The 57,671-nt window shown below is 46.9% G+C and carries 48 protein-coding genes (1 of these 48 cut by a window edge); 32 read left to right on the top strand and 16 right to left on the bottom strand.

Annotation, left to right across the window (positions count from 1 at the left end; all coding sequences use genetic code 11):
• From rpoB to B5D42_RS16655, 7 genes are all read left to right on the top strand, one after another.
• Positions 1-1,865 carry the 3' end of a DNA-directed RNA polymerase subunit beta gene (rpoB, locus tag B5D42_RS16685; protein WP_078832681.1) on the top strand. 1,939 nt of this gene lie to the left of the window's left edge, so only the last 1,865 of its 3,804 coding nucleotides appear in the window; the start codon falls outside the window, past its left edge; it ends in the stop codon at positions 1,863-1,865.
• A gap of 132 nt (positions 1,866-1,997) precedes the next feature.
• On the top strand, positions 1,998-6,281 hold the full coding sequence (rpoC, locus tag B5D42_RS16680) for a DNA-directed RNA polymerase subunit beta' (RefSeq protein ID WP_078832680.1): 4,284 nt from the start codon (positions 1,998-2,000) through the stop codon (positions 6,279-6,281).
• 152 nt (positions 6,282-6,433) lie between these two features.
• A complete protein-coding gene (locus B5D42_RS16675; protein WP_078832679.1) occupies positions 6,434-7,024 on the top strand; it encodes an OmpH/Skp family outer membrane protein in 591 nt (196 codons plus the stop codon).
• 100 nt (positions 7,025-7,124) lie between these two features.
• A complete protein-coding gene (locus B5D42_RS16670) occupies positions 7,125-8,546 on the top strand; it encodes an APC family permease (RefSeq protein ID WP_078832678.1) in 1,422 nt (473 codons plus the stop codon).
• A complete protein-coding gene (locus tag B5D42_RS16665; protein WP_078832677.1) occupies positions 8,543-9,532 on the top strand; it encodes a bifunctional heptose 7-phosphate kinase/heptose 1-phosphate adenyltransferase in 990 nt (329 codons plus the stop codon). The genes B5D42_RS16670 and B5D42_RS16665 overlap by 4 nt, the downstream gene beginning before the upstream one ends.
• 186 nt (positions 9,533-9,718) lie before the next feature.
• Complete coding sequence (locus B5D42_RS16660) at positions 9,719-10,666, top strand: isoaspartyl peptidase/L-asparaginase family protein (protein ID WP_078832676.1); 948 nt, start codon at positions 9,719-9,721, stop codon at positions 10,664-10,666.
• Between the two features lie 80 nt (positions 10,667-10,746).
• Positions 10,747-11,418 carry a 2-C-methyl-D-erythritol 4-phosphate cytidylyltransferase gene (locus B5D42_RS16655; RefSeq protein WP_078832675.1) on the top strand — a complete coding sequence of 224 codons (672 nt, stop codon included), beginning with the start codon at positions 10,747-10,749 and terminating at the stop codon, positions 11,416-11,418.
• A gap of 39 nt (positions 11,419-11,457) precedes the next feature.
• On the opposite strand, the gene B5D42_RS16650 is transcribed toward B5D42_RS16655, so the two are convergent.
• Together B5D42_RS16650 and B5D42_RS16645 are read right to left on the bottom strand one after the other, a co-directional pair.
• Complete coding sequence (locus B5D42_RS16650; RefSeq protein ID WP_078832674.1) at positions 11,458-12,432, bottom strand: Gfo/Idh/MocA family protein; 975 nt, start codon at positions 12,430-12,432, stop codon at positions 11,458-11,460.
• Positions 12,433-12,531: 99 nt separating this feature from the next.
• Positions 12,532-13,050: a hypothetical protein gene (locus B5D42_RS16645; RefSeq protein ID WP_078832673.1), complete on the bottom strand. Its 519-nt coding sequence runs from the start codon at positions 13,048-13,050 to the stop codon at positions 12,532-12,534.
• A 106-nt stretch (positions 13,051-13,156) separates the two neighbouring features.
• On the opposite strand from B5D42_RS16645, the gene B5D42_RS16640 reads away from it, so the two are divergent.
• The 3 genes from B5D42_RS16640 to B5D42_RS16630 are packed head-to-tail and all read left to right on the top strand — an operon-like array spanning position 13,157 to position 15,603.
• Positions 13,157-13,966, top strand: a complete 810-nt coding sequence (locus tag B5D42_RS16640; protein WP_078832672.1) for a glycosyltransferase family 2 protein — start codon at positions 13,157-13,159, stop codon at positions 13,964-13,966.
• A 30-nt stretch (positions 13,967-13,996) separates the two neighbouring features.
• Positions 13,997-14,401, top strand: a complete 405-nt coding sequence (locus tag B5D42_RS16635; RefSeq protein ID WP_078832671.1) for a response regulator transcription factor — start codon at positions 13,997-13,999, stop codon at positions 14,399-14,401.
• Positions 14,402-14,406: 5 nt separating this feature from the next.
• Positions 14,407-15,603 (top strand): sugar transferase, encoded by a 1,197-nt coding sequence (locus B5D42_RS16630; RefSeq protein ID WP_217698851.1) that lies wholly within the window; start codon positions 14,407-14,409, stop codon positions 15,601-15,603.
• Between the two features lie 6 nt (positions 15,604-15,609).
• On the opposite strand, the gene B5D42_RS16625 is transcribed toward B5D42_RS16630, so the two are convergent.
• Entirely contained in the window at positions 15,610-16,230 is a 621-nt protein-coding gene (locus B5D42_RS16625) for an acyltransferase (RefSeq protein WP_078832670.1), read from the bottom strand.
• A 143-nt stretch (positions 16,231-16,373) separates the two neighbouring features.
• On the opposite strand from B5D42_RS16625, the gene B5D42_RS16620 reads away from it, so the two are divergent.
• Genes B5D42_RS16620 through B5D42_RS16595 form a run of 7 tightly spaced genes read left to right on the top strand, consistent with a single transcriptional unit; the run spans position 16,374 to position 24,065 of the window.
• On the top strand, positions 16,374-17,066 hold the full coding sequence (locus B5D42_RS16620) for a TolC family protein (RefSeq protein ID WP_078832669.1): 693 nt from the start codon (positions 16,374-16,376) through the stop codon (positions 17,064-17,066).
• Positions 17,066-19,243 carry a GumC family protein gene (locus tag B5D42_RS16615; protein WP_078832668.1) on the top strand — a complete coding sequence of 726 codons (2,178 nt, stop codon included), beginning with the start codon at positions 17,066-17,068 and terminating at the stop codon, positions 19,241-19,243. The genes B5D42_RS16620 and B5D42_RS16615 overlap by 1 nt, the downstream gene beginning before the upstream one ends.
• Positions 19,244-19,254: 11 nt before the next feature.
• A complete protein-coding gene (locus tag B5D42_RS16610) occupies positions 19,255-20,445 on the top strand; it encodes a glycosyltransferase (protein ID WP_078832667.1) in 1,191 nt (396 codons plus the stop codon).
• Between the two features lie 10 nt (positions 20,446-20,455).
• A complete protein-coding gene (locus tag B5D42_RS16605; RefSeq protein ID WP_078832666.1) occupies positions 20,456-21,187 on the top strand; it encodes an FkbM family methyltransferase in 732 nt (243 codons plus the stop codon).
• Between the two features lie 9 nt (positions 21,188-21,196).
• Positions 21,197-21,349 carry a hypothetical protein gene (locus tag B5D42_RS17950; protein WP_176113049.1) on the top strand — a complete coding sequence of 51 codons (153 nt, stop codon included), beginning with the start codon at positions 21,197-21,199 and terminating at the stop codon, positions 21,347-21,349.
• A 14-nt stretch (positions 21,350-21,363) separates the two neighbouring features.
• A complete protein-coding gene (locus B5D42_RS16600; protein ID WP_078832711.1) occupies positions 21,364-22,857 on the top strand; it encodes an O-antigen ligase family protein in 1,494 nt (497 codons plus the stop codon).
• Positions 22,854-24,065: a glycosyltransferase gene (locus B5D42_RS16595; protein WP_078832665.1), complete on the top strand. Its 1,212-nt coding sequence runs from the start codon at positions 22,854-22,856 to the stop codon at positions 24,063-24,065. Before B5D42_RS16600 ends, B5D42_RS16595 begins: the two co-directional genes overlap by 4 nt.
• Here the strand turns inward: B5D42_RS16595 and B5D42_RS16590 are convergent.
• Together B5D42_RS16590 and B5D42_RS16585 are read right to left on the bottom strand one after the other, a co-directional pair.
• Positions 24,062-24,838 carry a glycosyltransferase family 2 protein gene (locus tag B5D42_RS16590; protein WP_078832664.1) on the bottom strand — a complete coding sequence of 259 codons (777 nt, stop codon included), beginning with the start codon at positions 24,836-24,838 and terminating at the stop codon, positions 24,062-24,064. The two genes, B5D42_RS16595 and B5D42_RS16590, sit on opposite strands and share 4 nt — an antisense overlap.
• Positions 24,835-25,626: a glycosyltransferase gene (locus B5D42_RS16585; protein WP_078832663.1), complete on the bottom strand. Its 792-nt coding sequence runs from the start codon at positions 25,624-25,626 to the stop codon at positions 24,835-24,837. The genes B5D42_RS16590 and B5D42_RS16585 overlap by 4 nt, the downstream gene beginning before the upstream one ends.
• A 28-nt stretch (positions 25,627-25,654) precedes the next feature.
• On the opposite strand from B5D42_RS16585, the gene B5D42_RS16580 reads away from it, so the two are divergent.
• Complete coding sequence (locus B5D42_RS16580; protein ID WP_078832661.1) at positions 25,655-26,992, top strand: oligosaccharide flippase family protein; 1,338 nt, start codon at positions 25,655-25,657, stop codon at positions 26,990-26,992.
• Here the strand turns inward: B5D42_RS16580 and B5D42_RS16575 are convergent.
• Complete coding sequence (locus B5D42_RS16575; protein WP_078832660.1) at positions 26,989-27,477, bottom strand: hypothetical protein; 489 nt, start codon at positions 27,475-27,477, stop codon at positions 26,989-26,991. The two genes, B5D42_RS16580 and B5D42_RS16575, sit on opposite strands and share 4 nt — an antisense overlap.
• Before the next feature lie 46 nt (positions 27,478-27,523).
• On the opposite strand from B5D42_RS16575, the gene B5D42_RS16570 reads away from it, so the two are divergent.
• The 3 genes from B5D42_RS16570 (at position 27,524) to B5D42_RS16560 (ending at position 30,186) form a co-directional block, all read left to right on the top strand.
• The gene (locus B5D42_RS16570) at positions 27,524-28,453 is read left to right on the top strand and encodes a glycosyltransferase family 2 protein (RefSeq protein WP_078832659.1); all 930 of its coding nucleotides are present in this window, start codon (positions 27,524-27,526) and stop codon (positions 28,451-28,453) included.
• Positions 28,450-29,604 (top strand): glycosyltransferase family 2 protein, encoded by a 1,155-nt coding sequence (locus tag B5D42_RS16565; protein WP_078832658.1) that lies wholly within the window; start codon positions 28,450-28,452, stop codon positions 29,602-29,604. The genes B5D42_RS16570 and B5D42_RS16565 overlap by 4 nt, the downstream gene beginning before the upstream one ends.
• A gap of 87 nt (positions 29,605-29,691) precedes the next feature.
• Positions 29,692-30,186 (top strand): CinA family protein, encoded by a 495-nt coding sequence (locus B5D42_RS16560; RefSeq protein WP_078832657.1) that lies wholly within the window; start codon positions 29,692-29,694, stop codon positions 30,184-30,186.
• Between the two features lie 51 nt (positions 30,187-30,237).
• Here the strand turns inward: B5D42_RS16560 and B5D42_RS16555 are convergent, their stop codons facing one another.
• The gene (locus B5D42_RS16555; protein WP_078832656.1) at positions 30,238-30,921 is read right to left on the bottom strand and encodes a YciE/YciF ferroxidase family protein; all 684 of its coding nucleotides are present in this window, start codon (positions 30,919-30,921) and stop codon (positions 30,238-30,240) included.
• A 183-nt stretch (positions 30,922-31,104) separates the two neighbouring features.
• On the opposite strand from B5D42_RS16555, the gene B5D42_RS16550 reads away from it, so the two are divergent.
• From B5D42_RS16550 to B5D42_RS16540, 3 genes are read left to right on the top strand one after another with little or no spacing between them, the layout of a single operon-like run.
• Positions 31,105-31,689, top strand: a complete 585-nt coding sequence (locus B5D42_RS16550; RefSeq protein ID WP_078832655.1) for a hypothetical protein — start codon at positions 31,105-31,107, stop codon at positions 31,687-31,689.
• Positions 31,690-31,736: 47 nt separating this feature from the next.
• Positions 31,737-32,330, top strand: a complete 594-nt coding sequence (locus tag B5D42_RS16545; RefSeq protein ID WP_078832654.1) for an NAD(P)H-dependent oxidoreductase — start codon at positions 31,737-31,739, stop codon at positions 32,328-32,330.
• A gap of 9 nt (positions 32,331-32,339) precedes the next feature.
• Entirely contained in the window at positions 32,340-34,190 is a 1,851-nt protein-coding gene (locus tag B5D42_RS16540) for a monovalent cation:proton antiporter-2 (CPA2) family protein (RefSeq protein ID WP_078832653.1), read from the top strand.
• Positions 34,191-34,192: 2 nt separating this feature from the next.
• Here B5D42_RS16540 and B5D42_RS16535 read toward each other — a convergent pair whose 3' ends face one another.
• Genes B5D42_RS16535 through B5D42_RS16515 form a run of 5 tightly spaced genes read right to left on the bottom strand, consistent with a single transcriptional unit; the run spans position 34,193 to position 44,280 of the window.
• Positions 34,193-36,544: a hypothetical protein gene (locus tag B5D42_RS16535; RefSeq protein ID WP_078832652.1), complete on the bottom strand. Its 2,352-nt coding sequence runs from the start codon at positions 36,542-36,544 to the stop codon at positions 34,193-34,195.
• A 22-nt stretch (positions 36,545-36,566) separates the two neighbouring features.
• The gene (locus tag B5D42_RS16530) at positions 36,567-40,166 is read right to left on the bottom strand and encodes a BamA/TamA family outer membrane protein (RefSeq protein WP_078832651.1); all 3,600 of its coding nucleotides are present in this window, start codon (positions 40,164-40,166) and stop codon (positions 36,567-36,569) included.
• Positions 40,167-40,187: 21 nt separating this feature from the next.
• Positions 40,188-41,042: an SdiA-regulated domain-containing protein gene (locus B5D42_RS16525; protein WP_217698850.1), complete on the bottom strand. Its 855-nt coding sequence runs from the start codon at positions 41,040-41,042 to the stop codon at positions 40,188-40,190.
• Entirely contained in the window at positions 41,029-43,059 is a 2,031-nt protein-coding gene (gene ppk1 / locus B5D42_RS16520; protein WP_078832650.1) for a polyphosphate kinase 1, read from the bottom strand. The genes B5D42_RS16525 and ppk1 overlap by 14 nt, the downstream gene beginning before the upstream one ends.
• A gap of 12 nt (positions 43,060-43,071) precedes the next feature.
• Positions 43,072-44,280, bottom strand: coding sequence for a Pycsar system effector family protein (locus tag B5D42_RS16515; RefSeq protein WP_078832649.1), 1,209 nt, complete (start codon positions 44,278-44,280; stop codon positions 43,072-43,074).
• A 257-nt stretch (positions 44,281-44,537) separates the two neighbouring features.
• Here B5D42_RS16515 and B5D42_RS16510 point away from each other — a divergent pair, with 257 nt between their 5' ends.
• Both B5D42_RS16510 and B5D42_RS16505 read left to right on the top strand, forming a co-directional pair.
• Positions 44,538-45,683, top strand: a complete 1,146-nt coding sequence (locus B5D42_RS16510; protein WP_078832648.1) for a hypothetical protein — start codon at positions 44,538-44,540, stop codon at positions 45,681-45,683.
• Between the two features lie 130 nt (positions 45,684-45,813).
• Complete coding sequence (locus tag B5D42_RS16505; RefSeq protein WP_139367215.1) at positions 45,814-46,200, top strand: DUF4890 domain-containing protein; 387 nt, start codon at positions 45,814-45,816, stop codon at positions 46,198-46,200.
• Between the two features lie 362 nt (positions 46,201-46,562).
• Here the strand turns inward: B5D42_RS16505 and B5D42_RS16500 are convergent, their stop codons facing one another.
• Complete coding sequence (locus tag B5D42_RS16500) at positions 46,563-48,704, bottom strand: prolyl oligopeptidase family serine peptidase (RefSeq protein ID WP_245825741.1); 2,142 nt, start codon at positions 48,702-48,704, stop codon at positions 46,563-46,565.
• Between the two features lie 86 nt (positions 48,705-48,790).
• Between B5D42_RS16500 and trxA the strand changes: the two genes are divergently transcribed.
• Positions 48,791-49,105 carry a thioredoxin gene (gene trxA, locus B5D42_RS16495; protein ID WP_078832646.1) on the top strand — a complete coding sequence of 105 codons (315 nt, stop codon included), beginning with the start codon at positions 48,791-48,793 and terminating at the stop codon, positions 49,103-49,105.
• 58 nt (positions 49,106-49,163) lie between these two features.
• Positions 49,164-50,897 carry an acyltransferase family protein gene (locus tag B5D42_RS16490; protein ID WP_078832645.1) on the top strand — a complete coding sequence of 578 codons (1,734 nt, stop codon included), beginning with the start codon at positions 49,164-49,166 and terminating at the stop codon, positions 50,895-50,897.
• Here the strand turns inward: B5D42_RS16490 and B5D42_RS16485 are convergent.
• On the bottom strand, positions 50,878-51,603 hold the full coding sequence (locus B5D42_RS16485) for an SGNH/GDSL hydrolase family protein (protein WP_078832644.1): 726 nt from the start codon (positions 51,601-51,603) through the stop codon (positions 50,878-50,880). The genes B5D42_RS16490 and B5D42_RS16485 overlap by 20 nt on opposite strands.
• Positions 51,604-51,617: 14 nt before the next feature.
• Positions 51,618-52,271, bottom strand: coding sequence for a hemerythrin domain-containing protein (locus B5D42_RS16480; protein ID WP_078832643.1), 654 nt, complete (start codon positions 52,269-52,271; stop codon positions 51,618-51,620).
• A 205-nt stretch (positions 52,272-52,476) separates the two neighbouring features.
• Here B5D42_RS16480 and B5D42_RS16475 point away from each other — a divergent pair, with 205 nt between their 5' ends.
• From B5D42_RS16475 to B5D42_RS16465, 3 genes are all read left to right on the top strand, one after another.
• Entirely contained in the window at positions 52,477-54,810 is a 2,334-nt protein-coding gene (locus B5D42_RS16475) for a TonB-dependent receptor (protein WP_078832642.1), read from the top strand.
• Between the two features lie 5 nt (positions 54,811-54,815).
• A complete protein-coding gene (locus B5D42_RS16470; RefSeq protein WP_245825739.1) occupies positions 54,816-55,625 on the top strand; it encodes a DUF4249 domain-containing protein in 810 nt (269 codons plus the stop codon).
• A gap of 201 nt (positions 55,626-55,826) precedes the next feature.
• Positions 55,827-56,267, top strand: coding sequence for an SRPBCC family protein (locus B5D42_RS16465; protein WP_078832641.1), 441 nt, complete (start codon positions 55,827-55,829; stop codon positions 56,265-56,267).
• Between the two features lie 52 nt (positions 56,268-56,319).
• Here the strand turns inward: B5D42_RS16465 and B5D42_RS16460 are convergent, their stop codons facing one another.
• A complete protein-coding gene (locus B5D42_RS16460; protein ID WP_078832640.1) occupies positions 56,320-56,745 on the bottom strand; it encodes a VOC family protein in 426 nt (141 codons plus the stop codon).
• A gap of 455 nt (positions 56,746-57,200) precedes the next feature.
• Between B5D42_RS16460 and B5D42_RS16455 the strand changes: the two genes are divergently transcribed.
• Entirely contained in the window at positions 57,201-57,557 is a 357-nt protein-coding gene (locus tag B5D42_RS16455; RefSeq protein WP_078832639.1) for a cytochrome c, read from the top strand.
• Positions 57,558-57,671 lie beyond the last annotated feature (114 nt).

Here is a 57,671-nt window from a genome sequence, read left to right as displayed (position 1 = left end):
AACGCCAGGCTGTACCGCTGATCCGCCCTGAAGCGCCGATCGTAGGTACCGGGCTGGAAGGCAAGGCTGCCCGTGATGCAAGGATCCAGATCCACGCAGAAGGTTCAGGTGTGGTTGAATTTGTTGATGCCAACGAGATCCATGTACGTTACGAAAGGAACGACCTGGACAGGCTGGTAAGCTTCAACGATGACCTGCAGGTGTATAAACTCACCAAGTTCATCAAAACCAACCAGGCAACCTGTATCAACCTGCGTCCTGCCGTTAAGAAAGGACAGAAGGTTAAAAAAGGAGACTTCCTTACTGAAGGATATGCAACCAAAGACGGAGAGCTCGCACTGGGCCGTAACCTGCAGGTGGCGTTCATGCCATGGAAGGGTTACAACTTCGAGGATGCGATCGTGATCAGCGAGAAAGTAGTTCGTGAAGACCTGTTCACTTCCGTTCACATTGAAGAATATGAACTGGAAGTACGCGATACCAAACTGGGTGAAGAAGAACTGACCCCGGATATCCCGAACGTATCTGAAGATGCAACCAAAGATCTCGACGAGAACGGTATCATCCGTATCGGCGCAACGATCAAGGAAGGAGATATCCTGATCGGTAAGATCACTCCGAAAGGTGAATCAGATCCTACTCCGGAAGAAAAACTGCTCCGCGCGATCTTCGGTGATAAAGCCGGCGATGCGAAAGATGCTTCACTGAAAGCACCGAACGGAACAGAAGGTGTGGTGATCGATAAAAAACTCTTCCAGCGTGCGAAGAAAGACAAGAATGGTAAGATCCGTGAAAAAGCACAACTGGAAAAAGTAGAGAAAGTACACCAGCAGAACGAAGATGCGATCAAGGAACTGCTGCTCGATAAACTGCAGACCCTGCTGAAGGACAAAGCATCACAAGGTATCAGCAACAACTTCGGTGAAATGCTGATCGGAAAAGGCGCCAAGTTCAACCAGAAGAACCTTTCATCGATCGATTACCAGAACGTAAATCCGCTGGGATGGACTGGTGATGCGAAGACCGATGATCAGATCAACACCCTGCTGCACAACTATAACATCCGTTTCAACGAAGAACTCGGACGTTACAAACGTGAGAAATTCAACATCTCAATCGGTGATGAATTACCTGCAGGCGTACTGAAACTGGCTAAGGTTTACCTGGCAGTGAAACGTAAGCTGAAAGTGGGTGATAAAATGGCGGGCCGTCACGGTAACAAAGGTATCGTTGCCAAGATCGTTCGTGCGGAAGACATGCCGTTCATGGAAGACGGTACCCCGGTTGATATCGTACTGAACCCGCTGGGTGTACCTTCGAGGATGAACCTGGGCCAGATCTACGAAACCATCCTCGGATGGACCGGTAAGCGTCTGGGCGTGAAATTCGCAACCCCGATCTTTGATGGTGCTTCTACAACAGAAATTGAACAATATTGTAAGGATGCAGGTATTCCAAGGAACGGTCACACTTACCTCTACGACGGGGAAACAGGTGAGCGTTTCCACCAGAAAGCTACTGTGGGTGTGATCTACATGATCAAACTGCACCACATGGTAGACGATAAAATGCACGCACGTTCTATCGGACCATACAGTCTCATTACACAGCAGCCGCTGGGTGGTAAGGCTCAGTTTGGTGGACAGCGTTTTGGTGAGATGGAGGTTTGGGCACTGGAAGCATACGGTGCGGCCAATATCCTGCAGGAGCTGCTTACACTGAAATCAGATGATATTATCGGAAGGGCCAAGACTTACGAAGCTATCGTGAAGGGTGAAAACATCCCGCGCGCCGGCATTCCTGAATCATTCAACGTATTGGTTCATGAACTGAGAGGTCTCGGACTTGACCTGAAATTTGACTAATCGTCCGGCAGATGAACGCGGACCATCGGGCAGTAACTGCTGATGGTCCGCGGCTCATTCCCGGATGGTGTAACGGAACCGTCCCCAGTTAGTTGGGGATAATATCAAAAAATACAAATTCACAACAGTAATATGGCAATTAAAAAAGACAATCGCCCAAGATCAACCTTCTCCCAGATCACTATCAGCCTGGCTTCTCCCGATAGTATCCTGGAAAGAAGCTTTGGCGAAGTACTGAAGCCTGAAACAATTAACTACCGTACCTACAAACCGGAGCGCGACGGTTTGTTCTGTGAAAGGATATTCGGTCCTGTAAAGGATTACGAATGTGCCTGTGGTAAGTACAAGCGTATCCGTTACAAAGGCATCGTGTGCGACCGCTGCGGTGTGGAAGTAACAGAAAAGAAAGTACGCCGTGAGCGCATGGGCCACATCAAGCTGGTGGTGCCCGTGGTGCATATCTGGTACTTCAAAAGCCTGCCAAACAAGATCGGTTACCTGCTGGGCATGAGCTCCAAAAAGCTGGAAACGATCATTTATTATGAAAGATATGTAGTGATCCAGGGTGGTATCAAGGAAAGCCTGAGCATGGGCGATCTGCTGACCGAAGAAGAATACCTGGATATCCTCGATAATATTCCGAAAGACAACCAGTACCTGCCTGATGATGATCCGCAGAAGTTCATCGCCAAAATGGGCGCTGAAGCGGTTCACGCGTTACTGGAGCGTATCGATCTGGACGGCCTGAGCTTCTCGCTGAGAAACGCAGCAGCAACAGAAACATCGCAGCAGCGTAAAGCTGACGCCCTGAAACGCCTGAGCGTGGTTGAATCTTTCCGTGATGCAGGAACCCGTATCACCAACCGCCCTGAGTGGATGGTAATGCAGTATATACCTGTTATTCCGCCGGAACTTCGTCCGCTGGTGCCATTGGATGGTGGTCGTTTCGCGTCTTCTGACCTGAATGACCTCTACCGTCGTGTGATCATCCGTAACAACCGTCTGAAAAGGCTGCTGGAGATCAAAGCGCCTGAAGTGATCCTGCGTAATGAAAAAAGGATGCTGCAGGAAGCGATCGATTCACTGTTCGATAACAGCCGTAAATCAAATGCTGTGAAAGCAGAAGGCGGCCGTGCACTGAAATCACTCTCTGATGTACTGAAAGGTAAACAGGGTCGTTTCCGTCAGAACCTCCTTGGTAAACGTGTAGACTATTCCGGTCGTTCTGTTATCGTTGTAGGTCCTGAACTCAAGATCCACGAATGCGGTCTGCCGAAAGATATGGCGGCAGAACTGTTCAAACCGTTTGTGATCCGTAAACTGATCGAAAGAGGTATCGTAAAAACAGTGAAATCAGCCAAAAAGCTGGTAGACCGCAAAGAAGCGGTGATCTGGGATATCCTCGAAAACATACTGAAGGGACACCCTGTAATGCTGAACCGTGCCCCGACGCTGCACAGGCTGTCGATCCAGGCATTCCAGCCTAAACTGGTGGAAGGTAAAGCGATACAGCTGCACCCGCTCGTAACTTCATCATTCAACGCCGATTTCGATGGTGACCAAATGGCGGTGCACGTGCCTTTGAGCAATGCTGCTATCCTGGAAGCCCAGCTGCTGATGCTGTCTTCGCACAACATCCTTAACCCGCAGAACGGTACGCCGATCACCCTGCCTTCACAGGACATGGTACTCGGTCTGTACTACATCACCAAGGGTAAGAAAACCATGGGTGATGAGATCATCAAGGGTGAAGGAAAAGCTTTCTACAGCATGGATGAAGTGGTGATCGCCTACAATGAAGGAGCAGTAGACCTGCATGCCAACATCAAAGTGAAAACCAATGTGCGTGTGAATGGCCAGATCGTTAAAAAACTGATCGATACTACCGTAGGCCGCGTACTGTTCAACCAGCACGTACCACACGAAGTAGGATATGTGAACGCGCTGCTCACCAAGAAAAGCCTTCGTGAGATCATCGGCGACATCATCAAGATCACAGACGTTCCTAAAACGGCGAAATTCCTGGACGATATCAAAACACTCGGATTCCGCATGGCCTTCCGCGGTGGTCTGTCGTTCAACGTGAATGACCTGATCGTTCCTGATCAGCGTAATGAACTGCTCGAGAGCGCGAAAGTGGAAGTGGAAGAGGTATGGGAAAACTATAACATGGGTCTCATCACCAACAACGAGCGTTACAACCAGGTAATCGATATCTGGAGCCGTGTGGATACCCGTATCACCGAAACACTGATCCGTGAAATGCAGAACGACAAACAGGGCTTCAACTCTGTTTACATGATGCTGGATTCCGGAGCCCGTGGTAGTAAAACACAGGTAAAACAGCTGGTAGGTATCAGGGGTCTGATGGCAAAACCACGTAAGAGCGGAAGCTCAGGCAGCGAGGTAATTGAAAACCCGATCCTGTCTAACTTCAAGAGCGGTCTGAACGTATTGGATTACTTCATCTCTACGCACGGTGCCCGTAAGGGTCTTGCGGATACGGCCCTGAAAACGGCGGATGCAGGTTACCTGACCCGTCGTCTGGTAGACGTATCTCAGGATGTGGTGATCTCTGAAGAAGATTGCGGAACATTACGCGGTAATGCAACAACAGCATTAAAAGACAACGAAGATATTATCGAACCATTAGCAGACAGGATCGAAGGCCGTACTTCACTGCATAACATCTATCACCCGGTAACGGATGAGCTGATCATCAATGCAGGTGAAGAGATCTCTTCAGATGTTGCGAAAGCAATCGAAGAAGCCGGCATCGAAACCGTTGAGATCCGTTCTGTACTCACCTGCGAAAGCAAACGTGGTGTGTGTGTAAAATGTTATGGTAAAAACCTGGCAACAGGCTACCTGGCACAGCGTGGTGATGCAGTAGGTATCATCGCAGCACAGTCGATCGGTGAGCCTGGTACCCAGCTGACACTGCGTACCTTCCACGTGGGTGGTGTTGCGGGCTCTGCATCGGTAGAATCTACCCTGAATGCGAAGTTCGACGGTACAATCCAGTTCGATGGTCTGCGTACCGTAGAAGCCCTGAACAATGAAGGCGAAAAAGCCAAGATCGTTATCGGCCGTACCGGTGAGGTAAGGATCATGGACGTGAAGAACGACCGCCTGATGATCACCAATAACGTACCTTACGGTGCTACGCTGAACGTGAAAGACGGCCAGCAGGTGAAGAAAGGGGATGTGATCTGTACATGGGATCCGTTCAACAACGTTATCGTTGCAGAACAGAACGGTAAGATCCGCTTCGAGAATGTACTGGATGGTATCACTTACCGTGATGAAGCCGATGAGCAAACCGGTCACCGCGAGAAAGTGGTTATCGAAACCAAGGATAAGACCAAGATCCCTACCATCATCGTAGACGGTAAGGAAGTAAAACAATATAACCTTCCTGTAGGTTCACACATCGTAATTGAAGAAGGAGATGAGGTGAAGGCAGGACAGGTACTGGTGAAAATACCACGTGTACTGGGCAAACTCAGGGATATCACCGGAGGTCTGCCACGTGTAACCGAACTGTTCGAAGCACGTAATCCGGGTAACCCTGCCATTGTTTGTGAGATCGATGGTGTGGTAGCATTCGGAAACGTAAAACGTGGTAACCGCGAGATCATCGTGGAATCAAGGGATGGTATGGTGAAGAAATACCTGGTTCCGCTGACCCGTCAGATCCTGGTACAGGATGGCGACTTTGTGAAAGCCGGTACACCGCTTTCCGATGGTCAGATCGCACCGGCGGATATCCTCGCTATCAAAGGACCGTTTGCCGTACAGGAGTACGTTGTGAACGAGATCCAGGAAGTATACCGTTTACAGGGTGTGAAGATCAACGACAAACACGTTGAGGTGATCGTTCGCCAGATGATGAAGAAAGTAGAGATCGTGGATGCGGGTGATACCAAATTCCTGGAGGAAGACCTGGAAGACAGGTTTGAATTCATCGAAGAGAACGACAGGATCTTTGATAAGAAAGTGGTGACAGAAGCAGGCGAAAGCAGCAAGATGAAGCCAGGTCAGATCATTACCCTGCGTGAACTGAGAGAAGAAAACTCTATCCTCCGCAGAAGCGATAAGAAACTGGTGGAAGTAAGGGATGCCAAACCGGCAACGGCAACACCGGTGCTGCTGGGTATCACCAAAGCTTCTCTGGGTGTTCAGAGCTGGATCTCTGCCGCATCGTTCCAGGAAACAACCAAGGTGCTGAGCCAGGCTGCTATCCAGGGTAAAACAGATGCAATGCTGGGTCTGAAGGAGAATGTGATCACCGGTCACCTGATCCCTGCAGGTTCAGGACAGAAAGAGTTCGAGAACATGATCGTGGGCAGCAAGGAAGAATACGAAGTATTGTCCAGCACCCGCGAAGCAATGAGCTTCGACGACGACGAGTAACACGGATACGGTGTTTCAGAACCGTTAAAGTAATAGAACATAAAGTAGGAAGTGAAAACTTCCTACTTTTTTTAACACACTGGTCTGCCGATCTGTGGTAAGTTTGTTATCGGCCGCCTTAAATAGTTTCACTCATCTCAATAACCAGGGTTATGAAAAATCTTTCGATCGGTTTCAATATTGTACTTGCAGCAGCAATAGGTGTTTTATTCTACCTGCATTTTTCTTCATCGAAAAAAACAACTCCGGCAGCAACCGGCGCAACTAAGGATGTTCCCGGCGGAAATTTCAAGATCGCTTATTTTGAAATAGATTCACTGGAAAACCAGTTTGAACATTACAAGGAGATCAGGGAAGCATTGCAGCTGAAAGAGCAGGCAAGCGCCAGGCAGCTCAATGAAATGAAGAACACTTTTGCGCAGAAATACCAGGAGGTACAACGCAACGCACAGAACATGACGCAGGCGGAACTGGCCAGCAAACAGCAGGAACTGCAGCAGCTCGACAGAACTTTCCAAAGCAAGGAACAAATGCTGAACAACGAAATGCAGGATGAAAGCATGCGCAAACTCCAGGATGTTCAGAAAAAGATCAAGGATTTCCTGGAAGAGTATAACCGTGATAAAGGCTATGCATTTATCCTCTCTAACCAGTCGAACCTGTTATACTACAAAGACAAAGCCTACGACATCACCGAAGATGTGATCAAAGGCCTGAACGCAAAGTATAAGAAAGCCAAATAGGGGTTAAATACTTCAATTTGCCGGGACATCATTTCCGGCTTGATATTTTGACCTTTTTTATATTATCTTCAAATCCCGTTATAAACAGCGGGATTTTTTTATGAGTACCAATTCTAACGGTTTTAAACCTACCCTGGGCCTGTTCGATGCTACCATGATCGTAGCAGGAAGTATGATCGGCTCGGGTATCTTCATCGTAAGTGCAGATATCACCCGTAATGTAGGCAGCGCCGGCTGGCTGATCGTGGTATGGCTGCTCACAGGTTTCATGACCCTTACGGCAGCATTGAGTTACGGTGAACTCAGTGGTATGTTCCCTAAGGCAGGCGGACAATACGTATACCTGAAGGAATCCTATAACCCGCTTACAGCATTCCTCTATGGCTGGAGCTTTTTCTCGGTGATACAGACCGGAACCATTGCGGCTGTGGGAGTGGCGTTCAGTAAATTTGCGGGTTATTTCTTCCCCGTGCTCGAAATGACCGATGAGAATATTCTCTTTACGGTAGGGGCATTTAAAATATACCCGGCACAGTTCCTGTCGATCGTTATCATCGTATTTCTGACCTATATCAATACCAAGGGCGTAAAAGGCGGCAAAGCCATTCAGAGCACTTTTACAGTGACCAAACTGCTTTCGCTTTTCGGGCTGATCGTATTCGGCTTCCTGCTGGCAGCCAAACGCGAAGTGTGGAATGCCAACTGGACCGATGCCTGGAGCATGAAGAACATCATTTCAACAACAGATATCACACCTGTACTTGGTGTAGCAGTATTTGGTGCTATTGCGGCATCCATGGTAGGCTCTATCTTCAGCAGCGATGCCTGGAACAATGTAACGTTCATTGCCGGGGAGATCAAGAACCCGAAGAAAAACATCGGCCTCAGCCTTTTCCTCGGTACTCTGATCGTAACCGTGATCTATGTGCTGGCCAACCTGATGTACCTGAGCGTACTGCCGCTGAACGATATCGCATTTGCGCCGTCTGACCGGGTGGCAGTATCGGCATCCAATATGATCTTTGGTAATATCGGTACTTACGTGATCGCCGTGATGATCATGATCTCTACTTTCGGCTGCAACAACGGCCTGATCCTGGCAGGAGCAAGGGTGTACTATACGATGGCACAGGATGGTGTGTTTTTCAAAAATGCAGGCAAGCTGAACAAGAATGCCGTACCGGAATGGGCTTTATGGGCACAGTGCGTGGTAGCTTCTTTGTTATGCCTCAGCGGTAAATATGGTGACCTGCTGGACATGGTTTCCTTTATCGTGGTGATCTTCTACGTGCTCACGATCGCCGGTATCTTCATCCTGCGTAAGAAAAGGCCAGAGATCGAACGTCCGTACAAGGCATTCGGATACCCGGTACTGCCTGCCATTTACATGCTCATGGGGATCAGTTTCTGCGTACTGCTGATCATTTACAAACCAAATTTTACCTGGCCGGGACTGATCATTACATTAATTGGTATTCCTTTATACTATCTTGCAGTGAATAATTCGAAAAAAACGGAATGATGGATTTTGAACAGCTCTTTTCTGATTTCAGTAGCAGCAAGGTAGTGATCGTAGGAGATGTAATGCTGGATACCTACTGGTGGGGCCATGTAGACCGGATTTCGCCGGAAGCGCCGGTGCCGGTGGTAGCGCTCAACAGGAAAGAACTGCGTGTAGGCGGAGCTGCAAACGTAGCATTGAATACTGCATCGCTCGGTGCAGCTACCACGCTGATATCGGTGATAGGGAAAGATGAAGATGGTAAATCGCTGACAGCGCTGCTGCGGTCGAGCGGCATTAATACGGATTACTTTGTTGTAGCAGAGGACCGCATCACCACCAACAAAACAAGGGTAATGAGCCGTAACCAGCAGATGATGCGGCTGGACGCGGAAGATACAGGCGATGTGAATGACGCTATCGCGGCAAAGCTGCTCGAAATGACGGAACGGCTCTTCAAAACAGATCGTCCTGATGTACTCATACTGGAAGATTATAATAAGGGGGTTCTTACACCGGCTGTGATAGAAGGTATTATCAGCCTTTGTAAAACCTATGGCGTGGTAACAGCAGTAGACCCCAAGAAAAAGAACTTCCTTGCATTCAAGGATGTTGATATTTTCAAACCAAACCTCAAAGAGGTAAAAGAAGGCCTGAACCTGTCGCCAGCCGCCATCGATGAATCGAGCCTGAAACAGATCCATGCTGCACTGAAGCAGGAGCTGAATCACCGCGTATCGCTGATCACACTTTCTGAAAAAGGAGTATATTTTCAGGACGGGCAGCAGAGCCGGATCATTCCAACCCATATCCGCAATATTGCAGACGTAAGCGGTGCGGGCGATACGGTGATTGCCGTGGCCTCCCTGACCTATGCCGTTACAAAAGACATGGAACTGGCTGCAGAAATGGCCAATATCGCCGGCGGCCTCGTCTGCGAAGAAGTGGGAACTGCCGCCATCGACAGGGAAAAATTATTGCAGGAATGTAAAATGCTGCTGCAGTAGTTAACCCTTTCGTTGTGCACTATTCCTGTTTTTCACGCATAGCTGCACTGTATTTTTGCGGGTGTTGATAACCTCCAACGTTTCACCATTAATCTTAGACCTTCTCTAACGTTCATCCTGATTAATTCGATTTTCTCAGTCAAGTAAAATTTTAACTTCGATCCATCTAAAGGATGATCAGAAGACATGGCAGATTACACTATTGTTATTCACGGCGGAGCAGGAACGATATTGAAGGAAGACATGACCGAGCAACTGGAAAACGCTTACCAGCGAGGTCTCCAGGAAGCACTTGATGTCAGCTATGCTGTACTTGACCAGGGCGGCACGGCTGTGAATGCAGTTAAGGCCGCACTTGTACTGCTGGAAGACAATGTTCTTTTCAATGCAGGCCGCGGTTCAGTGTTTACCAAAAAAGGTGTGCAGGAGATGGATGCTGCGATCATGGATGGGAGTGATCTTGCAGCGGGAGCTGTGGCCGGTGTACGCAACGTACGCAACCCGATAGAACTCGCCACAGAAGTGATGCGTAATAGTAACCACGTTTTCCTGAGTGGTAAGGGAGCCAATGATTTTGCGATCAAACAGGGCGTTAAACTGGAGCCGGATGAATATTTCTTTTCGCAATTCCGTTACGACCAGTGGAAAGCGATCCGAGACTCCGATAATTATTCCCTCGATCATACCCACCATCATCTCGAAGAACTGCTGAAGGATAAAAAGTTCGGTACAGTAGGGGCTGTAGCGCGCGACAGTAAAGGAAATCTTGCAGCCGCTACTTCTACCGGTGGAATGACCAATAAAAAATACGGCCGCATCGGCGACAGTCCCGTGATCGGAAGTGGTACATATGCCAATAACAAGACCTGCGCCATCAGCTGTACCGGTCATGGTGAAATGTTCATCCGTTGTGTAGCTGCCTATGATGTGAGCTGCCTCATGGAATACAAAGGACTCAGCCTCCAGGAAGCCATGGAAAAAGTAGTGAATGAAAAACTGGTAAGCCTGAGCGGGGAAGGCGGAATGATCGGCGTGGATGCAGCAGGCAATGCAGCCATGGTGCTGAACAGTGCAGGAATGTACCGGGGAGTAAGGAATAATAAAGGAGTAAATAATGTGTATATTTACAGATAAATGTTTTTTTGAATACAGTAACAACATGAGAGAAAGAAAAGGGGCTACTTTTGTAGCTCCTTTTTATTTAAACCAGGCTAATGAGAAAATATGCAGTTATCGTGGCAGGTGGGTCAGGACAGCGGATGGGCAGTAATGTGGCCAAGCAATTCCTGCTGCTGCAGGGTAAGCCTGTATTATGGCACACGCTGAACCGTTTTCTCAATGCGTATGAAGATCTTTCCGTGATACTGGTATTACCGCAACAGGAACTGCAACGCGGAGCGGAGATCATTGCAATGCTGGGAGCCGAACATCGCTGCGAAATAACAGCCGGCGGCGCCACACGTTTTCATTCTGTAAAAAACGGTCTGCAACTGGTAAAAGAACCATCCGTAGTGCTGGTGCACGATGGGGTGAGATGCCTTGTAGGTACTGAACTCATCCGGCGCTGCTGTGAAACGGCTATGGCCCGTGGGAATGCAATACCGGCAGTTGCCGCTACAGACAGCATCCGCATTGAGCAGGATGGCCATAACAGCGTTGCAGACAGGAAACATGTCAGGATCGTACAAACCCCGCAGACTTTTTTAAGTGATATTTTATTGCCTGCATTTGAAACGGAATACAGTGATGCCTTCACAGATGAAGCAACTGTTGCGGAAGCCGCAGGGCATATCATTCATCTTGTGGAAGGAGACTATGCCAATATCAAGATCACAAGACCTGTAGACCTGTTACTGGCTGAAAAGATACTTGAAGATCAGGCTTAAATTTTTAAACTTTTGGAAAGTTCCGGAACTTTCCAAAAGTTATACGAGAATACTTGTATTGCTGATCTTGGCCAGGATCTTATGTGCCACTTCCATAGCCAGGAAACCATCTATCTCGCTTACTGCAGTAGGTTTATTATTCCGGATCGCATCAACAAAAGATTCCAGCTCCATTTTGATCGCATTCACAGGTTCGATAACAGGGTTGGCGATGGCCAGTGTTTTCTTTCCGTTCTGTGTTTCGATATCGAAGGAAAATACATTCGTGTCTTCCGGTTGTTTCAGTTTGATGATCTCGGTCTTTTTTTCCAGGAAATCGATGCCGATATAAGCATCTTTCTGGAAAAGCCTCATTTTGCGCATCTTCTTCATACTGATGCGGCTGCTGGTCAGGTTTGCCACACAACCATTGTTGAATTCGATGCGCACGTTGGCGATATCCGGCGTTTCCGTCATCACCGCCACGCCGCTTGCCGAAATATGTTTGACGTCGCTTTTAACGAGATTGAGAATGATGTCTATATCGTGGATCATCAGGTCGAGGATCACACTTACTTCTGTTCCGCGTGGATTGAACTGCGCCAGCCTGTGCACTTCTATGAACATGGGGTTCAGGTTCAGGTCTTTGATGGCGAGGTATGCAGGATTAAAACGTTCAACATGACCTACCTGCATTTTTACATTGGCTTCGCGTACCATATCTACCAGGTCGCGGCCTTCCTGGATGGTGTGTGCCAGCGGCTTTTCAACAAAAACATGGCGTCCCTTACGGATCGCGGCCATGCAGATATTGAAATGATGGTCGGTGGGAGCAATGACATCGATGATATCGCAGGAGTCGATCAGCTTGTCCTCATCCATGAAACGTTTTAAACCGTATTCTTCCGTGGCGATCTTCGCGTTTTCATTATTCGGATCGAAAAAACCCACGATCTTCACGCCTTCTATTTCTTTCCAGTTGTTCAGGTGGAATTTGCCCAGGTGCCCCACACCGAAAACGCCCACTTTTAGCATAACAAAACAATTGATGATTCAATTGTAAAGATACTGCCCGGGCATGCCAAAACAGTCAGCCATTACCGAATGTGGATAATCTGCCGGTCTGTACCGGCATCAGTCTCCGTCGATGCCGTAAAGCACGCTGGTAAATGCATTATACACTGCGATAAATTCCGTTGGGGCAGACAGGATCCGCTGCAGGCGCAGGGTCAGCATCAGGCCCTGGTCTTCTTTTCTGATAGAGAGTGAAAAACCTGATAAAGTCTGAAAAGCCTGTCGTGTCTGTGCATTTGAAAACACCTTCCTGAACCTTTCTGTATCATTGGTTTTAACGATGAGCAGCCGGTCAAAATCGGCATAGCCTGTTTCTATATCTTCCGCTCCGAAAAATTTGCCGATCTCGTACAGGAAATCCTGCGGATGAATAGTGAACCGGAAAGTTTCGTCTTCATTCAGGCTGGCTTCCAAAATCATCAGTTCATAACCTCCTTCCGCGCTGCCGCCCGGCGAACGGTCGGCCTTCAGGTAAATAGGATGAGAATCTTCCTTGATCATTACATCATAATTGCTTACAGCGCCCAGTGCACCGAAATCGATCTCATCAACTGAAACAACAGGATAAGGGTGTTTCATACAAGACAGTTTTTACCTCTGCAGAAAAAATCATGCCCGTCAGCGTGTCCTTACTTAACCAAAATTGGCTATTTTGGCTTATATTTATACAGACCCTAAGTATTGTATGCGTCCGATATCTATTCCTGCCAATATATTAAGATACTGGAACACAGATGCTCGTGCGCCTGAGTCGTGCGCGGCCGTACAGGCGGCTTACAGGCAGAATCTGTACCGCGGAATACCGGATGTATCGATCGTTATACCTGCTTATAATGAGGAAGACAGTATCGTGAAAACACTGACCTCTCTCTGCAATAACCAGACACGTTATGCAGTGGAGATCATTGTGGTAGACAACAATTCGGCAGACCGGACCGCCGAGCTGGTAAAAGCCTGCGGCGTTACCTGTGTACCCGAACCCAAACAGGGGATCACCAATGCGCGGAATGGCGGCCTGGCACATGCAAACGGCACATATGTTCTGAATGCGGATGCAGATACCATCTATCCTCAGAACTGGATAGACGAAATGATCAGACCGCTGGATGAAAACAAAAATGCAGCATTGAGTTATGGCATTTTTTCATTCATCCCCATCGGGAAAACCGGCAGGCTAAGCTATTTCTTTTATGAATACTTCTCTGACTGGACGCGGTTCTTTAACCGCCGTTTCCGGGAAGAGGCAGTGAATGTATACGGATTCAATTCGGCCTTCAGACGTGAGCAGGGACTGTCGGTAGACGGATTTAATCATCCGCCGGGAACCAATGAAGATGGCTGGCTGGCAGTTAAACTGCGCGATAAAGGTTATGGGAAACTGCACCTGGTAACAAAAGCACCGGTATGGACAACAGACAGGCGATTGCAGATAGATGGTGGACTGGGGCCTGCTGTACGTAAAAGGATCAAACGTTTTTTAAGAATAAAAAATTAAGGAGCAGACCGGCTCCGTTAAATTTATTGTATGCATAACGAAAAGGCAGACCGTATTAACATACTCGTTGTTGAAGACGATGTTTTCATGCAATCTGTATTAAAGGGTTTTCTTGGTAAGAATTACAACGTGTGGGTTTGTTCAGACGGAATAGATGCGCTGACATTTATACAGGAGGGAAATATTCCCGGGCTGATCATTTCAGACCTGAATACGCCCAAGCTGAACGGGCTCGATTTTATGATCCAGCTAAAATCCGGCGCTTTCTTCGAACATATACCGGTAGTGATATTGTCGTCTGAAGATCAGTCTGAGATCCGCATCAAATGTTTTGAGGCGGGTGCCGACGATTATGTAGTAAAACCATTCAACCCGCGGGAACTGGAAGCAAGGCTGAAAGTGATCCTGAAACGAAACCGTATCAGCAATTTATAGTGCTTATGAAGAACAGCAAACTCATATCTGGAGTTGAGCCTATTATTGCGCTAGTGGATATGGACCCCGGGATGATCGAAATATTTTCAGCCGCCGATTTCGGCGGCCGTAAAGTGATCCATTTAAAAAGCGGTGATGAACTGATCAGTACCTGGACAAAACAGGGCCTCGATATCGTAATGGTGATCGCACAGGGTGAAGTGCTTTCCGCGAACGGCGTAACGCTTGCGGAAGAACTGCTGAACAGGGGCCTGCGGGGGTTCTCATTTACGATGGTATGTCATACGCTGAATAAGGACATCCGCAAACTGGCGCTGGACGCAGGTATAGCAGATGTGTTCCTGATCCCTTTCGATATCAAACAGGTAGAGACCAGGATCAATTTTCTTATTGCCAACTGGAAAGTGCTGCAGCGGAAACATAAGGACGATATCACGCATCCTTACCGTATCCCGCTGATCAAACGTATTTTCGATATCTTTTTTGCCGGGCTTGCATTGCTTTGCCTTTCGCCTTTATTGCTGGTCATTTATCTCTGGATCAGGCTCGAATCCAAAGGACCTGCTTTTTATTATTCGCCGCGGGTAGGCACGGGGTACAAGATTTTTAAATTCTATAAGTTCAGGTCGATGTATGTGAACGCGGATAAACGACTGAAAGATCTGCAGCACCTGAACCAGTACAATACACAGCAGGATGGCAAAAAAGAAACGCAGGAGTTTGTGCTGTGCGACGAATGCCGCCAGGCCGGCACATCCTGCCAGTTCCCGATGTATGCCGATAAACTGCGCTGGTGCGAGAAAGATTATATGGGGCGGAAAAAGACCAAATCGGGGGCTGCTTTCTTCAAACTGAAAGATGATCCGCGGATTACGCGCGCCGGCAAATTTATCCGCAATACGAGCATCGATGAATTACCGCAGTTGTGGAACGTGATCATCGGCGATATGAGTATTGTCGGTAACCGTCCGCTCCCTTTATACGAAGCAGAAAAACTCACTACGGATAAATACGCATTGCGTTTTATGGCTCCTGCGGGAATTACGGGTCTCTGGCAGGTGGAAAAAAGAGGGAAGGGTGAAATGAGCGAAGAAGAGCGCCTGATGCTGGATAATATGTATGCACGTAATCACAGCTTTATCAATGATATCAAACTGATCCTGCGTACCATTCCGGCATTGTTCCAGAAAGAGAATGTATAACCCGGATTAACTTTCAGGACGTTTCCATTCACCATCCGAAGGATCGTATATCCTGATGATCTTTGCCGGGTTTCCCGCAGCAACGGCATAGGGGGGCACATCTTTGGTAACTACGGCACCGGCGGCGATGACAGCATGTTTGCCAATGGTAACACCGGCCGTGATCACCGCGTTGGCAGCGATCCAGCAATCATCTTCCACTGTGATGAGCGCTTTATTAACAGGTTGCTTTGAAATAGGAAGCGAAGGATCGCGGTATTCGTGATTGAGACCACTTACAGCTACATGCTGCGCGAAAATTACGTTGTTGCCGATCTGCACCGGTCCGATGATCACATTACCCATGCCAATCAGCGTGCCATCGCCGATAATTACATCACCAACGCCGTTATTGATCACACAGAAATCTTCGATGGTAGAACCCTGGCCCAGTTCAAAACGGTTGAAGGGCAATACATCCAGCCTGGTACGCCAGCGGATCCTGGAACCCCGGCCCCGCTTATGCATAAAAGGATTCACGAACCATTTTACCCAAAGCCTTGGCCTGGCTTCACCGGCGGGTACTAATAACCGGTGTACAAAACGTTTGAGCCGGGGATTTCCCTTGATGGTGGATGCGAGAGACATGATACTGCTATTCAATGTTCAAGATAGGATTTTTCGCGCATGAATAAGGAAGAATTAAGGACCTGTTTTTACGTGCGCAACGATAGTTTTACTATCTTAGAGTTAATTACTTCCGTAAGGTTGTATCACCATTCAACTATGCTATGACTAAACGCCGGACAATAAGGATTGCGTTCTCGTTTATCCTGGTACTGAACTTTTCCATACTTAAAGCACAGGTGCAGCAGGAATCTGTAATGAACGAAATTTCCTATCCCTTCCTGAACAAGCTGATCGATACTGCCAGGAAATACTATCCTAAAGTTCAATCTTACACACACCGCCTTAATATTGCAGACATCAATATCAGGAAAGCAAAGCTATCCTGGTTCGACCTGTTCAATTTTACATTTCTTTACAGTCCCAACAATTCAACAACGCTGGTAAATCCCAGTTTTTTGAATGGCTACCAGGTGGGCCTTTACTTTAACGTGGCATCGCTGTTTACCAAGTCTAAAAATGTAAAACAGGCTCAGGAAGAAAAAGCGATTGCGAAACTGGAACAGGAACAATACCTCCTTAACCTTGACCTGGAAGTGAAAACACGTTATTTCAGGTATATTACCGAACAGACCAAACTGAAGATGATGACTGCTGCAACTGTTGACGCAGAGAACTCGGTTAAAAACCTCCGCATCAAATTTGAAAGGTCCGAAGATACTTTTGAGAATTACAGCAGGGCATTGCTCGTGTACGCAGACAGGAGACAATCTACCATAGAAGCAGAAGGCGCAGTGCTGATAGCCAGGAGCGCGCTGGAAGAACTTATCTGTAAAAAACTAGAAGCAATCAATTAATGGAAGTCAACAAATTTTTAAGGATACTCAGCAGGCAAAAGTTTACCCTTATTGCTGTACCATTAATTACGGTGATCATCACCTATTTCCTGGTGCGGGAATCTCCGAACGTGTATATATCAAAAGCGCGCATTGCTACAGGTCTGGTAGAACAGTCCGACAAAGCTTCGCTTGGCAGTCTTGCTTTTCTGCAGGAATCGAAGATCGACCAGGAGTTTGCCAATATCCTTCAGGCGATGCAGCTGAAAAAAATATACAACCAGCTTTCCTACAAGCTGATGCTGCACGACCTGCTGCATCCTGATTCCGCTTTCAGAAAACCGAGCAAGCTGCTGGGTCAACTGAATGTTGCGGCACGCAGGCATGCGATTGAAGTGTATTCAAGGCTGTACGAAAAAAGCGAACCGCTGGTATTATGGGATCCGGATCAGAACGGTCTTTACCAGGTACTCAGTTCCATGGGCTATGATGAGCAATCGCTCAAAAACAAAATGTTCATTTACCGTGTCAACAAAAGCGATTTCATCGATGTGGAATTCCAGTCGGAGAATCCTTTGCTTTCCGCGTATGTTGTAAATAATCTCTGCAGTGAGTTTATCAGTTATTATACAACTGTGACAAGAACGAATACCGTAAAGTCAGTCAGCTTCCTGGACAGCCTGCAGAAGCGCAAGCAGGCCGCGGTGAATGAAAAAATGACGCAGCTGAAAAACTACAAGATCGAAAACCGTATCCTGAACCTGGAAGAGCAGTCGAAAGTGCTCTATACCCAGATCGCAGATATGGAAACGAAACTGGAAGTGTCTATGAAGGATATCGATGCGTACAAAGGTGCGCTGAAAGACATCGATGCAAAGCTGAGTCCTAAAGAACGCCAGTACCTGGAAAGTGCCACATCACGTATCAACCAGGATATCGTGGCTTCAACCAATCAGCTGAAATCGCTGAACGATCTGTACATCCGCAGCAACTACGATCCGATTTATAAAGGCCGCATCGATTCATTACGCAATCAGATCTCTGCACAGATCAGCGAATCGTCTGACAGGTATACGCTTAGCCCGCTTACTTCAAAAGGGAACCTGCTGGTGCAGAAACTGAATGCCGAAGTAGCGCTGAACCTTGCAAAATTCAGTATCAATTCGCTGCGCGATGAGATCAAAAGACTGAACGACAGGGTAACAGTTCTTGTGCCGCATGAAGCGATGATACAGGCATTCGAGAGCGAGATCGATGTGGCAGGAAAAGAATACCTGGATGCACTGGACAAATTCAACCAGAGCAGTCTTTCTTCTAACCTGGCCGTACAGATCAGGCAGATAGAAACAGGTATGCCGGGCGGACCGGAGCCATCCAAAAAAATGCTGCTGGTAATCTTAAGTGCAGTGATCAGTTTCGCGTTCTGTGTACTCATCCTGTTCGTGATCTTCTATTTCGATGATAACCTGAAAACGGTGCAGGAACTGGCCGATAAAACAGACCTGCCGGTACTGGGTTACCTGCCGTTCCTCGGCAACACGGTAATAGATCTCCGCAAGATGTGGAATGGTGAATACAATGCCACCAGAACAGATGAATACAAGAACCTGATCAGAACGATCCGTTTTGAGGTAGGGGAAGAAATGAAAGATGCTGCAAGTCTTGCCATCACCAGCATGAAACCGGGCGAGGGTAAAACTTTTGCAGCGTTCAATATCATGTATGCCTATTCGCGGGCGGGCAAAAAAGTATTGCTGATAGACGGCGATTTCGACGGCCATTCCATCAGTGATACCGTGCAGACGCAGTACTATCTCGAAGATTATTTAAACGGCCTGGTAAGTGCGGCGCAGTTGGGAACCGATAAACATATTACCGTTCTGGGTAACAAGGGCGGAGATCCGTCGTTGTTCGAGATCGCATCGGAAGAAGTGGTGAAACAGAAAATGGCGGCATTGCGCACGCATTTTGATGTAATACTCGTAGACATACCTTCATTGAAAGAAATGGGCAAATCGCACGAATGGATTGCCGTTACAGATAAGTTCCTGGCCGTGTTTGAAACAGACCAGAGTATTTCACCGGCCAAACAGCTGCATGTTGATTACCTGAAGCAGCATCATAACAAATTCATCGGCTGGATCCTGAATAAGGTAGTGACCGGTAAGGGCAGGCGTAATAAAGAAGTTGCCCTGTAAAGCACAATAGCATGAATGCGCTGATAGAAACGGTATGGGTGATAATACAGGTGGCAATTGGGTATAACCTTGTGCTGCCCGTAGTGCTGTACCTGTTCTACCTGCTTGCAGGCCGGAAAAAGATTTCTGTAACAGTGAAACCGGCTGAAGCCGATTATGCCATTATCGTTACTGCATACGAACAGACCGCATCATTACCGGCAGTAGTGGCTTCACTGCTGGCTATGCAATACAGCAATTACATCATTTACATTGTTGCGGATAAATGTGATATCACCAGCCTGCATTTTGATGATGAAAGGGTGATTGTACTTCGACCGGAAAAAGTGCTTGCCAGTAATACCCGCTCACATTTTTATGCGATCAATCGTTTTATAAGACAGCACGACAGGCTAACGATCATCGACAGCGACAATATCGTAACCCCGATGTACCTGCAGGAACTGAATGTATTTTTCGATGCAGGTTTTCTTGCAGTACAGGGCGAAAGAAAAGCAAAGAATTTGGATACCACTTACGCCAGCCTCGATGCTGCAAGGGATATCTATTATCATTTTTACGACGGAAAAGTCCTTTTCGGAATCGGCTCTTCTGCAACACTTGCCGGATCGGGCATGGCATTTACCGTTAAATTATACAAGGAATGCCTGGCACACCAGGATGTAACAGGTGCGGGCTTTGATAAGGTATTGCAGAAAGAGATCGTGATGCGCGGCCACAGGATCGCTTTTGCGGGGAATGCTGTTGTATACGATGAAAAAACATCACGGCCTGAACAGCTTGTGAAACAAAGGGCCCGCTGGATCAACACCTGGTTTAAGTATTCGTGGTTCGGATTTGTGCTGGCTGCAAAAGGCCTGGCAGGTTTCAACAGGAACCGGTTTTTCTTCGGGTTGATCCTGCTCAGGCCACCGTTATTCATTTTCCTGTTATTGTCGCTGCTATTCCTCGCTGTCAATATTTTTATTGCGCCGGCAGCTGCCATCTGGTGGGCGGCAGGCTTTCTGCTTTTTGTGGCAGGATTTGCCATTGCATTGGTAAGCAGCGCAACGGATCAGAGGATCTATCGTTCGTTAAAGAATATTCCTTTATTCGTTTTTTACCAGGTACTCTCACTATTGAAAGTACGGAAAGCGAATAAACATTCAGTAGCAACACAACATTATCATCATACTGCCGGTAACGAAAAAGCCGGCAGCTAAAAAAAGAGCTATGCTGAAAAATTTCATCCGTTCCATGTGCCAGAAACTACTGGGATATAACAACTATCTCTATGTTTTTGCATTGTTCAGCATCAAGCGGATCCAATGGGGCGGCGGCCATGAAAAAGAATTCCTGTATTTTCTCGATATGGTCCCGAATGATGGCGTGATCCTGGATATCGGTGCCAATATAGGTGTGATGACCGTTACACTCGCTTTAAAGAAAGACAAGGCAAAAGTCTATGCTTTTGAACCGGTGCCGGATAATATCAAAACCATTGAAAAAGTATTGAAACATCATAAAATCGGTTCGGTAACCCTTTTCAGAACAGCACTGGGGGAGGAGTCCGGAGAAATTAGAATGGTAGTACCGGTGGTGGGTAATTCCAACATGCAGGGGCTCAGCCATGTGGTGGAAGATAAAGCGGATGAAGCCGGCGGGCAATATTTCACCGTTCCGCTGCAAAGGCTCGACGATATGAAAGAACTTCAGGCGGTTCAGAAAATTACAGCGATCAAGATAGACGTGGAGAATTTTGAATATTATGTACTGAAGGGCGGACGTGAGTTGTTACTTAAACACAAACCGGTGATCTATTGCGAGCTCTGGGATAATGAACGGCGTATTGCATGTATGGATTACCTGCGCAGTCTTGGCTACGAAGTGAAAATATATGAGAATGGTGCATTGCATACGTTCAACGGACAGCAGGGTATCAATTTCTTTTTTGTACCTGCATAAACTGATGATATGAAAGTATTACCTGATAAAAGGCGGCATGAAATTGCGGATAAAAGGAAGCAGGCCTGGCTGGAAGTGGTAGAGCAGCTGAAAGAATATGCAGCCATTATTGCTGCATTTGTGAGCGTATTCATATTCTTCTTTAAACTTTTATTCTTTTGATGGATCCGGTGCAAATGCCCATATCATCCACAACGCCTAAATCATTCCGGGCATCTCCAGGCAGCTGGCTGAAGCGGAAGATATTGCAGGAGAAACTGCAGAATCCGTTCGGCCTTATCCTGTTCCTTTCTATTGCTGTCTGTGTTCCTTTCGTGATCGCCTATCTTGATTTTACAGCATCGGTGGTATTGCTGGTATCACTGGCAGCAATACCATCTGTATATGCCATTGTAGCGTATCCCCGTTTCGGGATGATCGTAACACTGGTAATGGCTTACCTGATTTTTGCAATCATCAGGCTGGGACTGGATTTCCCGGCGGGTGTATTGCTGGATGGCATCGAGTTTTTACTGGTGCTTGGATTTTTCATCAAACAGAAACAACGGCGCGACTGGAGCATGATGCAATCGCCGATGAGTATCATGATGCTGTTATGGATCATTTACAATGTGCTCCAGGTACTCAACCCGACCGCTGAATCCTATATGGCCTGGCTGTATACGATCCGTTCGGTGGCGCTGGTTACTTTCCTCTATTTCATTTTTGCCTATCATATCAGAACGGTACAATATATCAGGCTGCTGATCGGCATCTGGCTGGTACTGGCACTGGCTGCGGCTTTGTATGCATTCAAACAGCAGTTCTTCGGATTTTCAGCTTCAGAGCTAGCCTGGCTTACTTCCGATCCTGCCATTGCAGACCTGCTGTTTATCGGAGGCGAATGGCGTAAGTTCTCATTTCTTTCAGATCCGGTTGTTTTTTCCTATAACATGGTCATCACCAGTTTGCTGGCATTCTGTGTTTCGGCAATTGTAAAACAATGGTGGCTGAAGCTGCTGCTGATCATCGGCGGAATTGCATTCCTGGTAGCCATGTTATATTCAGGAACCCGTGGCGCATTTGTACTGGTACCATCGGCCATTGCATTTTATGCGATCCTGCGGTTCAACATGAAAATTTTTATTGGTGTCGGAATTATCGGCGCAATACTGGCAGTGCTGATTTTCATCCCAACATCCAATCCAACTATTTATCGTTTTCAGACAGCTTTCAAACCGGCCGCAGATGCATCCTTTACGGTGCGTGAGATCAACCAGAAAAAGATCAGACCGTATATTCTGTCGCACCCGATGGGTGGCGGATTGGGCGCTACGGGTGTATGGGGACAACGGTTCGCTCCTGACTCATACCTGGCAGGTTTTCCGCCGGATAGTGGTTATGTACGTGTAGCGGTAGAATTAGGCTGGATAGGATTGCTGTTGTATTGCATCCTCCTCTTCGTGATACTCGTAACGGGCATCCGTTATTTCTTCCGTATGAAAGACCCGGAACTGAAGACCTATTGCCTGGCCATGACGCTGATCGTATTTGTGCTGAACGTGGGCAACTACCCGCAGGAAGCGCTGGTGCAGTTTCCTAACAATATTTATTTTTACCTTGTTGTGGCCCTGATACATGTTACTTACAGGCTGGATCAGCAAAAGCAAAAAATCAACCGAACGGCATGAGCAGCAACACCATACAGAACCGGGATATTGTTGTAGTAGGACTGCAGCCCTGGGATACAGAGATCGGCAGCAACTGCAAGGATGTGGCGCTTGAATTCAGCCGCAGGAACCGAGTACTGTATGTGAACTACCCGCTCGACCGCATTACCCGTTACAGGCATAAAGACGATCCGAAAGTGCAGAAACGCGTGAATGTGATCAAAGGGAAAGAAAATGGCCTGGTGGTGATCGGTAACAATATGTGGAACCTGTATCCGGATGAAATGGTGGAGTCCATCAACTGGATAAAGAGCGATGCCGTATTTACTTATCTCAATAAGATCAATAATAAAAGGTTCGCGCGTGCTATTCTGAAAGCCGTGCAGATGCTGGGTTTCAAAGATTTTATCCTGTTCAATGACAATGATATCATCCGGAGCTTTTACCTGAAAGACCTGCTGAAACCAAAGACAAGCCTTTATTACTACCGCGATTATATACTGGGTGTTGATTACTGGAAAACGCATGGCCAGAAACTCGAGCCGTTGCTGATTGCGAAGAGCGATCTCTGTGTTGCCAATTCATTTCACTTTACTGATTACTGCAGGCGTTTCAATCCGCATTCCTATTATGTGGGGCAGGGCTGCGATCTTACCATGTTCACCGAACAACCCGGCGCACCGGTTCCGGCTGACATCAGTCATCTGAAAAGACCGCTGATCGGTTATGTGGGTGCCCTGCAGCAATTACGGTTAGACCTGGATGTGCTTCGTCATATCGCACAGGTGCATCCCGACTGGAGTGTGGTACTGGTTGGTCCGGAAGACGATGTTTTCCTTGAAAGCGACCTGCATTCAATCCCGAATATTCATTTCACCGGCCACCGCGATCCGGGCACCTTGCCTGGTTATATACAGGCATTCGATGTATGCCTGAACCCCCAGATCGTTAATGAAGTTACCATCGGAAATTATCCGCGCAAGATAGACGAATACCTGGCCATGGGAAAGCCGGTAGTGGCAACAAGAACTGCGCTGATGAGTGCTGTCTTCAGCGCGCACACCTATCTCGCAGATACAAAAGAAGATTATGTAACGCTGATAGAAAAAGCTTTACAGGAAGATTCTCCGGCCCTGCATGAAGAACGCAAACGTTTTGCCGGAACGCATTCCTGGGAAGCGCATGTGGATGCGATCTATGAAAAGATCGATATCGTGGAAGGCAATTAATATTTCCTGAAAAGATAATCGGTATTCAGTTTCAGGTGGCGGTATAACTCCCGGGCAATATGCATGAAGGGATTGCGGCTTTCGCGGAGAAAATTGCGCTTCATGGTACTGGGCTCTTCTGCCGAATTCAGCTGGGTAAAGAGCGACTGGAAATCCTTGTAAAAAATACCTTTTCCTTTATGCTGCAGGAAAGACATCATCATCCTGTATTCTGTAACATCACCTTTCATTCCTTCGGGATATCTTCCGAAACGTTCAAAAAAGTTGCTGCGGCGTAAATGCGGATGATCGCTGTAAGCATAAAACTTACGGTAACCCGGCTTGGCGATATTGAAATGCATCAGGCCGAAACCTTTCCCTGCATCTGTCAGGTAAGGATACCTGAAATAAGCATAAAAACGTGCCATGTCCAGCGAGGTGTCCTGTTCCATCATATCCAGCGCATCTTTTAAATGCTGCGGAAAAGTATCTGCCGGAGTGAAATCTTCCTGCACATACAGCGTATAAGGTGTTCGCACTGCATCCTGGCCTTTATTAAGGTTATTACCCAGTCCTTTGTTTACGGGTGTGGTGATGAGTCTGAAATGCAGTTCTTTCTGAAGTGCCATCAGCTTTTCAATATGTTCGGTCTTGCTGCCGTCGTCAGAAACAACGATCCCGCCAAATTCACAGCCTATATTCACAAAAGAACGCAGCAGCCGTTCCAGCGAACTGCTCCTGTTATAGTGTGTAACAAGCAGGGTGATATCGGGGAATTGAGATGCGGTTGTCATTTCTTGGTTATTAGATCAAGGCTCCATTTTAAAAGTTTGAACTGGAGGTACCCGGCCCGTAATAACAGCATGAACGGGTTTTTACTTTCGCGCCAGCCCGCTCTCTGCATGGTACTGGGCTCCGCCTCGGAATTGGCCTGCAGAAATAATTTCGTGAAATCATCGAAGAAAATCCCCTTTGCTTTTTTACGGATAAACGCAAGTGCCATCAGGTATTCTGTACGATCGCCGGAAAGTCCTTCTGCATAACGCCCGAATTTGCTGAAGAAATTGCTGCGGCGCAAATGCGGATGATCACTGTATAAATAAAATTTCAGGTGATTGTTATACCAGGGCGCGGCATGAAAGATCATTTCAGAAAAACCTTTGTTGTATGTACGGATATAAGGATACCTGAAATAAGCATAAAATCTCGCAATGTCAAGCTGCGGGTCAGCTTCCATCATTTCCAGCGCATCAGTGAAATGTATGGGGAAAATGCCGGTAGGGATGAAGTCTTCCTGCACATATAATGTATAAGGTGTTGTAACCGCGTCCTGGCCTTTGTTGATATTATTACCGAGTCCTTTGTTTACGGGAGTTGTTACCAGTGTAAAAGAAAACTGTTGCTGCAGTTCTGTTATTTTTTCGAGATGCATGCTTTTGCTGCCATCGTCGGAAACGATGATGCCGCCAAAGCTGCAGTTCAGATCGCGGAATGCGGTGAGCAGCCGTTCCAGTGAGTTGCTCCTGTTATAGTGAGTGATCAGCAGGCTTACACTTTTAAAATGGTAATGTGGTTTTTCCATTGGTATTAGCCGTAAATTTATTCAATTTATGGAACTTTTATCCAAGCTGAAAAATAAGCACTTTTTATCCCTGGCGGGCAATGCGATCATGTCGGTATTCGGCCTTGTGATCGCAGCTGTGCTGTATCGCGCCCTGCCGGTGGAAGAACTGGGTGTATGGGTCTTTTTTCAGTCAACGTTACTCCTGATCGACACTTTCCGTTCGGGTTTTCTTACCACGGCCTTCATTAAATTTTATGCAGGTGCGGAAAAGAACCGGGCGGCGGAGATCATGGGCTCGTCGTGGTACCTGGGACTGGCCATAACGTGTATTTTCATCGTACTGAATATTCCCGCGCTTTTTTTTCTGGATAAGATCGAAAACCAGGGCTTGCTGTTCTTTTTCAAATGGTTTGCGGTTACCTATATCTGTACTTTACCTTCTTTTATGGCATCCTGCGTAGTGCAGGCGCAGCAAAGGTTCGACCGGTTGTTATATATCCGGTTTGTAAGCCAGGTATTGTTTATACTGGGGATCGTGCTGCTGATCGTTACGGGAAAGAACAACCTGCAGAATATCATCTACGCGAACCTGGCAGCGGCTTTGCTGACCAGCCTGTTCACATTTGCGGCAGGTTATTCGGGTATCCGCGATTTCAGGTACAGGACAAAGAAAGGTATTAAGGAAATGTTCCATTTTGGTAAGTACAGCGTTGGTACCACTTTGGGTTCTAACCTGTTTAGAAGCTCGGATACGTTCATTATTAATTTTCTGTTAGGTCCGGCTGCCCTTGCTATTTATAATCTGGGTCAGCGGCTGATGGAAATTGTGGAGATCCCGCTGCGCAGTTTTGCGGCAACGGCGATGCCTGCTTTGTCTGCGGCTTACAACCAGGATAAACGCAATGAAGTGATCTATGTGATGAAAAAATATACTGGTATGCTCACCGTAGCGCTGGTACCGGTGGCGCTGGTGGCGGTATTGCTGGCAGATGTTGCAGTAGGGCTCATCGGCGGCGGTAAATATGTGGGAACGGAAGCCGCCAATGTATTCAGGCTGTTCATGACTTTTGCACTGTTATTTCCGGCCGACCGTTTCCTGGCGCTGACGCTCGATGTAATCCACCAGCCAAAGATCAATTTTTACAAAGTGCTGATTATGCTGGCTGCCAATATCGCCGGAGATTTTATCGGGATCCATTTACTTGGGAATATTTACGGGGTAGCCATTACAACCGTGATCCCGATCATCATTGGGGTACTGATCGGTTATTTCGCATTGCGGAGATACCTGCCGTTCTCGATGTGGAATATTTACCAGGTAGGTTATGCAGAACTCAGACTGCTGGTGCGGCAATTCTTAAGGCGGCCGGTTTCCCGGGATTAGTCAGCATTCCTCCTGGTGATGGCTGTTACCAGTGCATAAATACCCGCAAATACAATGATCAGCGAAATGAGGTCCATCAGCGTAAACCCGTCTTCACGGTTGAAATAGAACAAGGTATACAATTCAAAGCTGGCCGGTGCGGGCAGGATGATCATGGAAAAGCCGAGTGTAATGATCAGGATCGCTACAATAATGCGGAAAATGTTGAATCGTTTGTAAGCGGCTGAACGGCTGTTTTTTTTGCCGGTGGGAAGTATAACCTCGGGGTTATTGATCCTGAATCCCTGGTGATCCATACTGTAGCAGGGGTGTGCAGCCATCGCTTCAGAGAAACGACGGTGCAGTTCCTGTATCCTTGAAACATTGATAGAGTCGTGGTTATTGATCAGGGTAATGACCTCTTCCAGCTTTATATCGATATGGGTATCCCTTTCACTGGGTAAATCGGGAAAGTTTTGATTCGATATTTTATCCTTTATGCCCAAGTTTGGATATTTTTATGATGAACGCCTACAGGGTAATGCAGTCATTATGAGCGAATTTAAAAAAAAGGTATCCATTATCACAGTAAATTTTAATCATAGTCACATTACAGAGGAATTACTGGAATCCATTTCACGTACAAATACGTGGCCTGAAATTGAGATCATCGTTGTGGATAATGGCAGCAAAATCAATGCCCTCCCTGAATGGGAAAAAAGATACCCCGGGGTCAGGTTTATCCGCAGCGAGGTCAATACGGGTTTTGCCGGGGGAAATAATATCGGTATCCGGGCTTCAACCGGTGATTATCTTTTCCTGGTGAACAACGATACGGAATTTACGGAGGGACTGATAGACAAGCTGGTAGCTACGCTGGAAGAGAATCCGCAGGCAGGAATGGTATCGCCCAAGATCAGGTATTACCATGAGCCGGAAATTTTGCAATACGCCGGCTATACAGAGATGAATTATTTCACTGCACGTAACCGCTGTATCGGACAGTACGAGCCTGATCTTGGCCAGTATGACGGACGTACAGGCCCAACAGGTTTTGCACATGGCGCAGCTATGATGGTGAAGCGCGAGGCGCTCGAAAAGGCCGGTCCGATGAAAGAGAACTATTTCCTGTATTACGAAGAACTCGACTGGTGCGACAGTATCAAAAGAGCAGGCTATTCGGTCTGGGTAAATCTGCAGGCGGTTATTTTTCATAAGGAGTCGGTGTCGGTAGGGCAGAAAAGTGCACTTAAGGAATATTTCATGAACCGGAACCGCATCCTGTACATCCGCCGTAATGCGGCATGGTACCAGCGACCGGTATTTTATTTTTATTTTACGTTTGTGGTGATGCCAAGAAATATCCTGAACTATATCCGTGAGGAGCAATTTGATTTTATAAACCAGCTGTTCCGGGCGCTGTGGTGGAATATCACACACTCCGTAAACAGTAATTACACAGGTTTCAAAAACAAGCCATGATCTTTTTATTCTGGATAAGTCTGTTCATTATTTTTTACACCTATGCAGGTTATGGGATCCTGCTGTACCTGATCCTGAAACTGACGGGCCGAAAACGGAGAGTTCCGGCGGCGGACTATACACCAACGCTGACGCTGATCGTGGCGGCGTACAATGAAGAAAAGATCATCCGCGAGAAGATTGAAAATACCCTGGCGCTCATCTACCCGGCTGAAAGCATCAGGTACATTTTTGTAACCGACGGTTCTTCGGACAATACAGCTGCCATCATTGCAGAATACCCGCAGATACAGCTGATGCACAGGGATGAGCGTGCGGGGAAGATCGCAGCCGTGCATCGTGTAATGAAGCAGGTAACAACGGAAATAGTTGTATTTACAGATGCCAATACATTTCTTAATAAGGAAGCGCTGATCAAGATAGCCCGTCATTACCAGGATCAAAGCGTAGGTGCGGTATCCGGTGAAAAACGCGTGCACATTGAAGAAAGCGCAGATGCAACGGCAGGGGAAGGTTTTTACTGGAAATATGAATCGAAGCTGAAGCAATGGGATTCTGAATTGTATTCCGTTGTGGGTGCAGCAGGTGAACTCTTCAGCATCAGAACGGCGCTTTATCAGCCTGTTCCGCTGAATGCATTGCTCGATGATTTTATGATCTCGTTACGGATCGTGGAAAAAGGTTACAGGATCGTATACGAACCCGAGGCTTTTGCAACCGAAACTTCTTCTGCAAACGTAGAGGAAGAACTGAAAAGAAAAGTAAGGATTGCCGCAGGCGGGATCCAGTCTGTTATCTGGCTGAAAAGCCTCATGAATCCATTTAAGTATCCGTTGCTGTCGTTCCAGTATATCAGTCACCGGGTACTGCGCTGGACCATTACACCGCTGCTGATGATCCTGGTATTTTTCCTGAATATGGCGCTGGTATTAAGGCAGGAAGGAATGATCTATGACATGCTGATGGCAGCACAAGGGTTTTTCTATGCTTTTGCATTGCTGGGCTGGTTCCTCGAGAAAAAATCGGTACGTGTTAAGATCCTGTTTATCCCTTATTATTTCTGCATGATGAATTACGCTGTGCTGGCGGGTATCCTCCGTTATTTCACTACGGAGCAAACCGGCGTCTGGGAAAAGGCTGAACGTAAGTAGCCTTGTACAATCTCTTCCACATTCTGCTTTCAATTAGCAGCTGAAAAGCGGGCCTGAAAGTTTTAAAACCGGAGGAAAAGAACGCGCATGAATTTCCCGGTTGACAATGCTGAATTACAGAAGGTTGCACAATTATTAGTGAAGAAGCAGGAAACCATTTCGGTTGCAGAAAGCGTAACAGCCGGCCTTTTACAGGTGTCTTTCGCATCTGCTGAAAATGCCATACAGTTTTTCCAGGGCGGGATCACCGCTTATAATCTCGGTCAAAAATGCAGGCATCTGAAGATAAATCCGATCCAGGCCGAAAATTGTAATTGTGTATCCGGCGATACCGCTGAAAGTATGGCTTTGCATTGCTGTGAGCTGTTCAGCAGCGAATGGGGAATAGGAATTACCGGCTATGCATCGGCCGTGCCGGAATCCGGAAATAAATTGTTTGCTTATGCTGCTGTTGCATATAAAGGGAAGATCTTAAGCAGCAGGCGATTACGCTTACCTGAAGGCAATATGCAGCAGGCGCAGGCTTATTATGTAAATCATGTGCTGCAAGAATTATCACGGCTGATGAAACGGAAAAAATAAAGCGATACAGGCTGTCTTTATATAACCTGTATCGCTCTGCATTATAATTGATCAGGCCTCTTCTTCCTCTTCCTCATCTTCCATATCTTCCTCTTCTTCATCATAATCCTCTTCGTCCTCTTCGCCTTCTTCTTCGTCACCTTCTTCAGCAGCTTCATAATTTACATTGTTCTCTGCAATGGAAGTGAGGAGTTCGTCGGTTTCTTTTTCCTCTTCGAGGGTACTGGAGAGCAATTCGGCAACATCTTCGAGCCCGAGGGTGGTAGCCAGCTGGCGCAGTCCGCCATATGTTGCAATTTCATAATGTTCTGCTTTCTGCGCAGCCATGATCAGGCCAACATCGCGGGTTGCAGTGCCGGCATCGGTGTCTTCGATAATACTTTCCCCTTCTTTTGCAAGGCCTTCCATGGCTTCACATTTTTTAGCCTGGGCTTTTTTACCCAGTATGGAGAACACTTCTTCCAGACGGCTCACATGCGTTTTAGTGGTTTCGAGGTGGTCTGCGAAGGCCTGCTGCAGTTCCTGCGATGTGGCAGCTTTCCTGAGTTTGGGCAGTGTAGTCACGAGTTTCTTTTCTGCCCAGTAAATATCTTTCAGTTCGTCAATGAAGAACTCCATCAGCAGCGGATCGCTACTTTGTTTCGGAGCGCTTTTTTTTGCCGGTGTTTTCTTTGCTGCTGTTTTTTTTGCAGGTGTTGTTTTCCTGGCAGCAGACTTAGTTGCTGTTTTTGCCATAGTTGTGTTTTTTGTACTCTGTTATCAAAGCCATGCCATCATTGCAGAAGAGGTGCACGCATATTGTCAGCAACAGGTTGCGTAATTAATTCTACATGGATTGCGGGGATATGTATACAATAAATCGTAAGCTCTGAGGAGATTGTCAGGGGCGGCTGGCATATAATTTTACATTGAGCCGGCATGAGATCGCTTACCATTCTGCCGCCACCCGATACCGGGGATAGCCAGACAAATGCTGTGATTACGAGAACTTGCCCGGAAGCAGGAGCAGCCCGCGAATTATACCGTATTGTATTTAACCGTTTTAATACAGTTCATGAATGGTCGCGCTACATGAAGGAGGCCGAATCCATTTTTACGTTGTGTAACAACAGGGGGGAACGCGTTATGCGGCTGCCCAGGAAAGGCGATTACCTGCGCATGGACATAGCAGGTGAACATGGGTTCAAAGGCAGTGGTTATTACTGGTTTCTGATTGAAGCTGCCGGAGTTCTCCAGTCGGCAGCAGCAGATGAAGGCTATTATATCCGGTTACATACTTCCGCCGGGCCGGATATAGAAAAAAATACAGTGGCTTTTATTCCTCCCGCTCCTGGCAATGGTATACTTCAGATCCGCAGAACAGGCAATGCCGTAACCGTCCGCATCAATATGCCGCCTTCGGGTGATGCCCTGCCATTTGAGAAGGCGGCTGCCTGGCAATGGAATAAACTGGCTGCGGGGCTTCTCCAGACCGATCAGCCCTGTGCTCCCGTACGGGCCTGAGGCTGTATTGTACTTTCTGGCCAATGTAATATCTTCGGTAACTGAATATGGCCAGTGTACTGATACAATTTGCACATCCTGCTTTCAGCAGGTCGAGGGTTCAGAAAGCCCTTGTTAAAGCCTGCCGTAACCTGGAGGGCGTTACTTTCAACGACCTTTACGAACAATACCCCGACCTGTACATCGATATAAGAAGGGAAAAGGAATTACTGCTGCAGCACGATGTGATCATATTGCAGCATCCTTTTTACTGGTACAGCGGCCCTGCTATTATTAAACAATGGCAGGACCTAGTGCTGGAATATAACTGGGCTTATGGCCCTTCCGGTTATGCATTGCAGGGTAAGAAGCTCATCAGCGCCATTTCGTGCGGCAATACAGCAGACGCATATGATGAGAACGGCATGCATGGTTTTCCTTTAAAACAATTTCTGTTACCATTTCAGCGTACGGCACACCTCTGCAGGATGGAATACCTGTCGCCCTTCGTGGTGTTTGGTGCGCATCGTAAAACGCAGCAGGAAATTGATGCAGAAGCTGATGTATATGCAAAACTGATAGCCGGTTTTGTTGCTGATCGTTTTACAGGTAAACAATGTCATACCGTTGAATACCTGAACCAGCTATTATCCACTCCATAATTTAACCCGATGCAGGATTCATTTATTTTCCAGGCCATGATCTACCTGGCGGCAGCCGTGATCCTGGTGCCGCTTGCCAAGAAAACAGGTCTGGGTACCGTTCTTGGTTATCTCATTGCAGGTGTACTGATTGGTCCGGCCTGTTTCCGTTTTATCGGTAGCGAAGGGCAGGACCTGATGCATTTTGCCGAGTTCGGTGTTGTGATGTTATTGTTCGTGATAGGGCTGGAACTGGAGCCCTCGCGTTTATGGCGTATGCGGAAGACCATTGCCGGAATGGGCGGACTGCAGGTTGGGATCACGGGAGTTGTTGTCACTGCAATAGCATTGCTGCTGGATATTCACTGGAAACAAGCTGTTGCATTGGGGATGATCGTTTCCATGTCGTCAACGGCAATTGTCTTGCAATCTCTGAATGAAAAAGGACTGATGAAATCCGCAGCAGGGGAAAGTTCTTTTGCAGTTCTGCTGTTCCAGGATATAGCTGTGATCCCGATGCTGGCATTGTTCCCGCTTTTATCGCTTAATGAAAAAGAAGCGAATACGGCTGCACATGGCAGCAGTTTTACTGCACATTTCCCGGCCTGGGCACAAACACTTTTCGTATTCGGGTCTGTACTGGCGGTAGTGGTGATCGGCCGTTACCTGGTGCGCCCTTTCTTCCGTTTTATTGCCCGGATGGCATTACGGGAAATGTTTACCGCGGCTGCTTTGTTGCTGGTGGTAGGAACGGCTGTGCTGATGACTTCCGTTGGATTGAGCCCTGCCCTGGGCGCTTTCCTTGCAGGCGTAATGCTTGCCAACAGTGAGTACCGGCATGAACTGGAAAGCGATATCGATCCGTTCAAAGGATTATTGCTCGGGTTGTTCTTTATTGCAGTAGGCGCTTCCATCGATTTTAACCTGATCTATACAAGGCCGTTGCTGATCTTCGGCCTGGTACTGGGTGTAATGCTGGTGAAAATGCTGGTACTGTTCTTTACCGGTAAAGTATTCCGTATGACCAAAGGCCAGAACGCCATATTCAGCTTTGGATTGTTACAGATAGGAGAGTTTGCGTTTGTGTTGCTGAGTTTTTCGTCGCAGGAAGGAATTTTATCCAAAGAGCTTACAGATACAATGGTTGCAGTGGTAGCGATCAGTATGGCATTGACACCGCTGGCAATGCTGCTGAATGAAAAACTGATCCTGCCGCGGATCTGTTCTGAAAGTGAACTCCCGCAGGATGAAAGAGAACCCGATGTTCAATCGGAAGAAAACCCGGTGATTATTGCTGGCTATGGCAATTTCGGGAATACCGTAGGCCGTTTTCTCCGAGCCCACCAGGTTGGCACAACAGTATTGGATGTTGACAGCGATAATGTAGATACTTTACGTCGTATGGGTTTTAAGGTGTATTACGGCGATGCCAGCCGCCGGGACCTGCTCGAGATCGCAGGTGCAAGGAAAGCAAAGCTGATCATTATAGCCATCAATGATGAGGAGAAAAGAAAGGAAATGATCGAGACCATTAAAAAGCATTTTCCCAACCTGCGTATGCTGGTGCGGGCAAGCAACCGGCAGGACGCCTACGACCTCATGAATGCGGGTATGCTGCACATTTACCGCGAAACACTCGATACCAGCATCAGGGTCGGGATCGATGCAATGCGTATGCTTGGTTACAGGGCACATGAAACGACGAGGTCTGCCAAAACCTTTTTTGTACAGGATGAAAAAACGCTGAGGCATTTATCATCCATACGAAATGACGAAGAATATGTAAATGCGGTGCGTAAAAATACTGAAGAACTCGAAGCGATACTGCAGGCAGATCATGCAATGGTGCATCAGAAATCCGGAGGCTGGGAGGGGCGCTGATCTTATTTTACCCCAACCCTGATGGCTTTAAGTCCGCTCACGCCTTGCAGTTCTTCCAGCTCCAGTTCCTCTATTTCCTGTTCGAGAATGCCTTTTTCCTGGAGATAATGGATGTACTCGATATACTCTTTTGCTTCTTTCCGGTTGAAGTAAACAAGGGCGATCTTGTCAGGTTGTGTAAGTCTTTCACCGGATGATTTTACATGCACTTTATCGATCCTTTTTTTGATCACCTGGTAACGGATATTGTAAGTGCCTTCCACATCAAATCTTTTTTCATCATTGCGGAAGCTGATGTCGATGGTGTTCGCGTGGATAAATATCAGTTGTGTGGTCTGCAGCGGTTTAGGGATCTGGTCTACCAGTGAGCGCGTCATTTTTGCAATGGCCGCCATGGAGGTGAGTTGCCAGAGCCTGATATTTTTAAGATAAGCGTAGTTGAAGGCTTTGGCCGGTGCAATGGATTGACCGATATAAATATCGTACTCGATACCATCGGTCCTGAATTTTTCATAATAGCAGGGATACGTCTGCTGCAGTTCATCTTTGAACAGGTCGAGATAATTGCTGATAGCGAAATTGATCGTTTGCATGGATGTTTCCAGCTGGCGCCTGTTGATATGGGCAATACCACGTTCTTCGTCCACCGCATCGAAATAGGGGGTGATCAACGGACTGATATCGGGGTTGGTATCTTTAAAATGCAGCAGGAGGGGAACCACATCATGCTGCAGGAATTCTTCAATTTTCTGTTCATCGATCTCAGCCAGCACATCGATCACAATATTAAGCCAGCGTTTGCATTTGAAAATGAGCTGGTCTATCATATTCAGCTTCAGCGTATCATTGAGCCTTTCCAGCACATGTATCAGCAGTTCAAAATGATTTATGAAATCGGCGCGTAAAGCCTTGTTCCTTTCAATGGTGGAATTACGGATATCGATGGCTCCATAAATCGGGTAGACATTCTTAAAATAAACAGGTTCCAGCTCCGGCGTTTTTTTACCGCTCTGGATGCCCTGCAGGTAATGCCAGGCCACTTCATTGAATTTCCACTGTACGGCAGGTTGCATGGCAGTGAATTTATCACGGATGATGCTATTGATACCTGAGTTGAATTCATCGATTGACTGCTGCATCAGCTGTGCAAGTAATGGAACGGCGGTTTTTAATTTCTCGAGTGTATTCTCTGAAATACTTTCTTTCTCACGCGAGTATATTTCTAGCACACCGGCTATCCTGCTGTTATAATAAACAGGCAATAAGGCATAAGCTTCTATACCCTGCTGTTTCAGGATCTGGAGATGTTCTTTCTTTTCGTCTCTGATGGAAGAGGCTACAGAACGTACAAAATAGGATCTTGGATTCTGCAGGTATTGTTCCAGCAGCTGGATATAAGCCTGTCCGCCCATACCGCTTTCGGCATTACTTACCAGTATGCTGTTGCTGCACAGGGATCCGTCGAATACTAATTTGTCGTTCACACGCAATACAGGCATAAGCCCGAATTCTACCTGCGGGTTTTCTACCAGTGTTTTCAGTGAATGGATCACATCTGAAAAGCAACGGTCCATTTCTGCCGCGGCGCGGTTGATGATGATGTTCTTGATATGTTCAACCGCATAGTTGGAAGTAACATCGGTCAGCGTCAGCACCGCGAAACCTTCAAAGCGGAAAAGCGATAAGGGTAGCTTGCTGCGGAGGGTTTCCATATTGACCGCTTCTTCGCCTTCTTCATGCAGATCGGAAGGTTTCAGTTCCGGTACCGGCCCTTTCGCCAATACTTTGATAAAGCTGCTTTCTACATTCACCCGGTAGTATTTCACAAGACCGGTTTGCGGGTTGGGGAAAGCCTGTATCATTTCCTCTTTGGTATGAAAAGGATTGAAAGAGTAAAAGCTGTCGAATATGAGTGAATAAACAAAATTTCCTTTTTCCTTTTGCACTTCCTCACTGCTGCCGGCGTTCACGATATTACATTTGATCTTACCGGTTGTTTCGTCGGTCATTAATTCACCCAGTGCATCAGTTGCGTAAAAGATAACCGGTGCAGCTGCCATAGCCAGTGCCCATAAAGATTGCTGGTGATCTGTAAGCGCAGGCGTAAGTGTGGCGAAAACGAGTTCGAGCAGGTCTTTGTATAATGGTGCCTGTTCCGGGGTAAAACTGCCTTGCGGAATTTTAGCTGCTTTGAATTGCTTCAGCACCGATTCGTAAAATTCTTTTTTCAGGCTGGTCTCGCCGGCGATCTTTTTTTCAAGAAAGCTGGTGAAACGATCAAACGAGATCACTGAATCAACCATTTCCGGCACCACAGCCCCTGCATCCCTTATATCCAGTAAAGTTGTTCTCATCTAAGAAGTTTATAGTTACCCGTCAGAACCGCATGCCCAGCGTGAGATATGGATACCAGCCCTCGGAGGATTTTCCTACCACAAATTTAACAACAGTCATTAATGCCGGCGCAAAATATATTCCACCGCCTGTTCCCTGGTGCCAGGTACTGCTGTTATGGTTTCGTTCCCAGACTTTCCCGATATCGTAAAAGCCTACCAGCCCTATCTGGCCTGGCAATATATATCCGTTGATATTTGCCAGTCTGATCCTTGCTTCCAGGTTGTTATAAAGCATATGCTGCCCGGCAAATCTGTACTGGCGATATCCTAAAAGGTTCTCATGCCCGCCCAGGAACGCAGACTGGTAAAAAGTGCTTTCACCGATGGTGATACCACCTCCGAGCCTGTTGGCGATCACGAGCTGCCGCCCATTGCCTATGCTCTTGTAAAAGGCAACTTCCGGTAATAACTGTACATAACTTCTCGAATAACCATTCATACCAATGCCGCTCTGCAGCTGTATATTCACATAACTGCCCCATTCGGGAAGCAGTTTGTTATTGCGGTTATCCAGTATATAAGCTGCGTGTACGCCTCCGAAAAGCTTTGTCTTGTCGATGGTGGCACTGTCGTAGGAATGCAGTTCCGCACTGTTGTAGATAAACCTGCCTTCATTTTTATCTGCGTTGAAAGCATACACTTCAAATGCAGGTCCGATCTGGAACGATGCATGACCGTTCTTCCATCTTACCGCAGACCGCAGCTGGAACAATTCGAAACGTGTGCGGTAATGATTTTTGAAATCGCCGGTTTTGTTATATACCGTTTCATTGCCCCGTCCAAAAAAGTTCTGGGTATTGTCGGGCGCCAGCACATTTGCATTGAGCAGCAGATCCCCTTTGCCTAATACATTCAGCCATTCTGCCCTGTATTTGAAGCTGAAGGCTGTGGTTAGAAAGGAATGGAGGAATGAGAACTGGTGCATGCTGGCATAGGGCAGTTTCCGGAATCCTTTATGGAGATGCCGTATCATCAGCCCAAACATGATCCCGTCGTCATAGTTATAGCCTACATTCAGCAAGGGCATTGTTTTGTGATACAGATCAGTCGGAACAAATGCGGTGTTCAGGCTGTCGTTTGCCAAATGCCTGCGCAGCCTGTTTGTATCGCCGGTATAAATAGCGTTATCTGTTCTTTCATACAACAATACTTTTTGCCTGGCAGCTTCAATATGATAACGTTTATCACCTTCGCCGCCGATCAGGCGAAGCTTAATCTCCGAGTGGTGATTGCTGAGGACAATGCTGTCATTCCCTTTGCCTGCATACAGTCTGATCTCCCTGGTGACAGCCGGGTGGAATGTTTTGCTGAAAAGGGTATCCCTGATATTTCCTTCTTTCGTTTTCTTTCTGATGTAAACGGATAAAGTATTTCCGGGTGCATCTTTTATTTCGATCAGTTCATTCTTGTCACTTGCCTGTACGTCTGCGATCCGGTTCAGGAAACGGTAATAGGTTTCCATTTGCTGCGGCAGGCTGTTCCGCCGTTTCTGCATCTGGCTGGTGAGCAGGTCTTTCCGCATGGAATAAGCCGGCTCCGGTAATCTTGCGATCGCAGTATGGATAACAGAATCTGTTACCGCCTGCACAAATTCAGATGCTGTTTCCTGCCATACTTCATGCGGGAGTGTAGTGAGCACGCGGTTATTGACAACACGGCTTTCCCATAGATAATTGTTGACATTTTTGATACTGCTGTCATAGCCCTGCAGATAAGGCAGCAACCAGGGACGTGATGCGAATTTAGGGATCACGCCATCTGTGATAAAGAAAACCTGGTCGCGGTCGCGTGGCACGGCAATGTAATTCTTGCCTTTGTCTTTTTTCTGTGTATGCCAGCGCCATTGATCGGGGTGCCTGTCCCAGTCGCCGATCAGCAGGTCCAGCATTACAGCGCGCATGTATTGCCGGGCATCGATGCTGTTGTCATTGTCTTCGGATAGCTGGCGGAGCATTTTACCTGTATTGTCCGATTTGCCCGCGGGCTCACGTTCTTCGAGGAGGTTCAGCGTATTGGCAAAATCCTTTGCATACATACCAAGGTTTTTATCCGGCGCCACCCAGCCGATCACCGGGTTGGTATGCGGTACTTTTACAGCATTGGCAATAGGAGGAACGATCAGCGCTCCGAAAGGATGTTGCGACGACATATTATCACTCAGCAGGTCTTTGGCAAATGTTTCGCGCAAAGCTTCCGGTAACAATACGTCCGGGTACTTCTGCACGCTTCTTAAAACCCATTCGCGGCCTTTGCTGTCTTCCAGCCTTAAAGAGCGCGACTGGTGACCGCCGCCCCGCTGGGTAGGTGTTAACCCGCCATGCACTGCTGATAGCCTGATCACGGGTACTTTTGTTGCTGCAGCATATTCCTTGCGATAGTTCTCACCAAAAATATAACGATGCAGATGGCTGACACTGTCGAATGCCGGATTTGGCCTGATCACGATGCTGTCGCCCGGTACTTCCCTGTATGCCAGTTCCTCCTGCTGTTTCACGCTGGTGTAAGGAACTTCATAGTTAAAAGCGCTTTCCTGTTTACCGTCTTTGTAAGTATAGTAAGTGATATGTAAACGGTTTCCCGGAAGAACATCTACTGTTACAAAGCCAGGAACCGTTTCGGCGAAAAGTGCATCGGCTCCTTTTTTCACATAGGCTTCCTTGGATCCTGCACCGCTTACGATCTGTAATTGGTTGCTTTTAATAAACTGTAACCCATGCTCATGCCCAGCCACGTGTACCAGGTTGGGAAAACCCGCGAAAACACCGTCGATCTTCCGGATCATTTCTTTGTAAGCGGGGTGCGACATGTCTTCGGGGGAGGTAAATGTTTTGCGCAGTAAGGGGTACAGCGAACCCGCAACGGGGAGCGGAAGGAGTAAATTTTTGTTGATGGCCGTAAGCGGGAAAAGATGATCCTTCCAGGAATAATAACCGCCATGATGCCCGTAACTCTGAAAGGGATGATGCGAAGCAAGCAATATCGTTTTATAACGATTCCTGTAGAGCAGCTCTTCCATCCGTGCCACTACTTCTTCCTTGCTGTTGCAGCTGCAATCCGCTTCGGTGTTGGTTTTGCTGTGCTGGAATAACCACCATTCCGAATCGAATGCAATGATCACTGTGCTGTCGCCTGCCGGGATCTCAACCGGATCGGGACAACCATTTGCAGGCACAAGTTTCAGCAGCGAATCCTGCTGTTCTTCCAGGAATTGCCATTGACGCCGGATCTTTGCAAGGCCTTTGCTTCCCATGCGATCCCAGTCATGATTTCCGGGGATAAAATAAACCGGAGCTCCTTTGGCGCGCATAGGCATGAATTGTTTCCGCAGAATATCTTTTGCCGCATCCAGAGCAGGGCCATTTTGCAGCGGCATACCCGTGGGGTAAATATTGTCGCCAAGAAACATCACGGTTGTCTTTCCCGGTATTGCATGCCTGGCAGCACCGCTGAGTACATCCTGCTGTTCTTTGTCGGGTTCGCCTGCATCGCCTATAAAAATGATCCTGTGCCGTACAGAATCCTGGGCACGGGTTGCTGCCGTTATCAGAAGCAGGATGAGAAGTACAGTTGTTTTGCTCATAATGACAGGATTGTTCTGATTCTATGGTTTCTGATAAATGAACTTCAGCAGGTTGGCAGCTGTTGCATCATCGCCTTCATTGGAAATATAGAGGTTATTGTCCCGGTCGAACGCAATGCCTTCCGGGTGATGAAAGATCCGAGGATCGAGCAGGTATACTTTTTTTACCTGCCAGTTTGTATCGGTCACGATCAGCGCCTTGTTCACGGAAGAAAGGATATACCATTCTTTTGTCTGATCATTTCTGGACAGGGCAGAAGGATGCACGGCTTTTTCAGGCATGTCTTTTACCTGCTGGTTCATATGCACCGCAAATTCTCCCGCAGGTGCGAGGGAATCAGCTGTTATCAGTCTGAAGATAAATCCGCTTACCCTGCGTCTGCCTTTGTCTTCCTTCAGATTTTTACCCAGCACATAGATCAGGCTCTGGTTGTTATCTGCATAAAGACTCTCATATTCGCCGGCGGGTAAAAGATTTTTCCATTCTTTCACTCCCGCTGTTTTTTCATTGCGTGCTTCGCTGAAAGGGAATGTATATAAACTGCCGTTGCTTTTCAGAATCGTTACGGTATTGTTACAGATAGCGAGATCCTCATAGTCGCCATGTTTGCCGTATTTGGCATAGGTCACGGATTTAACGCCCGGTTTGAAGTAAAAGAGCTTGCCCTCTTCATCCTGAATGGCGTACATGCTGTCGGGGTTGCCTTTGTAAAAAGCAATCCCGGATATTTCTGTAAGACTTTCGGGCAGAAAGAATTTTTCAGGCCGTGAGAAATCGTAGCCGGCCGGGCTGGTATATTGTTTTTTCTGTGCACAGGCCGTAAAGCTGGCTGTTGCAACAAGCAGGAGACAGGAGATCAGGTTAGACTTTCGCATACTGCTGCTGTTTTAAATATTCATAAATAGCTTCCTGCGATCTTAATGGGGGCAGCTCGTTTTTCACGGCTATGTTTTCCAGTTGTGTATTGATATGAACTGCCTGCACATTATCCTGCAATTGCAATGCCGTAATCTCTTTCAGCTGTTGTCTGAGCTCAGCATCATAAATGGGGAAGCAGACTTCGATGCGCCGGTAGATATTCCTGTTCATCCAGTCTGCAGAACCGAGGTAGATTTCTTCCCGGTTGTTATTGCAGAACATGAATAACCTGCCATGTTCCAGGAACCGGTCTACAATACGTGTTACGGTAATATGTTCGCTCTGGCCCTTCATGCCCGGAATAAGACAGCAAATACTCCTGACGATCAGCTGAACCTGAACGCCGGCGTTGGAAGCTTCGTATAGTTTGCTGATCAGCACTTTTTCTTCGAGATTATTAAGTCTGATGGTAATGCCGGAGGGGAGGCCCTTGCGGTGATGTTCGATTTCGCGGTCGATCATTGCAAGAAAACGTTGCTGCAGGTTAAATTGTGCAACGAGCAGGTGTTCGAAATGAATCAGGCCTTCGGGAATTTTCTTTCTGCGTTTGCTCAGGAAAATGAAAAGCAGTTCCAGCTCGCGCAGGATTTCATGATGTGCGGTCAGCAGCACATGATCTGTATAAAACCTGGCGGTGCTTTCATTAAAATTACCTGTAGACAGTACACCGTAATAACGTGTGCGCATGCCGCAGCTTTTTTTCACCAGCGCGATCTTCGCATGCACTTTCAATGCGGTCACGCTGTAAATGATCTTAACTCCGGCATTCTTCATCTGTCTTGCCCATTTGATATTGTTGGCTTCGTCGAAGCGCGCTTTGAGTTCAACCAGCACAGATACTTTTTTTCCGTTCCTTGCTGCGGATATCAGTGCATTGACAATACGCGAATCGTTTGCTACGCGGTAAAGGGTAACATATATCTCCTGTACATCCGGACTGGATGCAGCTTCATTAAAAAAACGCAAGACTGTATCGTACTGTTGCCAGGGCGTGTGCAGGATCATATCTCTGCGCTCTATTTCGTCCAGTAACGAATCAGGATTCCCTGCCGGTGAAAGTGCAGGCCAGGTAGGATATTCAAGTGCTTTGTTTTGTATGGGTAATGCGGAGAGGTCTTTAAGATTATGGTACCGTCCGCCGGCCACAAGACCAGCCGTAGGCAGACTGAACGAAGCAGCCAGTGCATGGAGCAGGTGCAGCGGCATGGCAGGATCATAGAGAAACCTGGTTGCAAGGCCAAGATCCCTTTTGGCAAGCTGCTGTTCAATCTTTTCCGCGAGATCATCTTCGTATTCATCTTCAAGACTCAGGTCTGCGTTACGTGTGATCTTGAAACTGTAAAGATCCTTTACAACTGCATCATTGAACAGCAGGGGCAGGAATTGCCTGATAATATCGTCTGTGAATACAATGTATTGTTTGCCGGCTTCCGTAATACCGGTAAAGCGCGGCAGTTTATCAGAAGGGATATTGATCAGCACGATGCTGTTGTTCCCGCTTTCGCCATAAACGTTAGCAGCCATGTACAAACGGTTGCTTTCAGGGAAGAAATTATCCCCGTCGAGGTATACCGGCTGCAGGAATGCAAGTACCTGCGTAAAGAAAAAATGTTTCAGCGCCGGCAGAATTACCGGTGGGAGGGGCTGGTTGTAAACGAAACAGATCCCTTCTGCATCCAGCTCCGGGATCAGTCCGGATAATAGCCTGCCGAATATTTCCTGCTGCCTGTTTACAGTAGCAAGGATACTGTTCTGAAGATCATTGTAAATATCTTCTTCTTTATCCAGCTGCTGTAATGCGGCAACTGCCGGAACCCGCACCCGGTAAAATTCATCGAGATTGGAAGAGTAGATAGACAGGAACCTGATCCGCTCCACCAGCGGCACGGCGGGGTTCCCGGCTTCCGTGAGCACTCTTTCATTAAAAGACAACCAGCTTAGATCCCTGTTGAAAAAAGTAAAACCCTGCGCCATAAAAAAATGGGGTTACCTGAAAAAAATGGATGCGATCAGGAAGCTTACCACAGATATCACAATGCCAAACATAAATACATTGTAGGCAATCCTTAAAAGCCTGTATTTGCGGCCCAGGACAATGCCCTGAGAGTGTACGTCCCTGATGAGATTGCCATACAGGAAGTCCCTGTCGGCCATCAGCTGTTGCATGCCCTGATCATATTCTTCCAGTGTCATTTTATAAAAATTTCCGAAAAAAAGGAGGTTTACTTTTTTTTCAGCGATATCAGCAGGTGTGAACGTGCCGCCGGTAAGCGTGGGTCTTGTAGCAAGGATGGAAAATACCATCGTGATCACACAGACACCGAGCAATAAGATAACCGGTATGGTAAGATGCGGAAACTCTTCCAGCTTCCGGATCATCACACTAAGCAATACAGAAATAATGATGGATGTAGTGGTGATCATGATATGTGCCTTGTTATCGGCCATATCACTTAATCGTTGATGGTTATTGGAACTGATCCTGAACATAGTCTCTATTCCGCGCTCCGGGCGATCACTTTTCTTTGATGTCCTGGCAGCAGTTTCGGCAGCCAAAAGGCTGGCAGGTGCTGTTGCCGGAGCATCCTTATTACCGGCTGCAGCGGCTTTTGCTTTCAGCCGCTGCAGATTCTGTTCTTTCTTATCATTCAGTAACAGCTGGCAATAATCGGTATGATAATGATGAGATTCAAATAAGGAAATGGTTTTTGCCCGGAAATCGTCTTTGGTGATCTGCACATGATAAATAGCTTCAACCTCTTTGCGCATCAGTTTGTTCCGGTCGATAAAATCATCCGTGCCGAGGTGAAAAAGATCAGCATCGCAAACGATCCGTTCGTTGAGGGTATGTGGTTGCTGAGGCAGCCTGGTGGCCAGGATACAGTTCTTAACCGCCTGGATACCTTCTGCATCAAAACCCCGCTCCTGCAGGAATGCCGCGGCAAGTTCCGCACCTTTTTCTTCATGTCCTTTGGCTTCACCGGCAAGGTAGCCGGTATCGTGAAACCATGCTGCTGTCAGTACAATGAAAAAATCCCTGTCATTCAGCTGGTAATGGTTTGCGATCTGTGTGGCTGCTTTAACCACATCGGTGGTGTGCGACAGGTTATGGTATACATGCAGATTATCCTGGCGGGCATTGAAAAAACTGAGGGTATGGGCTTTTACTTCATCCAATAAGGCCTGGTAATTCATCCGGATCTGTTTTATAATTAAAGATACTATTCTTTAGGCACTGCCTGAAGCTTGTGGGTCATCCTTCAGCAGGAGTAAGGTTATTTTACGGGAAATTTTCATTCCCGCTTGCAAATACCGGGAAACAGCATTTATTTTACAGTTCCCCCACCTGTTTTGGCCCCGGCCATCAACTTCCCCCCAGGAAAAGGCAGATCAGGCATCCTGCAGGCTTACGCTGCAGAAGCACCCTTATAACCATTAAACTAACCTGAGCTATGAACAAATTTCTCAACGGCATCAACAATTTTCTGAAAGCCCGCACCTGGAGCGGCGGCGCCTGGTTATTCACACTTTGCCTCCTGCTGGCGGTATCTGCAGGTACTTATATTTTATCACACAGGAACACACCGGGACAGCAATATGTTCAGCTTGATAAACGCCAGCTGCTGATGGTGAAAAAATGCCTGGATAACAGTCCCGACAGTGTACAGGCACGTAAAGCCCGTACCGGCCTGATCATGCTTTTCCTGGATACCGAGTTTAACAATAAGCTCATCGGTAAACAAAGAAAAGCGATGGACAGCCTCCTGAATCTTTTCAATAATGCGCAGGTCTACGATTATCTGACTGAAAAGAAAATACTGGCGGAAAGCACTTTCTGGCTTACGGGAAACAGTGTTTATATGGAGACCCTCTTCTGGAGCCTGCTTGGCGTGCTGGTCAGCCTGATCTATTATGTAAGCCTCGCCAATGCGCAAAGTTCCAATACTGCCGGAGACGACGACTGCGGCAGTTTTGACCCCACTGAAATATCCGGCCAGGTTGCAAAAATGTTCTTTGCCCCGGCCTGCACACTGATCCTGATACTCGGCTATCATTATGTGTTGTCGGATGGCAGCAGTATGGCTGATATCAACATTGGCAATGGTGTTATTGTATTCTCATTTATTTCCGGCTTCTTTTCAGGAAGGGTGATGAAATTCCTCGACCGCATGAAAGAATTACTGCTGCCGGTTACGGGTACCAAAAAAACCGGCAACCCTCCTCCGAACGATAATACCGGCGGAAACAATGGAAACTCCGGATCCGTGCCTCTGAATAATGTAGTGGTACAGGTAACACTTGATGTACCGCCCGGCAGTATTGCCGATGCAGATGCCGCGCTGGTTGAAAGTGCAGGCTTTAATGCGGCTGTGGTAACATTAACATCCGTAGATAAACAGGAAGTTTTCGACCTTATTCCGAATGAAACAAAAAACGGTTTGTTTGAAAGAACAGGCATGCTTCCCGGTAAATACATACTTACCGCAAGCGTTAACTACAAAAGACAGGACGAGGCAATGCTTACATTATACGGAAGCAAGGAGATAGAACTCGTGCCGGACATTACAGCATCTACATTGGTATTAGAGCAGGTATAGCAACCGATGCCGGACTACAAGGCAAGCGGTTCCCCTGCGGAACCGCTTTTTTGTTCAGGGAAAAAAATGTTAAAACGGGCGATACTGTTAAACCCGGCAGATGTTTTCGTATCAGAAAGAAAAACGAAATATGAAAAAATACTTTTTATTCCTGCTGATCGGGGCAACCATTGGTTTAACAGCTTCCGCACAGGATGGCAGACAGGCGAAACGTTCTCCCGAACAACTGGCAGAAATTCAAACCGGCCAGCTGAAGAAAAAAATAACGCTTACCGCCGACCAGGAAAACAAGGTGAAGGAAATAGAGCTCGAATATGCGAAAAACCTGCAGGCGCTTAAAAACGACGGAACAGACAGGAAAAGCCGCCTTGGTAAAGCCAAAGAAATACAGGATAAAAAAGACAACAGCCTGAAATCTGTACTCGATGAGAAGCAATATGCTGCTTATCTGGAACAAAAAGAGAGCCGCAAAGACAAACTCATGGAAAAAAGAAAAGAGCGTAAGGGCAGGAGGTAATCTTATGCGCTCCGCAAAATAAAACAGGTGCGTGGTCGGGCGCCCAGCACGGCGTTAGGTTAGGCGGCCCATGTGTTCGAAGAATAATACATCAGATAAATTTACCAGTCTTTGCAGAGGCGTCTCTTTGGGTTTGGTACCCAGCGCAGCGCTGGCGCAAAGACGAGGCCCAGCGGCCTGAGCGACACTGAAGACAGCACCGCCTGAGGATTACAATTTATAATCAGCTTTATGAATAGCAGGATCGTGCAGCGATGAGTCCTTCCGGGAGACATCAGTGGGGAACGAAAACAGGTGCATGGTCAGGCGACCAACACGGCGTTACAAATAAAAATGGGGATGATCATCATCCCCATTTTTATTTATTTATAGTAAGGCTGAAGCCCGATATTATAGAACATAAAACTCCATTTATCAGTCTCGCCGTCTATCACCTGCTGGGTGCTTTTACCGGCTCCGTGCCCAGCCTTGGTTTCAATACGGATAAGTACAGGGTTACTGCCATTGTGCTTTTCCTGTAAAGTGGCGGCAAATTTAAAACTGTGTGCCGGTACTACACGATCGTCGTGATCTGCAGTAGTGATCATTGTAGCCGGGTAAGCTGTTGCTTTTACATTGTGCAGGGGCGAGTAATGATAAAGATATTCGAACATCTCTTTACTTTCTTCACTGGTTCCATAGTCGTACGCCCAGCCGGCTCCCGCGGTGAATTTGTGATAGCGCAGCATGTCCAGCACGCCTACCGCAGGGAAGGCAACCTTGCACATGTCTGGATGCTGTGTAATGCAGGCCCCCACCAGCAGGCCACCATTGGATCCGCCTTCCAGTGCCAGGTATTCTGAACTGGTGTATTTATTGTCTTTCAGGTATTGAGCAGCTGCAACAAAATCGTCAAATACATTCTGTTTTTTTGTTTTGATGCCCTGCTGATGCCATTCTTCGCCATATTCACCGCCACCCCTGATATTAGGTACTGCAAGTATGCCGCCATTCTCGAGCAGGATCATACTCGATGTGCTGAAGAATGGTGTGATACTCACGCTGAAGCCTCCGTAGCCATATAAAAGGCAGGGGTTTTTGCCGTTCAGTTCAAGTCCTTTTTTATAGGTGATGATCATCGGGATCTTCGTGCCATCTTTCGAGTTGTAGAATACCTGCTTTGATTCATAATCGGATGGTTTGAATTCTACTTTTGACTGTTTGTACAATTCAGTTCTGCCACTCGCGATATCGAGTTTATATAATGTGCGTGGTTCAATATAGGATGTGAATGAATAATACAGCTCTGTCTCTTTTTGTTTGGCACCGAAGCCATCTGCTGTTCCCAGACCCGGTAGCCGGATCTCGCGGATCATTTTACCATCCATGCTGTGCTGATAAACTTTAGACACTGCATCTTTCAGATAAGAACAGAAAAGGAACCCGCCGCCTGTTGAACTGGTCAGTACTTCCGGTCTGGCAGGAACCAGTGTTTTCCAGTTGGCCATACCAGGATTATTGACCGGCGCGGTAACCAGTTTGCCGGTAGGGGCATCCTTGTCGGTCTGGATATAAAAGAACTGATCGTCGCTGTGGATCACGTAATGAGAATTCTTCATGTCTGTTACCAGTGGCACAACAGGGGAGCCGGGTGTACGGAGATCCTGCACATACAGTTCATTTCCGTATGTGGCATCTGCTGCGGTAATGATCAGCCAGCGCTGGTCTTCTGTTACATAGCCGCCTACATACCTTTTTTGTGTCTTATCGCCGAATACGAGCTGATCCTGCTGTTGCGGGGTACCGGTTTTGTGGAAGTAAAGCTTGTGGGCATCTGTTTTTCCTGCAAGAAAACTGCCTTCTTTAGGGCGGTTATAGGTACTGTAATAAAAGCCTTCGTTGCCTTTCCAGCTGGCGCCGCTGAATTTGACGTCCTGCATCGTGTCGCCGATCTGTTTTTTTGTTTCGGCATCGAGCACGATGATCTTCTGCCAGTCGCTACCGCCTTCAGAGATATTGTAGGCAGCCATCGATCCGTCCTGCGTAAAGCTGATACCTGCAAGGGAAGTAGTGCCATCCTTTGAAAAAAGATTGGGGTCGAGGAATACTTCCGGTGTTTTACCATCGCCTGTTTCCCTGTATAATACGCTCTGGTTCTGCAGGCCGGTATTGCGGTAGTAATAAGTGTATTTACCTTCTTTGAAAGGAGCGGAATATTTTTCGTAATTGAACAGATGCTCGTAGCGTTTGCGGATAGCGTCGCGGAAAGGGATCCGGGCAAGATAGTCCTGCGTTACCTTATTCTCTGCGGCCACCCAGGCCGCTGTACGGGCACTGGTATCGTCTTCCAGCCAACGGTAGGGGTCGGCCACCCGGGTTCCGAAATAAACGTCGTTAATGGTAGTATCTTTTTCTGTAACCGGGTACTGCACTGTTATGGGTTTAAATGTTGTTAATTGACTTCCTTTCTGTTTACAGGCACACAAACATACAATACCGGCGCAAAGCAGAAGCATTGGTTTCATAATGACAGTTTTTCTTAAATATAATCATTAATTGCTGTTCTGTCAGTACCTGCCCTGCTGGCACCCCTTTTGCTGCGCTCAGGAGTATGGAAACAGCAAATAAAAAATTTTCGGAGGTTATTGCAGGTGAAATACCCGTCCTTGTTGATTTTTTTGCTACCTGGTGCGGCCCCTGTAAAATGATGCAGCCGATACTGCAGGAACTGAAGCAGCAGGTGGGCGACAGGGCGATCGTTCTCAAAATCGATGTAGATAAGAACCCTGCCGTTGCCAATGCTTACCAGGTACAGGGTGTGCCAACACTGATCCTGTTCCGGAACGGTAAAGTAGTATGGCGGCAAAGCGGTGTGGTGCCGGCAGCGGAACTGAGCAGGATCATTGCGGCTCATTACCAGGGATAGGGGGTAGTATCGTATCAGGACGCTAAAATCACTATCTTTCGAGTGTCATGATGCGAATATGAAATACAGGCCGGAAATAGACGGATTAAGAAGTATTGCAGTAACAGCTGTTATTTTATATCATGCGGGATTTCTTCCGCAGGGTTACCTCGGAGTAGATATTTTTTTTGTGATCAGCGGATACCTGATCACATCACTCATTGATAATTCTCTTAACACAGGATCATTCAGATTCGGGCATTTTTACGAAAGAAGGATACGCAGGATCCTGCCGATGACCTTGTTCATTTGCCTGCTTGCATTGGCGAGCGGTTATTTTTTAATGTTGCCGGACGACTTTGAAAACCTGACCCAATCAGTAATAGCAACGGTTTTATTCTCGAACAACCTGTTGCTGTATTTCACGAGCGGTTACTGGGATATTGTTAATCATTACAAACCTTTATTGCATACGTGGAGCCTGGGCGTGGAAGAACAGTTCTACCTGATTTTTCCGGTTATACTATTCTTAGGACACAGGCTGTTCAAAAAGATAAGCCAGAAGCAGTTACTGATGATCGTTCTGATGATTTTGTCCCTGATATCCTGTTACCTGATCGGAAATCCTAAGTTCAATTTTTTCATTGTTACATCCCGGTTATACCAGTTTGGAGCGGGTGCATTACTTGTTTTTGCAGTAAAAAAATATGAGTCGCGGAATGCACTTCCTTCTGTTGTTCTTTTGCTGGGATTGATAGCACTGCTGGTGTTCCCCTTCACTAAAATACTCCTGATCAATATTGCCGTGACTGCGGTTACAGCTCTTCTGATCTACACATACAGGCCTAAAGCGGCAGGATACATACTGGAGAACCCGGTATTGGTTTTTCTCGGCAGGATCAGTTTCAGCATGTATATGTGGCACCAGTTCATTTTTGCATTTTTCAGACAGACCGTATCGCAGCAGATCAGCCTGCGCTGGCTTCTGCTATTATTTGCACTGATCGTGGTTTTGTCGGTGATCACTTATTTCCTGATAGAGCAGCCATATCGTAACAATAAAAAAATAAGCAGTTCCGTTTTACTGATCAGCACCGGCAGTGTGGCCGCAATGCTAGTTTGCATTTCTTTTTATTATTACCAGAGATCAGGTGTTGTAAGGGATGTGCCGGAACTGGATATTTATAAAGTCCGGCATTATGAACGTGGGATGCACGCTAAATACAATGATCGTATACGGATGCTGGATAAACCTTTTTCAAAAGATAATAAGCGAAAGATCCTGATCATCGGAAATAGTTTTGCGCGCGATGTTGCCAATATGCTGCTTGAAAACCATTATGCTGATGATGCAGAGATCAGCTATATCCATTATTCTAATGATGTGCGGATAACAGAGCGGCTTCAAAAGGCCGACCTGGTTATATTCGGATCACCGGTTGCGCCTGCTGAACTCAGCAGGATCTGCAGTGAATATTCGATTCCGGACGAACACTTGCTTGTGATCGGCAGTAAGGGATTTGGGGAACATAACGGGCTTGTCTTCAACAGTGCCTCTTATCCTGAAAGATGTAAAACGGCTGTTGATCCTGATCCCCTGATCGCGAAGACGAATGCAATCTACGGAGCGGTAAAAAAAAGCTGTTATGTAGACCTGATGGCATTGCTGATGCGGCCGGATGGAAGGATACCGTTATTTACACCTGCCTGTAAGCTGATATCCCAGGATGGCCGGCACCTCACAAAAGCAGGTGCTGTTTACCTGGGTTCGCTGTTGGCCCGGGATACCAATTTCAGGCTCCGGTTTCCATAAGCCTGGCTGATATGCACGACTTGAAAATTGCCGCCCCTTTTTTATTCAGGTGTACGCCATCTGTTGTCAGATGCAGTTTCCTGTACCTGCTTAGTATTGCCACTCCTCCGGGCAGACATGAAAGCAGCGGATCAGAAATGGTTACTGCGAAAAAGCTTTCGACACAATAATCATTTTGTTTATGACTGGAAAGATAATGGTCGAATGGAACAGCCGTATCTGCCAGTTCTGCGTTGTAGACCGATGCTATCTCACGGAGTACATCGTTGTAACTGTTCCTGGTTTTCTGCAGCTGGGATGATAAGGATTCATTGATGCAACCTATTGTTGTAATGATCAGCCTGCCCGGGAACAGAAGCCTGATCTTGTTCATCGCCTGAATCAGCCTTACTTTAAATGTGTGAACGTCTTCGGCAGCAATAATCCCTTTCTTTTGCTGCGATCTGAAAGCCATGCCGAACAAACCTTTCCTGGATCTGAAGCAGGGAAGGAGGATATCATTATAGCCCCCTTGCAGTACAACCGCATCATAACGGTTATCAAGTTTAAGTGCCGCTATTAATTTGTTGCAGATCATCTGCATGGTATCACCGTTGCAGCCCAGGTTCTGAACAGAACAGCCGGGTAAGGCCTGCGCTATCCCCTGCACAAAACCTGTACCCGTGCTGCCCCTGGTGATGCTGTCGCCTGTGAAAAGGATACGCATGTCAGTTCAGTTATTTAAGCTAAAGCCAATGCTTTATAACGTTCGTCTGATAATTCTTCCGCCGCCATCTGCTTATAGGTCTGGTATACAAATTCCGGTGCTCCCTGTTTAACGGCGCCGAGCCATTCAGCTATTTCAGGGTTACTGAGCCCCCGCATCATCCAGCGACTTTCCTCCATCAGTACTTCAGGTTTGATCGCTGCAACAATGCGGTGTTCCATTTCGAGCATTTCGGCATCTGTAAAATGCTTCCACAATACTTCCAGAAGCTGCTGTTCTTCCTTGTTCATGTGATAAAGGTTGAAAGCAATGAAATCGTTGAGGGCATAGAAAAGCTTTCTGCCGGCCAGTTCTTTGTCGGTACCTGTTTTCCAGTCGCTGATAAAGCCACGCAGGTTCTCTGCAAGCTGGTGATCTGTCACATGCTCTTTCTCCATTTCTTCCTTCAGCGCCGGTTCGTGTTCAAAAAGCGGCGCAAGGATATATTCATCTTCGTGCGCGGCATGCTCATCGTAATAGGTTAATGCGAGCTCGAGTTCGCTGATCACATCCGCAGCGGAGGGCTGGGAAAAATCTGTCTGCTGCACTTTCATCTGAATGCTGAAAAGCATTGTGCGCAAGCCCTTATGAATATTGTTGAAAAAATTGTAACGTTTTTCCGGTTTCATTTGTTATTAATTTTTCAGCAAAATTATCAGGCCGGCCTGCCGTGGTATAGAAGAAAAGCGACAAAGTTTGAACCCGTTTTCAGGTGTTTCCGGTACCAGCGGTTAACAGGCAGGCTGAACGGTAGTTGTTAAAAAGGTTAACAATGCATTTACCAAAAAAGCCAAAGCGATCAATATATTCGCCGCGGTAAACGACCAACCTCTTATGAGTAAAAGACTGATCTTTCTTTGCAGCACGCTGCTGCTTGTACTGCTTGATCCTGTTCTTGCAGCCGCACAGGATAAATTTACAGTTAGCGGAACCATCCGTTCTGCACGAACCGGTGAAACACTGATCGGCGCGGTAATCAGAACCGGCGGTCAGACAACGGTAAGTAATGAATACGGATTCTATTCCATCACCCTCGCAAAAGGAAAATACAGTTTCGAGATCAGTGCCGTTGGCCTTCAGACACAAAAGCAGGACATAGTGCTGGATAAACACATCAGCCTCGACATTATATTATCCGAACAGACAACCGTGCTGGAAGATGTAACCGTGAGCAGTTCAACATCAAGGGGCCGGAGCCTGGCCAGTCCGCAGATGGGCGTAGAAAGGTTATCTGCAAAGGAAATGCAGAATATCCCGGTTCTGCTGGGCGAAAGGGACGTGCTGAAAACAATACAATTGCTGCCGGGCATCAAATCGGCAGGCGACGGGAACAGCGGTTTTTATGTGCGGGGCGGAGCTGCAGACCAGAACCTGATCCTGCTCGATGAAGCGCCGGTGTACAATGCGTCGCACCTGCTTGGCTTTTTCTCTACCTTCAATTCGGATGCGATCAAAGATATTACCGTATATAAAGGCGGAATGCCTGCACAATACGGAGGTCGGCTGTCTTCCGTGCTGGACATTAAAATGAACGATGGGAATAACCAGAATTTTGGTGGCAGCGGCGGCATCGGCCTGATCTCTTCCAAGATCAACCTGGAAGGACCGATACAGAAAGACAAATCTTCTTTCCTCCTTACCGGAAGGCGTACTTATGCAGATCTGTTTCTGAAATTATCTCCGGATACATCCGTGAACAGGAACACACTTTACTTCTATGACCTCAATGCCAAAATGAATTATATCCTTGGAAAAAAAGACCGTTTATATCTTTCCGGGTATTTCGGAAGAGATGTATTGAAAGTGCAGGATCTTTTCGGGATAGACTGGGGCAACTCCACGGCAACCCTGCGCTGGAACCATGTGTTCAGTAACAAGCTGTTTTCCAACACTTCGCTGGTCTACAGTAATTACGATTTCAAGGTCTTTATCAACAGCGGGGTAAATAAATTCAATATCCTTTCCCAGATCCGCGACTGGAACCTGAAAGAGGAAATGCAATGGTTTTTGAACAGCCGAAACAATATCCGGTTCGGGGTCAACAGTATTTTCCATACAATGCGGCCTGGCGAAGTAACGTCGGAAGAAACATCGGCCATCAACTCCGTATTCAAACAGAAAAGATATTCGCTGGAAAATGCTGCGTTTGCATCCAATAACTGGAAAGCCACGGATCAGCTGAATGTTTCATACGGGGTAAGACTCTCTGCGATGAGTGTACTTGGCAAAGGCGATTTCTATACGATCGATGGCGCCGGCAATGTACTCGATACCATGCGGTATAAAAGCGGCGAAGTGGTGAAGACCTACTGGAATCTGGAACCACGTGTATCTGCCAGCTGGCAGCTTAACAATTATTCATCCGTAAAAGGAGCTTATGTACGTAATGTGCAGAACCTGCACCTGATCTCGAACTCTACATCTTCAACGCCGGACGACAAATGGGTAGCCAGCAATAACAATATCAAACCGGAAGTATCAGATATGGTATCGCTCGGCTATTATCGCAACCTGAAAGGCGGGCGTTATGAACTGACGGTTGAAACTTATTATAAGACCATGCAGAATCAGCTCGATTACCGCGACGGGGCAGATGTATTCTCTAACCTCGATGCGATAGAAACGCAACTGTTATTCGGTAAGGGCAGGGCCTATGGTATTGAGTTCCAGCTGAAAAAGAAAACCGGGCGTTTCACCGGCTGGATCAGCTACACGCTGGCAAAGTCAGAAAGAAAGATCAATGGGATCAACAACGGGAACTGGTACAATGCCAAGCAGGACAGGACCCACGATATTTCAATTGTGGCTTCTTATGAGGCCAGCCGCAAATGGACGCTTTCTGCCAACTGGGTCTATTATACCGGTAATGCGGTCACATTTCCTGCCGGGAAATACCTGATCAATAACCAGGTTGTGTTCTACTATCCGGAAAGGAATGGTTATCGGATGCCATCCTATCACAGGCTTGACCTGGGTGCTACGCTTAAAATGCGCGAAAAGAAGCGGTTTAGTTCCGAGTTGAATATCAGTATTTATAACGCTTACGGCAGGGAGAATGCCTATACGATCACATTCCGCAAGAGCGAAACAGATCCAACCGCTACGGAAGCTGTGCGTACGGCATTGTTCAAATTCGTTCCTTCTGTTTCCTATAACTTCAAATTCTAAAAGATATGAGATATATAACATCTTTCCTCATTCCTGCACTGGCACTGATGCTGTTCAGCTCCTGCGAAAAAGTGATACAGGTAGATCTGCAGAATGTGGCAGAGCCCAGATATGTTATTGAAGGAATTATTACCGATAAAGCAGGCGCTAACCAGGTACTGGTCTCGCAGACTAAAAATTTCAGCGACAATAACAGTTTTCAGGGTGTGAGCGGAGCTCTGGTAACGGTTACCGATAATAATGGCATTGTTACTGTTTTTGCAGAAAACGCGAAAGGTATTTATACAGCGCCGGCGCTGACAGGTGTGGCTGGCAGAACTTATAACCTGAAGGTTGTAGTAGCTGGTAAAACATTTACATCCGTTTCTACCGTTCAGCCGCGTATCCGCTTTGATAGTCTTTTCCTGTCGGAAGGAATTATCCAGGACCGCCTGCTTCCGACAGTACGCTACAAAGATCCCGTAGGCCTGGGTAACAGCTATCAGTTTGTATTATTCATTAACGGTGTTCAGCAAAAGGAATTTTTCGTACGTGACGATACCTATACCGATGGTAACGTAGCCGAAGCCAAACTGCGTTATGAGAAAAACAGTGATAAAGCGCCGGATAATGACCTGAAAAAAGGCGATCTGGTGCGTGTGGATATGCTTTGCATCGATCAGCCGGTGTACAAATATTTTTTCAGCCTCAACAACAGTTCGCTGGGAGATAATAATTCTGCATCTCCTGCAAATCCCGTGAGTAATATACAGGGCGGTGCACTTGGTTATTTCAGCGCACATACCGTGCAGACAAAAACGATCACGGTGCCATAATTACAATACTGGCAGATCCATATCATAAGCGGGGGCATAATGCTCCCGCTTTTTTCATTGTGTTGATCATTGTTGCAACAAAGACCGGAAGGCCGTAATCGCCCCCCTAAATAGTCGTTAATAACCAGTATCCGGCTGCGATAATTATCACATCTTTGAAGCCGGATCAATAGTCATTCTTTCATCTAAAAACCTGGAAACATGCAAAAACATCAGTACAGCATCACGATCAATGCTTCCCGTGAAAAAATATGGGATGTGCTTTTGGGCAAAACCACTTACCCTGAATGGACCAAACCGTTCAATGAAGGCTCAAAGGTGGAAACCACCTGGGAAGAGGGCAGTAAAGCCTTATTCCTTGGTAATGATAACATGGGGATGGTTTCACGTATCGCAAGAAATAACAAGCCTGCGTTTTTATCGATCGAGCACCTGGGCATGGTTAAGGATGGTGTGGAAGATACAACCAGCGAAAAAGTAAAACAATGGGCCGGATCTTTTGAGAACTACACGCTTACGGAAGAGAACGGACAAACGACATTGCTGATAGATATAGACATTCCCGGCGACTACAAAGATTATTTCGACAAGACCTGGCCACTGGCACTGCAGAAAGTAAAAGAAATCTCAGAACAGGCATAAATGAAAGAAGCCCGGTCATATACCGGGCTTCTTCATGCCGGGGAATGACGTTTTATTTTCCCAGTTCAACATTGATCATCCATTGTATGCCGAATTTGTCTTTGAAGCTCCCATAATAAGCACCCCAGAATGTTTCCTGTAAAGGCATTTCAACAGTGCCGCCGGCAGAAAGACCAGCAAACAAACGGTCAGCCTCTTCCCGCGTTTCAGGATGCAGGGAAATATGTACGTTATTGCCTTCTGTTAGTTTGTGCCCTGCAGAAGGAATGATATCAGAGGCCATCAGTGTTGTATGTTCATTGATGGGAAGCGATATATGCATTACCCGGTTCTTTTCTTCAGCACTCAACTGTTCTGTGCCCGGTGCATCGCCGATTTTATGGACGCCCGGGAATTCACCGCCGAAAACAGATTTGTAGAAAATAAAAGCTTCTTCGGCTTTACCGTCGAAGTTCAGGTAAGGGTTCATTTTTGTCATGGTATACAGGTTTTATCAGGCTGTAAATAAAGCAATTCTTTTCATGGGCGAAAGGGTGCAGGGAAGGATTCTGGAGGAACGGTGAAAAAGATGAGGACTGAGTGCAATGTTCCTGATTTTTTTTCGCTTGTGCCTGATTCAATAAGAGCTACAGCAATATCTCCAAGCCATACTTGCTTAAATAATCCGCTAAATCGCTTGCTATTTAGCAACCTCACCTCACTTTTCCTCACCTCACTTCTTCGGCACTGCTGCCATTTCCATAAAAGCTTGAAAGCAACAGGGTGTAAAAGTTCAGGAAAATCAATTGAAGGGAATGGGGCTGACAAAATCATGACAATTGACCGGCATTCTTCGCCTCTTCACCCTTTTTATTACAGGCGGCGCAGAAGTGCGTATACTGAAAAGATATATTTGGATGACCTGAATTAATCCATTTAAAAACTAAACCTGACATGAAGAAGATTCTTGTAGCCCTTTCCCTGACCGGCATTGCTATGTTTTTTGCTTATTGCAGTTCAACAAAAACAGCGAGCCAGGCGGCAGTAAAGGTTGTGAAGATCAGTTACCAGCAGCATGTAGCAACCATCCTCGAAACGAATTGTGCACCCTGCCATTTTCCTGGAAAAGGCGGTAACAAAAAAGCACTCGACAGCTATGCGGCGGCAAGTGCCAATGCGGATGAGATATTACGCAGGATCCAGCTCAATCCCGGCGAAAGAGGGTTTATGCCGATGCGTCATCCGAAATTGTCAGACAGTACCATTGCTGTGATCAAACAATGGAAAACCGACGGCCTGGGCGAGAAATAATTTTTTGAATTGAATGATGGCGGGCAGTGATCGTGGGGTTACTGCCCGTTATTATTCTATGTATTCGGTCGTGATTTGCTTTCAAATTATTAAGTAGCTTAGATCTTCGACAAC

The organism is Sediminibacterium ginsengisoli (genome assembly GCF_900167075.1).
GTDB classification, from domain to species: Bacteria; Bacteroidota; Bacteroidia; order Chitinophagales; family Chitinophagaceae; genus Sediminibacterium; species Sediminibacterium ginsengisoli.
The sequence above is the reverse complement of the archived record's forward strand: the minus strand, read 5'-3'. Positions and strand labels throughout refer to the sequence as shown.

Bases quoted from the DNA above. Each gene is read 5' to 3' on its own strand.
- B5D42_RS16500 (WP_245825741.1), bottom strand. From the start codon at position 48,704: ATGAAACCAATGCTTCTGCTTTGCGCCGGTATTGTATGTTTGTGTGCC.
- B5D42_RS16670 (WP_078832678.1), top strand. From the start codon at position 7,125: ATGAGTACCAATTCTAACGGTTTTAAACCTACCCTGGGCCTGTTCGAT.
- trxA (WP_078832646.1), top strand. From the start codon at position 48,791: ATGGAAACAGCAAATAAAAAATTTTCGGAGGTTATTGCAGGTGAAATA.
- B5D42_RS16580 (WP_078832661.1), top strand. From the start codon at position 25,655: ATGGAACTTTTATCCAAGCTGAAAAATAAGCACTTTTTATCCCTGGCG.
- B5D42_RS16675 (WP_078832679.1), top strand. From the start codon at position 6,434: ATGAAAAATCTTTCGATCGGTTTCAATATTGTACTTGCAGCAGCAATA.
- B5D42_RS16595 (WP_078832665.1), top strand. From the start codon at position 22,854: ATGAGCAGCAACACCATACAGAACCGGGATATTGTTGTAGTAGGACTG.
- B5D42_RS16645 (WP_078832673.1), bottom strand. From the start codon at position 13,050: ATGAAACACCCTTATCCTGTTGTTTCAGTTGATGAGATCGATTTCGGT.
- B5D42_RS16570 (WP_078832659.1), top strand. From the start codon at position 27,524: ATGAGCGAATTTAAAAAAAAGGTATCCATTATCACAGTAAATTTTAAT.
- B5D42_RS16590 (WP_078832664.1), bottom strand. From the start codon at position 24,838: ATGACAACCGCATCTCAATTCCCCGATATCACCCTGCTTGTTACACAC.
- B5D42_RS16620 (WP_078832669.1), top strand. From the start codon at position 16,374: ATGACTAAACGCCGGACAATAAGGATTGCGTTCTCGTTTATCCTGGTA.
- B5D42_RS16625 (WP_078832670.1), bottom strand. From the start codon at position 16,230: ATGTCTCTCGCATCCACCATCAAGGGAAATCCCCGGCTCAAACGTTTT.
- B5D42_RS16585 (WP_078832663.1), bottom strand. From the start codon at position 25,626: ATGGAAAAACCACATTACCATTTTAAAAGTGTAAGCCTGCTGATCACT.
- B5D42_RS16560 (WP_078832657.1), top strand. From the start codon at position 29,692: ATGAATTTCCCGGTTGACAATGCTGAATTACAGAAGGTTGCACAATTA.
- B5D42_RS16475 (WP_078832642.1), top strand. From the start codon at position 52,477: ATGAGTAAAAGACTGATCTTTCTTTGCAGCACGCTGCTGCTTGTACTG.
- B5D42_RS16460 (WP_078832640.1), bottom strand. From the start codon at position 56,745: ATGACAAAAATGAACCCTTACCTGAACTTCGACGGTAAAGCCGAAGAA.
- B5D42_RS16480 (WP_078832643.1), bottom strand. From the start codon at position 52,271: ATGAAACCGGAAAAACGTTACAATTTTTTCAACAATATTCATAAGGGC.
- B5D42_RS16650 (WP_078832674.1), bottom strand. From the start codon at position 12,432: ATGCTAAAAGTGGGCGTTTTCGGTGTGGGGCACCTGGGCAAATTCCAC.
- B5D42_RS16465 (WP_078832641.1), top strand. From the start codon at position 55,827: ATGCAAAAACATCAGTACAGCATCACGATCAATGCTTCCCGTGAAAAA.
- B5D42_RS16470 (WP_245825739.1), top strand. From the start codon at position 54,816: ATGAGATATATAACATCTTTCCTCATTCCTGCACTGGCACTGATGCTG.
- B5D42_RS16640 (WP_078832672.1), top strand. From the start codon at position 13,157: ATGCGTCCGATATCTATTCCTGCCAATATATTAAGATACTGGAACACA.
- B5D42_RS16605 (WP_078832666.1), top strand. From the start codon at position 20,456: ATGCTGAAAAATTTCATCCGTTCCATGTGCCAGAAACTACTGGGATAT.
- B5D42_RS16535 (WP_078832652.1), bottom strand. From the start codon at position 36,544: ATGAGAACAACTTTACTGGATATAAGGGATGCAGGGGCTGTGGTGCCG.
- B5D42_RS16600 (WP_078832711.1), top strand. From the start codon at position 21,364: ATGCCCATATCATCCACAACGCCTAAATCATTCCGGGCATCTCCAGGC.
- B5D42_RS16655 (WP_078832675.1), top strand. From the start codon at position 10,747: ATGAGAAAATATGCAGTTATCGTGGCAGGTGGGTCAGGACAGCGGATG.
- ppk1 (WP_078832650.1), bottom strand. From the start codon at position 43,059: ATGGCGCAGGGTTTTACTTTTTTCAACAGGGATCTAAGCTGGTTGTCT.
- B5D42_RS16635 (WP_078832671.1), top strand. From the start codon at position 13,997: ATGCATAACGAAAAGGCAGACCGTATTAACATACTCGTTGTTGAAGAC.
- B5D42_RS16455 (WP_078832639.1), top strand. From the start codon at position 57,201: ATGAAGAAGATTCTTGTAGCCCTTTCCCTGACCGGCATTGCTATGTTT.
- B5D42_RS16550 (WP_078832655.1), top strand. From the start codon at position 31,105: ATGAGATCGCTTACCATTCTGCCGCCACCCGATACCGGGGATAGCCAG.
- rpoC (WP_078832680.1), top strand. From the start codon at position 1,998: ATGGCAATTAAAAAAGACAATCGCCCAAGATCAACCTTCTCCCAGATC.
- B5D42_RS16555 (WP_078832656.1), bottom strand. From the start codon at position 30,921: ATGGCAAAAACAGCAACTAAGTCTGCTGCCAGGAAAACAACACCTGCA.
- B5D42_RS16540 (WP_078832653.1), top strand. From the start codon at position 32,340: ATGCAGGATTCATTTATTTTCCAGGCCATGATCTACCTGGCGGCAGCC.
- B5D42_RS16660 (WP_078832676.1), top strand. From the start codon at position 9,719: ATGGCAGATTACACTATTGTTATTCACGGCGGAGCAGGAACGATATTG.
- B5D42_RS16510 (WP_078832648.1), top strand. From the start codon at position 44,538: ATGAACAAATTTCTCAACGGCATCAACAATTTTCTGAAAGCCCGCACC.
- B5D42_RS16485 (WP_078832644.1), bottom strand. From the start codon at position 51,603: ATGCGTATCCTTTTCACAGGCGACAGCATCACCAGGGGCAGCACGGGT.
- B5D42_RS16545 (WP_078832654.1), top strand. From the start codon at position 31,737: ATGGCCAGTGTACTGATACAATTTGCACATCCTGCTTTCAGCAGGTCG.
- B5D42_RS16505 (WP_139367215.1), top strand. From the start codon at position 45,814: ATGAAAAAATACTTTTTATTCCTGCTGATCGGGGCAACCATTGGTTTA.
- B5D42_RS16630 (WP_217698851.1), top strand. From the start codon at position 14,407: ATGAAGAACAGCAAACTCATATCTGGAGTTGAGCCTATTATTGCGCTA.
- B5D42_RS16665 (WP_078832677.1), top strand. From the start codon at position 8,543: ATGATGGATTTTGAACAGCTCTTTTCTGATTTCAGTAGCAGCAAGGTA.
- B5D42_RS16615 (WP_078832668.1), top strand. From the start codon at position 17,066: ATGGAAGTCAACAAATTTTTAAGGATACTCAGCAGGCAAAAGTTTACC.
- B5D42_RS16525 (WP_217698850.1), bottom strand. From the start codon at position 41,042: ATGCGAAAGTCTAACCTGATCTCCTGTCTCCTGCTTGTTGCAACAGCC.
- B5D42_RS16515 (WP_078832649.1), bottom strand. From the start codon at position 44,280: ATGAATTACCAGGCCTTATTGGATGAAGTAAAAGCCCATACCCTCAGT.
- B5D42_RS16530 (WP_078832651.1), bottom strand. From the start codon at position 40,166: ATGAGCAAAACAACTGTACTTCTCATCCTGCTTCTGATAACGGCAGCA.
- B5D42_RS16565 (WP_078832658.1), top strand. From the start codon at position 28,450: ATGATCTTTTTATTCTGGATAAGTCTGTTCATTATTTTTTACACCTAT.
- B5D42_RS16610 (WP_078832667.1), top strand. From the start codon at position 19,255: ATGAATGCGCTGATAGAAACGGTATGGGTGATAATACAGGTGGCAATT.
- B5D42_RS17950 (WP_176113049.1), top strand. From the start codon at position 21,197: ATGAAAGTATTACCTGATAAAAGGCGGCATGAAATTGCGGATAAAAGG.
- B5D42_RS16490 (WP_078832645.1), top strand. From the start codon at position 49,164: ATGAAATACAGGCCGGAAATAGACGGATTAAGAAGTATTGCAGTAACA.